The sequence below is a fragment of the Marivita sp. genome (genome assembly GCF_965656765.1).
Taxonomy (GTDB): domain Bacteria; phylum Pseudomonadota; class Alphaproteobacteria; order Rhodobacterales; family Rhodobacteraceae; genus Marivita.
In genome coordinates this window covers 112,435-167,098 of sequence record NZ_CBFHLV010000001.1, presented here as the reverse complement: position 1 = coordinate 167,098, position 54,664 = coordinate 112,435, and the positions used below count along the sequence as shown (strand labels likewise).

Here is a 54,664-nt window from a genome sequence, read left to right as displayed (position 1 = left end):
TTTCGAGAACGTTATGCGCAATTCCGACTGGCTCGGCGGCGCGCAAGGCATTCGGGGCTTTCAACGGCCCCTACGGGACGCACTGGGCAACGGCTTTACTTACAACTTGGCCTTTTTCGCGTTGGTCTTGGTCCTGCTGATCGCCACCTACCTGTTCCTCGAACGACTGATCCAGTCCCCCTTTGGCCGCTTGCTGCGCGCCATCCGCGAAGACGAGACCGCTGCCCAATCGCTGGGAAAATCCCCGTCGCGCATCCGATTGACAGCCTTTGTCGCCGGATCGGTGATCATGGGCCTTGCTGGTGGACTCTACGCCACTTTTTATGCCTTCATCAGCCCGCAAGACGTGCTGCCGATCCTGACCTTTCAAATCTGGGCGATGCTGATCGTTGGCGGTGCGGGCAACAACAAAGGCGCGGTGATGGGCACGTTCCTGATCTGGGCCGCTTGGACCGCCAGTGGCTGGGCGCTGTCGCGCTTTGCCCCCACAGAGGTCCAGCTTTATACTGGGTCGATCCAGTTCGTGCTGATCGGCTTTGTCATTGTTGGGATGCTCATGTGGAGACCACAGGGGCTGTTCCCGGAAAAACTGGTCGTGTCACAATCGGCCAAAGGAAAATAAAAAGTGACCCAAAAACAGAAGAACAGGGAGTAACGGATATGAACGGACTTAAGACATCAGCCCTCGCACTGGGCCTTGCGGCGGGATTTGCTAGCATAGGCACGGACGCTGCGGCACAAGACTGTACGACCAAGATCGGTGCGGTGCTGCCGACCTCGGTGGACTGGGGCAAACCCATCGCTGCCACTGCGCAGTATGCCGTGGACATCGCCAACGAGGCTGGTGGCGTTGCGGGTTGTGACATCGAAATGGTTTTGCGCGATACGCAGGTTGACCCGAAAGTTGGTGTCGATGCGGCCAAAGCGTTGGTCGATCTGGATGGTGTGCAGCTTTTGCTGGGCGCTGTTTCGTCGGGCGTATCCATGCCGATCCTGACATCCGTTACGGTGCCAGCGGGCGTGATGCAGATGTCGTGTTGTTCGTCCTCAACCGCGTTTACGGCGCTGTCCGAGGAAGGAAAGACCGAAGGCTTGTTCTACCGCACCTTTGCCACATCAGGCGTACAGGCTGCGGTTGGCGCGATGGTTGCGCAGGAAAAGGACTACAAGTCAGTTGCTGTCTTCTACAAAAACGACGATTGGGGTCAGGATATTGGCGGTCTGGTCGCCGAAGATCTGGCTGCACTTGGCATCGAAGTGACCGCCTCAATCGCAATCAACGATGCGCAGGCCTCCTACCGCGCCGAAGTGACGGAGGCTCTCAAGGGCAACCCGGATGCAATCTACATGGCGCTTTATCCCAAAGAGGGCACGCAAGTGGTGCGCGAATGGATTTCGCTAGGTGGGTCGCAAAACATGATCGCAGCGAACGCGCTCAAGTCTGACGAGTTCAAAGACAATGTCGGCATGCAGTATCTTGCGAACTTTACCGGCACTGACACCGCGTCTCCACGCACGGACTCGGCAGATGCGTTTGTCGAAGCCTACACCGCACAGTTTGACGGCCCACCTAATGGTCCGGGTCTGGCCAACAGCTATGACGCAACGATGATTGCGCTGATGGCGATGCATGCGGCGGGTAAAGATGCCACCGGTGCGGATATTGCCTCTAAGGTCGGGTCAATCACAGACCCTAACGGCACGCCAGTGACTGCCGATGTGGCGGGTTTTGCCAAGGCGAAAGAAGTGCTCGATGGCGGTGGCACCGTGTCTTATCAGGGTGCGACCGGCAATGTGCAGTTCGACAAGAATGGCGATGTATCGGCCCCTGCCGTGACATGGGTCTTCTCGGACAGTGGCATTGAAGAGCAGACCTATATCTCTTTGACAGAGGTAAATGATTTCATGACCTCGTTGAATTGAGGCTATTGATTTCGAATTGGCTGCGCCAATCCGATTGGGGGGCGATGCGTCAACGCATCGTCCCTTTTTCATCGACGAAAAAGTGGCGGCGCCGCCCCCGTCGCCAAAAGGCGACTCCCCCGAGATATTTTTGAACCAGAGAAGCAAGGACGCCGCGCGTATCGGTTTGATTGCTCAAAAAATAGACGTCTTTGGGCGATGAACATTCGGCGTTCTGTGCCGCGGGTGATGCCCTTGCAGCGCAGTTTTTTTGCCGCTCTGAGTGAAATTCGTTTTTAAGGTGAATTTATCCATACATTGTGGCACTATTTGCGCTCACCACATCCTGTGGACTTCTCCACAACTTATTGGACTTATCCCCGAATTAGCACTTGCCGCAGAGGCCCGCCGCATGCAGCATATGTTGTATGGGGGATGGCGTAACGACGCAGCCCCTAGAGCAGGCATCGAAGGGTAGGGGGTTTCCCGCCTTTCCGCACAGGCAACAGGAGGCGGCATTATGGCCCTGTCCGAGCAGTATCTTGAAGACGACATTCACCCGATTGATATTGTCGAGCATATCGCCAATCACCACGATTGGGATTTCGACCGTATTGCGGACGACCAGATCGCCATGGCGGTAGAAGGACAGTGGCGTACCTATTCAATCACGCTCGCCTGGTCACCCTACGACGAGACGTTGCGCCTGATTTGTACCTTCGACATGGAGCCGCCCAAAGATCGGATGCCTGCGCTCATGGAGAGCCTGAACGCGGTCAACGATCAATGCTGGGCCGGGGCATTTACGTATTGGGAAGAAGCCAAGCTGATGGTCTATCGCTATGGTCTGGTCCTGGCGGGCGGCAATGTCGCCAGTGCAGAACAGATCGACACGATGATCAGCTGCGCAGTGATGAGCGCGGAACGCTATTATCCGGCGTTTCAGCTTGTGGTCTGGGGCAATCGCGATCCCAAAGACGCGCTTCAGGTCGCCATTGCAGAGGCTTACGGGCGCGCGTAACACTTGCCCTCAATCGCATCGCGAAAGGGGGCAATATGCAAAATTCTGATATCACCAAGTGCGGCCTGGTTCTTTTGGGCTGTGGGAAGATGGGTTCGGCCATGCTCGAAGGGTGGCTGGCCGGGGGATTGCCTGCCACATCTGTCTGGGTCACTGATCCGAACCCTTCCGACTGGGTGCAGGCGCAAGGTGTGCATCTAAACGAAGATTTGCCCGACAGCCCGGCCATTGTTTTGGTTGCCGTCAAGCCCCAGATCATGCGCGATGCTTTGCCGACATTGAAGCCCTTGGGGAACGGGGACACGACGTTTCTTTCGGTTGCCGCAGGTATCACCATCGCCACCTTTGCAGAGATGTTGGGCGACACCACACCTATCATCCGCTCAATTCCAAACACGCCAGCCGCTGTGAAACAGGGCATCACCGCGATGATTGGCAATGGCCATGTGACGGAACATCAAATGCAGATGGCTGAGACGCTTTTGTCGGCAATTGGCCAAACTGTTCGGCTGGAGACCGAAGATCAGATGGATGCGGTGACCGGGCTTAGCGGCTCTGGACCGGCTTATGTGTTTCACATGATTGAATGCCTTGCGCGTGCCGGTGAAGCGCAAGGGCTTGATCCACACCTTGCAATGTCGCTCGCGAAGGCCACCGTGGCCGGCTCCGGCGCTTTGGCGATGCAGGCTGATGAAACGCCAAGCCAGTTGCGGGTGAACGTGACCAGCCCGAATGGCACCACGCAAGCCGGACTTGAGGTGTTGATGGATGAGAGCACCGGCTTACCGCCATTGATCGCCAAAACCATTGACGCGGCGACCAAGCGGTCAAAGGAGCTTGCCAATGGCTGAGGTCACGTTTGACGACTTTATGAAGGTCGATATCCGCGTCGGCACCGTGACCCGCGCCGAACCCTTTCCCGAAGCCCGCAAGCCTGCGATCAAGCTATGGGTCGATTACGGCGAAGAGATCGGGGTCAAGAAATCCTCGGCTCAGATCACCATTCATTATGCTCCTGAAACACTTGTAGGTAAGAAAGTGATGGGCGTGGTGAACTTCCCTCCACGTCAGATCGGGCCTTTCATGTCCGAGGCTTTGGTGCTTGGATTTCACGATTCCGAAAACGCTATTGTGCTGGCTGTGCCGGACATAGACACCCCGAACGGAGCCCGCCTGTGTTGAAGCTGCTGATCACCCGCCCCCTTCCCGCGCCAGTTCTGGCGAAGGCCCATGACGTCTTCGATGTCACAATTCGTGACAACACCGCGCCGCTAAGCCGGGATGAAATGATCCAGAGCTTGGCAGAGTACGATATCGTTCTTCCGACGCTTGGCGATCTCTATAATACTGAGGTTTTTGCCGCTGCGCCCAACCCGCGCACCAAGTTGCTCGCGAATTTTGGCGTCGGCTACAACCATATCGATGTGACCGCAGCCCATGCTGCGGGAATCGAAGTCACCAACACGCCTGGCGCTGTGACCGACGCCACGGCTGATATCGCGATGATGTTGATGCTCATGACTTGCCGACGCGCGGGTGAAGGCGAACGCATGGTTCGGGCTGGAAACTGGGAAGGATGGCATCCGACACAGCTTTTGGGACTGCACATGTCGGGCAAGACGCTTGGCGTTGTTGGCATGGGCCGTATCGGTCAGGCCATCGGGCAACGCGCCCATTTTGGGTTTGGCATGGAGGTGAAATTCTACAATCGCTCAGCAAAAGAGGTGCCGTTTCCAGCGACGCAGATTGACGTTTTGACCGACCTTGCGTCATCCGTTGATCTGTTGGTTATCGCCGTGCCCGGTGGGGCCGAGACGCGGCACATGATTGACGCCACTGTGATGAATGCAATGCAACCCCACGCGCATCTGGTGAACATTGCGCGCGGGGATGTGGTGAAAGAGGATGATCTGATTGCCGCCTTGTCGGATGGCAAAATCGCGGGCGCTGGGCTCGATGTTTATGAATTCGAACCGAAGGTGCCGCAAGCTTTGGTCGGCATGGAGAATGTTACGCTCTTGCCGCATCTTGGAACCGCCGCGCTTGAGGTGCGTACGGCAATGGGATTGATGGCCGTCGACAATGCCATCGCTTTTGCCAACCAGACACCTCTGCCAAATGCAGTCTAGATTTCTTTGGCATTCTGGCGGGGAATCATGCCGTAGTCCTTTGGCGTTTTTTCGGGTGACCAAGCGTCATCGCGGTTCTTGATTAGGCGCGATACGTAATACGCGCTGGGCCATGCCAGCAAAAAGCCGACAATCGCGGCACCACCGATGATCCACCAATTGTAGTACCCCATTGAAAGGGCGGTTGTGACAAGTGTGCCCGTGATCAGGGCACCGCTGAGAAGTGATAGAATGATTGATAGCCGGTCCATTGTGTACCTCCTTTGCGAAACAACGCGGTCAAGATAAATCGGGTTCCAAAGTCGCGTAGCGTCGCACTTGACCCTGTGGCTTTGGTAAAGTCTGGTCTTTGGCACATCCAAGGAAGCCTGCCATGATCCAGCCAGCCATTACCGGGAGCGGCGTGTTCACTCCGGTCCAAGTCATCACCAACGACGAATTGGTGGTGGCCTTCAACGCATATGCTGACCGCTTCAATGCCGAGAACGCCGACGCGATTGCGGCCGGAGAGGCAGAGCCAGTTCCACATTCAAGCGCGGAGTTCATCGTCTCGGCCTCTGGGATTGAACAACGATACGTGATGGACAAGGGCGGCGTGCTTGATCCCAACCGCATGTTCCCCCGCCTTGATGATCGTGCGGATGACAGCCCGTCTGTCATGGCCGAGATGGCGGTTGATGCGATTGCCAAGGCATTGGCGCAGGCTGGTCGGGATGCATCTGACGTTGATCTGGTGATCTGTGCCGCGTCAAACCACGAACGTGCCTATCCAGCGATCGCGGTAGAAATCCAGAAACTGATAGGAGCGGGTGGTTTTGCCTTTGATATGAATGTCGCCTGTTCCTCGGCCACCTTCGGCATTCAGGCGGCGGCGGACATGGTACGCTCTGGTTCGGTAAAATGCGCGATCGTTGTGAACCCCGAGATCTGTTCCGCACATCTTGAATGGCGAGACCGGGATTGTCATTTCATCTTTGGCGATGTGGCCACAGCGGTGGTGATCGAACCCGCCGCAAATGCCACCGGCGCGCATTTCACGATCCACGGCACCCGCTGCGCGACCGAGTTTTCAAATAATATCCGGAATAATAACGGATTCCTGCGGCGGACGCGGGACCAGATGGAAGACCGACGCGACATGCAATTTATGCAGAACGGTCGCAAAGTGTTCAAAGAGGTTCTACCGATGGTGTCTGCGCACATCGCGGGACATCTCGCAGATGCTAAGTGGGGTGCTGACAGCCTCAAACGGCTTTGGCTGCATCAGGCAAACAAGACGATGAACGACTTTATCGGCAAAAAGGTCTTGGGCCGCGTCCCGGAAAAGGGCGAACAGCCAAACATCCTGCAGGACTATGCCAACACATCCTCTGCTGGGTCGATCATTGCTTTCTCGAAATATTCGGATGATTTGCAGCCGGGAGATCGCGGTGTGATCTGTTCTTTTGGCGCCGGCTATTCTGTCGGATCGGTGCTGATCGAGCGCGCTTGAGTCGACGATGGTAGTCAGGCAAAAAAAGGGGCCATTAAGGCCCCTCTTCGACAGGTTTTTCTAGTGACCTGAGATTAGTTCCAGAAACCTTCGTCGACAGATTGCATCTGCTCCAGGTCTTCTTCGTTGAACTTGGTCAGGATCGCATAAGTGCGATCATCGACGGCCACGAGATTGACGTCGTCGACCGAAATCATCACGTGTTTGTCTGCGATATCAAGAAAACCACCGATTTCGGCTACGATGCCGGTCATTTGGCCGCTTTCGTTCATCACGATATCTTCGATCTCACCAATGTCATTCCAGTCTGCGCTGGCTTCGGTGTGGATCGTGTCCATCGACCAACCTTCATCGTTGGCAGCATTCATGGTGTAGACGTTGCCACCTGTGATGTCGCGAGTGCGGATCAGCTTGGCTGGATCATCCATCGATGTCGCATCAGCCATCTGAGTATCCGTCGTATCGGTCATGTTTGCGCCTTCTGCCGTTTGGCTGTCAGACGACATGTTCATGGTCGCACCGTCACTGGAATTGCTGCCGGAATGGCTTTCTGCCCATGCGCCGGTGGTTCCGATGGTCAGTGCGAGTGCGCTTACGAATAGCTTTGTCATTGCATCCTCCTAGGTTGCGTTGCTTCTGGAGACACAACACAGCCCATGGCCTCACGTTCCACGGAAAATTTTTGATATTTTAGGGAACTCTTGCCGCTCAGGCCGAACCCGTTTCCTGTCGCCAATGTTTGCGGCAAAGACTGACATAGGTTTCGTTTCCGCCGATTTGAACCTGCGCGCCTTGGGTCAGGACATTGCCCTGATCGTCTTTGCGCACCACCATCGTAGCTTTGCGCCCGCAATAGCAGATGGTGCGGACCTCGCGTAGTGAATCCGCCAGTGCCAGCAACGTGGCGGAGCCGGGAAACAGCTGTCCCTGAAAATCCACGCGCAGCCCGTAGGCCATGACCGGCACACCCAGATCATCGGCTACGCGGGCCAACTGCCATACCTGATCCGGCGTCAGAAACTGCGCCTCGTCGATAAAGATGCAGGCCAGCGCGGTTTCGGACGTGACAGTTTCAATACGTGCGAACAGATCGTCAGACGGTGAAAACGTATCCGCCTCCCGAGCAAAGCCAATGCGCGACCCGATCTTGCCTTGGCCAGATCGATCATCGAACGCTGCCGTCATCCGGTATACCGACATGCCGCGTTCTTCGTAGTTGTGCCCAGCCTGAAGCAGCAGGGTCGATTTGCCTGCGTTCATGGTGGAATAGTTGAAATATAGCTTCGCCATGAAATGCCATGTGCCCCAACCAAACCCGCCGCGCAAGAGAGGCTGGCCAGGATGCGCAGCGCCGGTCCCGTGAGTGATGACATCGGACCAGAGCTGCGTCGCGCAACCGGTCCGTGGCAATCCTGCGCATCCTGAACCCGGAACAGCGATCGAAATATGCCCGGGGTGCCTTTGCGCCCGATTAATTCGGGTCTGGTACTGCTGTGCCATTGCATTAGGTTGCAAGTCAGGGGAAAGAGGCGGTTGTGTTCCCACCTGGTTCGGGAACGTGCAGAGGGTTCAGTCATGCCGACATTTGGTCCGTATCTCAAAAAACATACCGAATTGCTGGTAAAGGATGTGGGCATCGAAAACGCCTGCACCATCACAGGCAAATCCAAAGCTACATTGGGCCGCTACTACGCCGATCATGAAGAGCATGCAGATAGGTTTATGCCCATCGATGCGGTTGCAGCACTGGAACAGGTCTCAAGCTATCCGCATGTCACTTCGGCTTTGGCTGAAATCAATGGCATCACGCTTTCCTTCGATGAACGCCGTGGCAACGACGTGCAAAAAGGCGGCGTCAACTCTGACGTCATTGCCCTAAGTCAGCGGTTCGCCATGTTGATGGGCGAATATCACCAATCCATCGAAGACGGCGTTATCACCGCGAATGAGGCGCGCCGCCTTCTGCGCGAAACCCTTGCGCTACAACAGGTGCTGGTCGACATGAAGCTGCATCTGGAAGATGAAACAGTTTGAAGGCGTCATCTCGGATCGCGGATCAAAATACGCGGTCAGTGGCGGGCCTGTCGTCAGCCGCTTGGATGTGGACGCTTTTCTGAAAACTCTAAAGCGGGGCAAGAAATACGCCAAAGCAACGCATAATACGTGGGCGGTGGTGTTCTCGGATGGCACGCCTCTCAAGAACGACGATGGCGAAGGCGGAGCCGGGCAGATCATCTTGCAAATGCTGGAGCGCGAAGGCCTGACAGATCATGTGATTGTCGTCACGCGCTGGTATGGCGGCAAACATCTGGGCGGCGACCGGTTTCGACACGTGCAGGATTGTGTCCGCCATTACCTGAACAACATGTAGGATTTGCTGGTGGAGTTTTTCAAACGCCTGAAACTACGCTGCATCTGGTCGTGGGAAGGCGTCGTGGCAACGTGGCGCAATGAATACAGCTTTCGCAGTTGGGTATGGGCCAACATGGTCTCGGCGTTGCTGGCTTTTGCCTTTCCATTAACCCCGGCAGAGCGTGCCGTGATCCTTGGGCTGGGCATTCTTGTGTTGGCTGCCGAGCTGATCAACACCGCTATAGAAGACGCTGTCGATTACATTTCGACCGATGAACATCCCTTGGCCAAACGCGCCAAAGATGCCGGAAGCGCAGGCGTTGCCGTTGCAGCAATTGCTGTAGGGGTGGCGTGGCTGATTATCCTGATTGGCTAGCCGCGCGGGCCTTGCGCCGCAGATGCCAACGATAGATCAAAGGTGCCAGAGCGCGGTCATAGCTAAATGCTGCAAGCTGTTTGATTCCGGGCAGACCAACGACCTTGGCCAATAGACGATAGCGCGGCATCTCACGCCACAGCTCTAGAAACGCTGGGATCCCGTCATAGAGTTGTCCATCGCGCTGCACATAAAGCCGCCGCGCTGCGGTGTCTTCGTCAATCCCCCAAGCCGCACGCTCAGGCCCGTTCAGGTCGTCGAACTGGATCGGCAGCCCATGCTTTTTCGCATAGGTGGCGTAGTGGTTGATTTCAAACGAACAGACAGGGCAGTCGTCGTTGAACAAAACCTTGGTGTGTGATCGCTCAGTCATGCTGCATAGATATGGCAAAGAAAACAATCGGCAAGGCGCCACCAATCGACGGCCGAGCCAAATCAACAGGTTCTCCAAAAGTGTTCAGAGCATGAGCTTCGCGCACTGCAGCGTGTGTCTCTTGATGCGTCAAAGCATCATCCGTTCAGCTCCAAGCTCAGCTCAGCCGCAGCGACAGCCGGTCTTTCAAATAGGGCAGATTTGCTTGCGCGATCCTGACCTGACCTGCATCCAGGTCCGCATAAATTACTTCCGGCTCCGCCCCCGCGCGCGCAACCTCTTGTCCGCCCGGGGCGGCAATCACACTAGCTCCCAGAAAATCCATCCCGTTCTGCGACCCGGCGCTGTTGGCATATGCCAGATACACCCCGTTCTCATATGCGCGACAGGGGATCATCGTGTGGGCGACCCACCCCCATTGCGCGCCCAAAGCCGTGGGCACCAAAATCACTTGGGCCCCAAGGCCCGCGACTTGCCGCGCGGTTTCCGGGAATTCAGCGTCATAACAAATCAGCGTCGCGAAGCGCATTCCGTTAAAGGTGAATAGGTTGCATCCCTCTCCAGGTGTGAAATGCGCCTGCTCGAATCCCGGCGGGATCGCCAACTTGCGTTGATGCGAGAGGACGGTTCCATCAGGTCCAACACAAAGTGACGCGTTGTAAAAACGTCCCCCAAACACCTCGGCAAAACCATAATGCAGCGCAATACCGCTTTGGCGTGCCTGCGCCGACATCGCCCGAAAACTAGGCCCGTCGGTCGGCTCCGCCCGATCTGTCACTGCATCGCCGATATGATAGCCGCAGGCAAAGAGTTCTGGCAGCAAGGCAATATCAACATCGTCTGCTGCCCACCTTGGCAAGCTTTCGCGAACCCATGCCATCCGGTCTTGCCATGTTGCCAGACCTGCGGGAGGTTGCGCAACCGCGAGCCGGACCGTCTCAGGCATCGGTGACCAGCAATTCACGGGGGTATTGCGTCAGATACTCTGCGCCAGTTTCAGTGACTACAATACTGTCGCCGATCCGCCCCGCCGTCACCCCATCAACCGAGATACCTCCGTCAACGGCAAAGGTCATGCCGGGTTGCAGAACCGTTGTATCCCCGGCCTTGAGCTCTGGCGCTTCAAGATACGCCACACCAATAGACCGCCCCGTGCGATACCCGGTCTGGTACCCGCGGTCCGCATAGACGGCATTGGCCGCTTCTGCGACGTTCTCAGCCATGATGCCGGGGCGGATGACTGAAATCGCTGCCTGCTGCGCATCAATCGCTGCCTGTTGCACACGGGCGGCCTCATCGGTCACCCCGCCGACATGGAACATCCGGTCAAAACCCAGTTTGTACTGCTTGAACTGTGCCATGTTGCAGAAACAGAAATAAACCGGATCGAACTTTTCATAGGCTTTCACCGACGCGCGGCGGTGTACCATCGACGCATCCTTGCCGCTTTGCAGGATCTGCAGGTTGTGGATCATCGGCGACACGAACCGTTCCCAGCCGTGATCAGTCAGAAAGCCGGCGGCTTTGCGCGTGCCCGCCTCGATAACAGCGATTGCGCTTTCATATTCCTGTGCACCTGCCTGCAATGACCCGTGGGCCGCAGCCATCATGGCGCCCGCAATCTCGCCTGCCTGCTTCATCACGTCAATTTCCAGCGGGGATTTGATCATCCGCTGTGCGCCAAGAATTGGCCCGATATCCTTGATTGGGACACCGGGATACCTCTCATCCAGAAAATTGCGCACGATGGCGGGAATGTCGGTTTTCTCGACCCACAGGTCTGATGGTGCGTCCGGTAGCGCTCCTGCAAGGGCGCGTCCCCAACTGCGTTGCCCGACATCTTCCCATGTGCGCACGTCTTCGACCCAAGTCATCTCGGCGACCATTTCGCTTTCCATCAGGGGCGTGATGACGATGGGCGCGTCATCGGCGGACACGACCAGCATAGTGGGCCTGCCAAATTCGATGCCCAGATAGCCCCAAAATCCAGCAAGATACGCGATTGAGCTTTCCGAGGTGAAAACAGCGTGGCTGATGCCATTCGCTTTGAGCCGAGACTGCAAAACCTGCGTGCGCTTGATCGCTTCGTCCAGCATAGTCGCGGCCTCTCCTGTGGTCTAAACCGTTCGGTCAGGGATCACACTAGGGCCCATTGAAACAGAACGAACGCGCATTTCCGACATGCCGTGTCGGCAGATGTCAAAACGTCAAAGCCGTCCCCAAAGGTCGTATTCACCCGCCTCATCGACCTCGACTTCGACGATGCCGCCGACGGTCAAACCGTCTGTGCCTTCGTCGATGAACAGGTTCCCGTCGATTTCGGGGGCGTCAGCCTTGGTGCGGCAGGTGGCGATGCCGTCTTCGTCGATATCGTCGACGATTACCTTCATCCGCTGACCCACTTTCGCCGCCAGCTTTGCCTCGGAAATCGCTTGCGCTTTTTCCATGAACCGATCCCAACGGTCTTGCTTTATTTCGTCCGGCACATGATCCGGCAACGCGTTGGATCGCGCGCCATCAACGTTTTCGTACTGAAAACACCCAACGCGGTCCAATTGCGCCTCGTCCATCCAGTCGAGCAGCGTCTGGAATTCATCCTCGGTCTCGCCGGGATAACCAACAATGAAGGTTGAGCGCAGCGTAATATCAGGACACACGTCACGCCATGCCGCGATCTCGTCCAGCGTCCGGGCTGCAGCGGCCGGGCGTGCCATACGCTTCAACGTCTCGGGATGGGCGTGCTGGAACGGAATGTCGAGGTAGGGCAGAACCAAGCCTTCGGCCATCAATGGCACCAATTCCCGCACGTGTGGGTAGGGATAAACGTAATGCATCCGTACCCATGCCCCCAAAGATCCAAGATCTCGAGCCAGTGACAGGATCGGGAATTTCTCGTTCCTGTCCTTCCAATCGGTGCCATACGCCGAGGTGTCCTGACTGATCACCAGCAATTCGCGCACGCCGCTTTCGACCAGCTTTTCCGCTTCGCGCAGAACAGCTTTGGCCGGGCGCGAAGTCAGTAGCCCGCGCATGTCGGGGATGATGCAGAACTTGCACTTGTGATTGCAGCCCTCGGAAATCTTGAGATAGCTATAATGGCGAGGTGTTAGGCTGACCCCGGTTGCTGGCAACAGGTCGATAAACGGATCAGGATCAGGCGGTACAGCTGCATGCACTGCGTCCAGAACCTGTTCGTACTGATGTGGGCCGGTGACCGCGAGAACCTTGGGATGTGCGCCAGTGATGTACTCTGGCTCGGCCCCAAGACAGCCCGTCACGATTACCCGACCGTTTTCGGCCAGTGCTTCACCGATGGCATCAAGGCTTTCGGCCTTGGCGCTGTCCAGAAAACCGCAGGTATTCACGATCACGGCGTCGGCCCCGGAATAGTTCGGGCTGATCCCATACCCTTCGGCGCGCAACCGCGTGAGGATGCGTTCGCTATCGACCAGCGCCTTGGGGCAGCCAAGTGATACCATGCCGATTGTCGGCTGGCCTGCACGGGACGCATCTGTGATCTTGGCTGATGGGGCCAGATCAGGACGCAAGGAAGGGGGGTTCTGTGACATGTGCCGCGTATAATCTCTTGTATCCCACGACGAAAGCCCAGATCGTCATGCCTCCCGCAAGGGCTGGTTTGCCACAAGTGGGTGTCATGATCCTTCACCGCGTATTCTACGAGTTTCGCGCGGATATGCCCGATGATGCAGGTCAAGCGATCCTATCGGACCTTCAACAGTTCAACCTGACACTCGAGGGCGTTGCGGGGTTCAACCAAGGACAAGATCGCAATTTCGACGCCAAATCGCAGGGTGTGACTGATGGATTCAATATTCGGTTCCGTGATGGCAAAGCCTTGGACCATTATGCTGTTCATCCAACCCACAAAATTTTCGGCGCGCGGCTTTGTGACTTGTGCACAGGCGGCGCCGTTGGAAACATGATCTCGATTACGACAGTTGATCGGTCCAGCGACAGGAAGAATACGTGCAGATTTCGAACTCTTCAAAGAACCAAGACGACACGATTGCCCAGCTTTTCAAAGATACGTTCACAGACTCGGAAGGTGCGGAAGAGGGCGCTGTGATCCACCATCTCGTGCGTGATTTGTTGAACATAACACCCAAAGATGATCTTCATATTTATACGGCGCATCAGGACGATGCGCTCTGCGCCTGCGCTGTTTTTACGCAAATGCGCTTTGCGGATGATCCTCGGCAGGTGTTTCTTTTGTCGCCCATGGCAGTAGCGACGGCGCACCAAGGCCAAGGTGTCGGGCAAAAGCTCTTGACCCATGCGCTAAAGGATTTGAAAGCCCAAGGTGTGGCTGTCGCAGTCACCTACGGAGATCCGAATTTTTATGGGCGTGTCGGCTTTACGCCTGTCACAACGCAGATGGTGCCCGCGCCTCAGCCCCTCAGCATGCCAGAGGGCTGGATCGCGCAATCCCTGTCAGATACCGCACTGACCCCTCTGCCAAAGCCTGCGCTATGTGCGCCAGCACTGGATCATCCAGATTATTGGTAGAAGACATTCCATTGGCCAATAAAAAGGGGCGGTGGATCCGCCCCTGATTTTAGAGTCGTAAATGTGCCTCAGCGACGACGGTCGCGGCGCGAACTCATCGGTTGGAACGCCACCCCGACATGTGCTTCGCAATATGGTTTGCCCTGTTGCACGGGCAGACCGCAGAACCAGAAGTTCGGCGTTGCCGGGTCACCCACCGGCCATTTGCAGGTCTTTTCGGTCAATTCCATCAGCGTTAGCTTCTTGGCCTTCTTTTCGACCGCGTTCACCTTGGCCAATGCCTCGGGACTGATCTCGTTCGCGGACGGCTGCGGCGGCAAAGGCTGACCGGCCGGAATAATCTGCCGACGTGGGCTTGCGGGCGGCGTGGCGGATTTGGTTTCCATCAGCACCTCTGGCTCCGCAGGCTTTGGCGCAGGTGCAGGTTTCGGCGCGGCCTTGGGCTTGGGCGCGGCTTCGGCCTTGGGTGCAGGTTTCGCCTCTGCCTTGGCTGGACCCGCAGCACCGGCACGGTTGGACAGCCCGAGGCGATGCACCTTGCCAATGACGGCATTGCGGGTGACCCCGCCCAGTTCCTTGGCGATCTGGCTGGCAGACTGGCCTTCGCCCCACATTTTCTTCAGCGTCTCAACGCGCTCATCGGTCCAGGACATCGTGCCCTCCATCAAAAAGAGCGGCCGTTTGCGTTGGCCGCCCGAAATCTCTAAGTCGTTCCTTATTCTAATCATGCGCGGGCGAGTTACAACCCGCACTGACATGCAAGAGGGCGGCAATGAAGCAGACTGGAGGGATGATCGCGAACGAACGCCGTTTCGGACGGGTGAACTGGCTGGGGCTCTTTACTTTGGGCAAGCGCGAGATCCTGCGCTTTCTCAACGTGTGGACGCAAACTCTGCTGGCCCCATTGGTCACGGCAGGGCTGTTCATGCTGATCTTTACTATCGCAATCGGTCCCCGCCGAGGGGACGTGATGGGGGTCAGCTTCACCACATTCATTGCGCCTGGCATTCTGATGATGACAGTGATCCAGAACGCCTTTGCGAACACATCGTCTTCGATCGTTGTGTCCAAAGTACAGGGCAATATCGTCGATACCCTGATGCCGCCGCTCTCTGCCGGTGAGTTGGTCCTTGGCTATCTCGCTGGTGGGGTCGCACGCGGACTAATGGTGGCGGTTGCTATTGCTGTAGCGCTCTGGGTGTTTCTCGGCATAGTGCCGCAGCACCCGATGACTGCGCTTTATTTCGTCATTATCGGGGCCGCGCTTTTGTCAGGGACAGGCATGGTCGCTGGCATCTACGCCGAGAAATTCGATCAGATGGCTGCGATCACGAACTTCGTTGTTACACCGCTCGCGTTTTTGTCCGGCACGTTTTACTCGGTCGATGCGTTGCCGCCGCTGCTGAATGATATCACCCATGCCAACCCAGTCTTCTATCTGATTGACGGGGTGCGCTGGGGCATGATCGGTGTGTCCGACAGCAGCCCAATGCTGGGCGCAGCCATCGCACTGGCCAGCACCTTGGCGATCAATCTTTTGGCGTGGTCATTTTTCCGACGGGGCTACCGGCTGAAGGCCTGATCCGGCCTTCGCGCCACATCAAAAGGCCTGCACCACATAAGATAATTAACGTTCCGATCACCGACACCACATCAGGCCGCACGCCGAAAACGACAAAGTCGTAAAGCGCTGCAAATACCAGTGTGGCGTAAAAGAACGGCCCGACAAAGCTCGCATCAGCGCGAGCAATCGCGTTGATAAAGCACGTCTGCGCTGAGGCCATCAAAAGACCGATCCCTGCAAGCGCCATCCATTGTTCTGGCGTCGGTGCAATCCACACCCAGATGGCGGCGGCTGATGCGATTCCGACACCGATCACGTTGTTGAGCAACAAGATCTGCAATGGCCCCTCGCGCCCGGACAAGCGCTTGATCACGATCACTTCGAACCCAAGTGACACTGCTGCCCCAAGCGCCAACAGCGCTGCTGGCTGGAACGCATCCGGCGTGGGGCGCAGCAGGATCATCGCTCCGAGCAATGCAATCGCCGCTGCCGACAACCGTACCGGCCCAACCCGTTCACCCAACAGCGGAATGGCCAGCAACATACCAATGACCGGGTTCAGAAAGCTGATCGCCGTGGCATCCGACAGCGGGATAAATGTAGCGGCGGCAAACATGAGCGTCACTCCGCCCCATCCGAATCCCACTCGCAACGTGTGTGTTTTCCAAGCAATTTCGGTGAATTGCATCCGCATCACCAACGCGGCCACAGCGAAGGCCAGAAACGCAAAGACAAACCGTCCTTGGCTGATCTGCAGCGGGTTCAAGGCAGGCCCCAGAACATCTGTCCCAAGCATCTTGGCGAGCAACGTGGTTCCCGCGACAAAGCCCGAGGCCAGCAGCGTCAGAAGCGCCGCAAGTAACGGGTTTTGATCTTTTGGAACGAACATGGCTCAGCCATGGTCTGGTTTGCCGTCGAAGGCAATCACTGGCTGCGTGTTGGTACAATCTGTTGAATGATACCTACAAGGATCAGGTAGATCGACGTGGCCACCAGTCCCCAATGCGCCCAGCTTTCCGGGTGGAAATCAACCCATGCGGCCCATCCTGCGAAAAACGTCCAGGCCAGCGCGATTGGCAACGACACGCTGCGCCAGCGCTCTGTGCGGACCGGGTGAATGAATTTCAGTGGCAAGAACATCGCAACAGCAAGGATGGCGACCAAAGCCAGCGACACCCAAAAATTTGGTTCAATCGCGAAAAGAACGAGGATCAACATGTTCCAGCAGCCGGGAAAGCCCTGAAACGAATTGTCGGTCGTCTTCATCCGGCTGTCCGCGAAATACATGGCCGACGCAAAGGTGATCACGATAATTGCGAACCAGCCGGTCCAACCCGGCAATAGACCGGATTGAAACAGCGCAAAGGCCGGGATGAAAACGTAAGTCAGGTAGTCGATGATCAGGTCAAGCAGCACCCCGTCAAACCTTGGCGAATTGGTTTTCACATCGTATTTCCGCGCCAGCGGGCCATCCACGCCGTCCACGGCAAAGGCAACCACCAGCCACAGAAACATGATTGACCACTTTTCCTGCGCGGCCGCCAACAGCGCCAGCATGGCAAAGACGGCCCCGGTGGCAGTCAGAAGATGGACGCAGAGCGCGCGGGATTGATCAGTCATTTTGCGGTTTTGGCGGAATTGTCGAACCGGTGCAATTGGCAGCCGTTCATTTTTCCGGCAGGAGAGACGTGGCGTTGCGCTAGAATCGCGCGTCCGATGCGCGGACGAATCGTTTGTTTCCCCTTACGGGAATGCAAATGGCCGGATCACGCAACCAGTTGATGCCCGTCGCTGCCTGTGATCGTCGCTTGCACAATTTGGCCAACCGGTTGGACGGCATTAAACCGTACTTCAGTGAACTGCTCGGTCCGCCCCATATCTGGCGCTTCCATCAACACCCGATGGGTGCGGCCCTGCTGTTCGGCCAAATGCCGCGCAACAGCTGCCACTCCAGCGGCTCGCAGGCGTGCGGAACGATCCTTGATCGCGCGCCCATCAACCGCTGGCATCCGCGCAGCCGGGGTGCCTTCACGGGGGGAATACGGGAACACGTGCAGCCAGGTCAGGGCGCACTCTTCGACCAGCTTCAGCGAGTTTTCGAAATGCGCCTCGGTCTCGGTCGGGAAGCCCGCGATGATATCTGCGCCAAAGGTCATGTCCGGTCGCAGCGCGCGTGCTTCTTCGGCAAAGCGGATCGCATCGTCGCGCAAATGACGACGCTTCATGCGCTTCAGGATCAAATCGTCCCCGTGTTGGAGGCTCAGGTGCAGATGTGGCATAAGGCGCGGTTCGGTCGCAATCGCCTGCATCAGGTTTTCGTCCACCTCGATGCTGTCGATGGAACTGATCCGCAGGCGCGGCAGATCCGGCACCAGCTTCAGGATGCGCATCACCAGATCACCCAGCTTGGGGTGCGCGGGCAGGTCAACCCCCCAAGAGGTCAGGTCCACCCCGGTCAGCACCACCTCGTTAAATCCTTTGTCCACCAACCGCTTTATCTGATCCACGATCACACCCGCAGGCACGGACCGCGAATTGCCGCGACCATAGGGGATGATGCAAAACGTGCAGCGATGATCGCAGCCATTCTGAACCTGCACATAAGCGCGAGACCGCGTGCCAAACCCGTCGATCAGATGCTGTGCGGTTTCTGTCACCGACATGATGTCGTTGACCTGCACCGCCTCGGTCTCTCCAATGAAGTCCGCCGTCAGCCCCTGCCACGTATCAGGCGTCATCTTTTCGGTATTGCCGATCACCGCATCGACTTCGGCCATCTTGGCAAAAGTCTCAGGCTCTGTCTGCGCGGCACAGCCTGTCACAATGAGTTTGGCATCCGGGTTGTCCCGGCGCAGCTTGCGAATCTCTTGCCGGGCTTTGCGCACAGCTTCGGCTGTCACGGCGCAGGTGTTCACGACAACGGCGTTTGACAGCCCGGCCTGTGCAGCGAGGTCTTTCATCGCCTCGGTCTCGTAAGCGTTCAGGCGACAGCCCTGAGTGGTGAACTTCGGCGCACTCATCCGATCTGCTCCAGCCAATTGGCGGTGAATGCTCCGCTGAATACATGTGTGGTTGGACCGGTCATCCAAACTCCGTCATCACGCCAGTCAATCTCGATCCGACCACCATCAAGGTCGATGCTGACCTTGCGCCCGGTCAGACCGCGACGCGCGGCAGCGACTGCAGTCGCACAAGACGACGACCCAGAGGCCAGCGTCACACCCACACCGCGCTCCCAAACGCGCATCCGCAGATGGTTTTCGCCGATCAGGCTGGCGAACTGCACATTGGTGCGCTGGGGGTATAGTGAGTGGTGCTCAACCTCGGCTCCACGGGCCTCAAGGTCTACCGATTCGGCGTCCGCCACGAAAAAAGTACAATGCGGATTGCCCATGCCGGTCGCTGTCGGCGCGCCGTCGATGGGCAACTCCAACGTGTCCATCTCATGCGCAAGCGGCACCTCGTCCCAACGAAGCTGCGGAAGCCCCATATTGACCGACGTCAGCCCATCCCCAGCGTCGCGTGCCAGCAATCGCCCGCGTTCTGTAGTCAGCACCACTTCCGACCCACCCACTTCGTCCATCAGATACCGTGCGATACAGCGTGTCGCGTTGCCGCAGGCCCCGGCGGTCGATCCATCGGAATTATAAAACGTCAACTGCGCATCAGCACCCGCATGGCCCGACCCGATCAACGCAAGCTGGTCAAATCCCACACCCCGGTGCCGATCCCCAATCGCCTGTGCGAGCGTCGCCGTCATCGCTACAGGCTGCACACGCGCATCCAGCACGACAAAATCATTGCCGAGCCCGTGCATCTTCATAAAGGCGATATCGCGTGAAGCGTTGGTCATCATGCGCGGGCATATACGCTTGTGTGATGTATCTTTCCAGTCCGCCGCACATCTGCCTCTGCGGCATTATTCGAGATTGGTTTGAATTCTGCCGTTTTGGGGGTTGACCACTCCGGTGCGTCTTTCTAGACAGCGCGCCAGTGGGCCGTTAGCTCAGTTGGTAGAGCAACTGACTTTTAATCAGTGGGTCGCAGGTTCGAACCCTGCACGGCTCACCACTGATCTCCAGAAATATCGCCGGAAAACATAATGTATTTCCAGATTTCGGCTTCGGCCGTTCTGGGATTTTTTCCGTGTCCCTCTTGCGGCTCGGAATACCGTTTCTACCTGATTGCGAGTGATTTGCATTTTCATGTGGATGCAGTCATACTCAACATGGAGGTTCAAAAATGAGAACAAAACTGATGGCGGTGTTTTCTGCGGGGCTCATGACGGTCCTGGCAGGGCAGGCGGCCGCAGATGACAAAATGAAGGTTGTAACGACCTTCACCGTTTTGGCAGACATGGCGCAGAATGTTGCCGGGGATGCGGCTGAAGTGGTATCAATTACCAAGCCGGGTGCCGAGATCCACGGCTATGAACCGACGCCACAGGATATCGTGCGAGCCTATGATGCAGACCTGATCCTGTGGAACGGTCTCAACCTCGAGCTTTGGTTCGAGCAGTTTGTCTCAAATCTGGGCGATATCCCATCCGCGACACTAAGTGATGGCATCGATCCGATCTCCATCTCGTCCGGCAGTTATGAGGGTAAACCCAATCCGCATGCATGGATGGGTCTGAATAACGCATTGATATATATAGATAATATTGCCACCGCATTTGCCGAACACGACCCGGAAAATGCTGCGGTCTATGCCGAGAACGCCGCACGCTACAAAGACGATCTGCGCGCCACGCTTGAGCCGCTGCGTGACGCAATCGCCACGATCCCCGAAGACCAACGCTGGCTTGTCACTTGCGAAGGTGCGTTCAGCTATCTGGCACGTGATATGGGTCTGCAGGAACTGTATCTCTGGCCGATGAACGCGGATCAGGTGGGTACACCGCAACAGGTGCGCGGGGTCATTGATGGTGTCCGGGACAACAACATCCCTGTCGTCTTTTGCGAAAGCACTGTCAGCACCGCACCGGCCGAACAAGTCGCCCGCGAGACAGGTGTCAACTACGGCGGCGTGCTCTATGTGGATTCGTTAAGCGAGGCGGACGGACCCGTTCCAACCTATCTCGACCTGCTGACTGTCACGACGCGAACCGTCACCAACGGACTGACCTCGGCCATGAACTAGGCAGGACCAACAAACTCGTGTTTGCCTGTGGCGCCGTGCTGCGGGCGCACGCATTTTCGGGCCAAGGCCCAAGCTTGAGGACGCACTATGCTCGATGAGCGCACCCAGATCCCCCCGGATACCCGCATGACTGCAGGGCACGACGGGCTGTCCGCACAGGATGTGACAGTCACCTATCGCAACGGGCACACAGCACTTTGGAACGCTAGTTTCGAAATCCCACGCGGCACGGTGACGGCGCTGGTTGGGATCAATGGCGCTGGAAAATCTACGCTTTTTAAAGCGATCATGGGCTTTGTCCCTGCCGCAAAAGGCGAGATTCGCATCCTTGGCATGACCGTGAAAGATGCGCTGGCCCGCAATCTCGTGGCCTATGTGCCGCAATCCGAGGAAGTGGACTGGGCGTTTCCGGTGCTGGTAGAAGATGTGGTCATGATGGGCCGCTACGGCAAAATGGGCTTCCTGCGTCGCCCCAAAGCCGCCGACCACGCGGCAGTCGATCAGGCGCTGGCCCGCGTGAATATGAGCGACTTTCGTCACCGTCAGATTGGCGAACTGTCCGGTGGCCAACGCAAGCGCGTATTCTTGGCACGGGCGCTGGCGCAGGACGGTCAGGTTATCCTGCTGGATGAACCCTTCACCGGTGTTGATGTGCAGACAGAGGATCAGATCGTCGCCCTGCTGCGCGAACTGCGCGACGAAGGACGGGTGATGTTGGTTTCGACCCACAACCTTGGATCGGTGCCGGAATTCTGCGACCGGACCGTGCTGGTGAAAGGCACGGTGCTTAGTCATGGACCAACAGAAACCACCTTCACCCGCGAAAACCTTGAACGCGCCTTTGGCGGTGTTCTGCGGCACTTCACGTTGGGCGGTGACACTTTGCACGACGATGAAGACGCGCGCGAAGTGACAATCTTTACCGATGATGAACGCCCGTTCGTGACCTATGGCGACAAGGCCCAGCGCACGGACTCCAACCCATGATCGCTTACCTAATCGAACCTTTCGGCTATAATTACATGGTCAACGCCATGTGGGTGTCCGCGCTGGTCGGGGCGGTTTGTGCGTTTCTGTCGGCGTATCTCATGCTCAAGGGCTGGTCTCTGATCGGCGATGCGCTGTCTCATTCGGTCGTACCGGGTGTCGCTGGCGCGTATATCCTCGGGTTGCCTTTCGCCCTGGGTGCATTCATCGCCGGCGGGCTGGCGGCCGCGTCGATGCTGTTCCTGTCAGAACGATCGGGGCTGAAACCTGACGTGATCATCGGCCTGATCTTTACGTCGTTTTTCGGACTTGGCCTGTTCATGGTGTCGATCAACCCAATGTCCGTGTCTGTTCAGACAATCACAATGGGCAACATTCTAGCCATCACGCCCGAAGACACGCTGCAACTTGCGATCATCGGCTTTGTGTCGCTGGCGGTGCTGCTGGCCAAATGGAAAGACCTGATGGTCACGTTCTTTGATGAAAACCATGCCCGGACCATCGGTTTGCGCCCACAATTGCTCAAGGCAGTTTTCTTTGTGCTGCTGTCGGCGTCGGTCGTCGCAGCGATGCAAACGGTGGGTGCGTTTTTGGTGATTGCCATGGTCGTGACACCGGGGGCCACAGCCTATCTGCTGTGTGATCGCTTCCCGCGGCTGATTATTCTGTCTGTTGTTATCGGGGCTGTAACCAGCTTTGTCGGCGCATATGCCAGCTATTATCTCGACGGTGCGACGGGCGGCATCATTGTGTGTCTGCAAACGCTGATCTTCTTGCTGGCCTTTGTCTTTGCTCCGCGCCACGGCATCCTGGCGGCACGGCGCAAAGCGGATGCGGCACTCAGGGACGGACCAAGTGACAGCCTTGTCTCGGCTGATCCTGCAAAAGGCGGTGCATGATGGACATTGAGACCCTGCTTTTGCCGTTCCGCTTTGCATTTATGCAAAACGCATTTCTCATTTCCATGATGGTCGCGGTGCCAACTGCGCTGCTCTCCTGTTTCCTGGTCCTCAAAGGCTGGGCGCTGATGGGCGATGCGGTGAGCCATGCGGTGTTGCCCGGGATCGTGCTGGCCTACATCTTTGGCATTCCCCTGATCATCGGCGCGTTTGCCGCCGGAATGACCTGCTCCCTCGCCACCGGATATTTGTCCTCCAACAGCCGGGTCAAAGAAGACACGGTGATGGGTGTGGTGTTCTCGGGCATGTTTGGCCTTGGTATCGTGCTTTACGTGTCGATCGAAACCAATGCGCATCTGGATCACATCCTCTTTGGCAACATGCTGGGTGTGGAGCCGCACGAGCTTTGGACAGCAGGCATCATTTCAGCGCTGGTCGCTGGGGTGCTTGTGCTCAAGTGGAAGGACTGGTTGCTGCACAGCTTTGATCCGGCGCAGACGCAGGCCTCGGGGTTATGGGTCAATGCACTGCATTACGGGATGCTCACGGCCCTGTCCCTGACCATCGTCGCAACGCTGTCAGCTGCGGGTTTGATCCTTGCTATTGGTCTGCTGATCGCACCGGGTGCAATTGCGTTTCTTCTGGTGCGGCAGTTCAAGGCGATGCTTTGGGTTTCAGTTGTGGTCAATATGGCGGCGATGCTGCTGGGTACATATCTCAGCTTTTTCCTCGACAGCGCGCCAGCACCGACGATCATCCTGATCCTCACAGTCCTGTTTATCGCCGCATTCGTTCGCCGTCAGGTTCTGACGCGCCGGGCATCGCGATTGCGTGTGACCGAGGCGTCAACTGCCGTCTGATGGAATTGTCGGGCTGATATTGACCACGGGTCGCATCTGCACATTCGTGCCGACCTTGTGGCGCACCCATTCGAGGAACAGACCAAAGGGGCGGCTGAGCAGAATCATGAACAATATCGCGGCCCCAACTGCGGTCTTGATCTCTGCCAAACTCGCCCCGGCAACCAAAAGCGTGGCAACATAGACCGGTACCTGAAATGTCAGGAATGCGAATACGTCTGCCAGGATCGTTGTCACCTTTCGCTTCGCGCGTGTTTTGAGTAACACCCAATCGCGCCATAACCCGTATGGGCGTCCTGTCAGTATCATCACGGGGACCATCACAAGCCGTGCAATGACCACCTGACGCATTTCCATACCAGCGATGAAAAACTCGGTCAGCCCGGCAACAAACGTAAAGAATGTCACGGTGACAAGTGTATCGACGACAAAAGCCTTCATCTGTTTCCGGTACCCCAGCGCACGGGGCCTGTCGAGGATGACCCGCGTTTAGGTCATGACATCCGGTGCTGTGCGACCTGTACGTTCAGTCAAGCCGCTGATCTGGTCAGTCGCCTCTGCGATCTCGCGCAAAGCGGTCTGTGTCTCGATATTGAGATCGCCGCCGGGGGCTTCGTACCGTTCCAGGTAAACCCGCAGCGTTGCGCCTTCAGTGCCTGTTCCGGACAAGCGCAAAACGGCACGCCCGCCGCCTTCAAAGTGAATCTGCAGTCCCTGATTGTGGCTCACTGACCCATCAACCGGATCGTGGTAGGAAAACGAATCCGCCGAAGCGACGGTACACGTAACAAAGGTCTGTCCCGCCAGATCGTCCAGCTTGGACGTCAAATCCGCCATCAGATCATTCGCTGCCGCGCTGTCCACTGCCTCGTAATCGTGGCGTGAATAGTAGTTGCGCCCATATGTGTCCCAGTGATCTTGCAGGATCTCCTTCACCGACATCTTGCGCACAGCCAGAATGTTGAGCCAGAGCAGCACCGCCCAAAGCCCGTCCTTTTCGCGAACATGGTCGCTGCCGGTGCCAGCGCTTTCTTCACCACACAGCGTCACGCGCCCGGCATCCAGAAGGTTGCCAAAGAACTTCCAGCCCGTTGGTGTCTCGAAACACTCCACGGCCAAGGCTTCGGCAACGCGGTCACAGGCGGCGCTGGTCGGCATGGATCGCGCCACTCCCGCGATGCCCCGTTCATAACCGGGGGCAAGATGCGCGTTCGCGGCGAGCACTGCAAGACTGTCAGACGGCGTCACATAAATGCCCTTGCCCAAGATCATGTTACGGTCGCCATCCCCATCTGACGCGGCGGCGAAATCTGGTCCATCGTCGGACATGACCAAATCGACCAAAGGCTTAGCCCAGATCGGGTTCGGGTCGGGGTGGCCTGAGCCGAAATCCACCGACGGCACACCGTTCAGAACTGTGCCAGCAGGGGCGCCAAGCGTGTCTTCGAGGATCGTCTTGGCATAAGGGCCAGTGACCGCATGCATCGCGTCGAATTTCATCGTGAATCCGCTGGCGAACAACGCGCGCAGGGCGTCGAAATTGAACAGCTCTTCCAACAGAGCCCCATAATCCGCCACCGGGCCCACCACCTCAACCTTCATGTCGCCCAGTGTGACCTCACCGATCTGCCCAAGGTCGATATCGGTCGTGTCCATCGTTTTGTAACTTGTGATGGTCTTGGTCTGTTCAAAGATCGCGTCAGTGATCGCTTCGGGGGCTGGGCCACCGTTCGATATGTTGTATTTGATCCCAAAATCCTCGTCGATGCCGCCGGGGTTGTGGCTGGCCGAAAGGATCAGTCCGCCATCCGCGCCGCGCTGACGGATCAGGTTCGACGCTGCTGGCGTCGACAGCAGGCCACCTTGACCGACAATCGCACTGCTCGCCCCGTTCGCCGCTGCCATGCGCAGGATCGTCTGGATTGCTTCGGCGTTGAAGTACCGACCATCACCGCCGATCACGAGCGACTTGCCCTCCAGCCCACCAATCGCGTTGAAGGTGGATTGCACGAAACATTCGACGTAACCCGGCTGCATATACACGCGGGTTTTCTTGCGCAGGCCGGACGTGCCGGGTTTCTGCCCCTCGAACGGTGTGCAGGTTTGGGTCAGGATGGTCATGCATGTACCTCTTTGAACTGGCACCTTAACACTAGCGCGCTCAGAAACAGATGCCCATCGCATGCGTCCAGTTCTTGTAAGCTGCAGGACAGAAAAGACATGCCAATCAAACGTGCGCTTGCGCGTCAGATGTCGGTCAAGCTGCGCTTTTGGACATCACCTGCGTCAAAATTATCCGTGTCCAACCAGCGCGTGAACCGGTCCTTCAGTGCAGGCCATTCACTATCGAGGATCGAAAACCACGCCGTATCGCGGTTGCGCTGCTTGTAATGCGTGGCCTGTCGGAACGTACCTTCATAGGTAAAGCCCAGCCGTTCCGCCGCGCGCCGTGACGCTGCGTTCAGCGCATCGCATTTCCATTCATAGCGTCGATAGCTCAGACCATCGAACGCGCGCTGCATCATCAGAAACTGGAATTCAGTCGCCGCACGGGTGCGTTGCAGAGCAGGGGACAGGTTGATGTATCCTACCTCGATACTTGCGCTGGCTGGGGCGATCCGCAGGTAGCTGGCGTGACCCACGGCATGACCCTCAACCAAAATCGCATGCATCAGCGGGTCCTCCCAAGTCACGGCATCTTCGACCCATGCGCGAAATTCATCAAGGTCGTGGTAGGGGCCGTTGGGAAGGTAGGTCCAAATCCGGTCGTCTGGATCTTGCCGAAAGGCTGCATACAGATCATCGGCATGATCCATCGACAGCGGAACCACCGTGCAATACTGCCCGCACATCTCTGCGCGCGGAGGCGTGCTACGCAGAGATGTGTCGGTGAGAGGTACGCCAATAGGCTGGCCCAGCGCGTTCAGGCGCTGGCCCGTGATCAAGGGATCAGTCACGCAAATTCGCGACCCAAAGCTTCGTCAACCGATGTGATGATCTGGTCGATATCGTCTTTGGTGGCGATCAGCGCAGGGCTGAAACACAGTGTGTTGTTCAAGCCCGGAAGTGACCGGTTGGTCGCGCCAATGATGATGCCCTGCTGCATGCAGTCACCGACGACCTTTTGCACCCGCTTTTCCGCCATCGGCGCACGGGTTTCGCGATCTTCGACAAGTTCTGCGCCAAGGAACAGGCCTTTGCCGCGCACGTCGCCGATGACGGCGTGCTTGTCAGCCAGCGCATGAAGCTGGTCGAGCATGTAGTCACCCATCGCCGTGGTGTTCCCCAGCAGGTCTTCGTCTTCGATGATGCGCATGTTTTCAAGTGCCGCTGCCGGACCGGCCGTGCAGCCCCCAAAGGTCGAGATGTCGCGGAAGTAGTTCATTGGATCGTCGGCATCGTCCTTGAACATCGAGAATACGTCTTCGGTGGTCACAAGACACGCAATGGCAGCATAGCCCGAGGCCACGCCCTTGGCCATCGTCACCATGTCAGGCTGCACGCCGTATTGCTGATACCCAAACCATGTGCCGGTGCGCCCGACGCCGCAGACCACTTCGTCGATATGCAGCAGAATATCGTACTTGCGGCAGATTTCCTGCACGCGTTCCCAATAGCCTTGTGGAGGGGTGATGACACCACCACCGGCCGTGACTGGCTCAAGGCACAGTGCGCCCACGGTGTCAGGGCCTTCGCGCAGGATCACCTGTTCGATCTGGTCCGCAGCCCATTCGCCGTAATTCTCGGTCGGGGCACCCTGATCGCCGGCACGATATTCAAGGCAATGCGGTACGCGTACAAAACCGGGTGTGAACGGTCCGTACTGCGCGTTGCGTTCGTCTTGGCCGCCAGCCGACAGACAGCCGATGGTGGTGCCGTGGTAATCGCGGTCGCGGTAAAGGATCTTGTGCTTGGTGCCGCCGTAACGCTTGTGCGCGATCTGGCGGACCATCTTGAACGCCTTCTCGTTCGCCTCGGAGCCTGAGTTCGTGTAGTACACCCGGCTCATACCCGGCATCTTCGAAATCAGCTTTTCCGAAAAAAGCGCCCCGGGGATCGACCCGGCAGATCCTGCGAAGTAGTTAAGCTTCAAGAGCTGGTCATACACTGCTTTGGCGATGCTTTCGCGCCCGTAACCCACGTTCACGGTCCAGACGCCACCGGATACGGCATCAAGGTGCTCTTTGCCCTTCTGGTCCCAAACCCGCATGCCTTTGCCTTCGACGATGATCCGGGGATCATTGGTCTCGAACGGCTTGTGCTGAATCAGGTGGTGCCACACATGGGCGCGGTCGGCTTCGACCACATGGCTAAGATCGTTTTGGGACAATGTACCGTCCATGGTCGTCACCTCCGTTTGAGAATCATAAAAGGCCTGACGCGCAATACGCTCTGGCACGTTCATCTTGATCAGAACTGACGCGCGACGTTAGGGCCAGACACATATCACAGATAGGTCCAAAATGCACGACTGCATGCTGCGCGCTTTGGCATCACATCTAGGACGATCTGCCAAAATTGGCAGCGATTCAGGAACCGTCGGTTGGTGGTGCCTCGGCCGGGGTGCCGTTAATCATTTGCATGACGGTTGTAACCTGTCCGTCAAGCCAAGACCGTAGCTGATCAACCATCGTCACATATATCTCAAGCGGGGCTTTGAGTTGCGGAACAGCTTCGGCCAGTTGCGGAGCATAAACATAGAGGGCGGCGGCAATTGCAAAGATAAGGATGGTATAGATAAAGCCACGTCCAAAACCGCCGCTTGGTTCTTCCTCTTCCTCAAGTTCGGCCTGAACAGACCGCACTTCGCGCCGTTCGGTCGATGCCCGCAGGGTTTGATTGATTTCTTCCACGTCAGGCAGCATGTCGCGCCGGGATTTCGGGCGATCCGTGATCGCGGCAGCAGCCGCAACCTCGGATGCCGCTTGCGGGTCTTCGCCGCGCAGCTTGCGCATCCGTTCCTGTGCCTGACGCGCGCGTTTTGCGGCTTCGTCTTCAGGTTCCTGCAGCCCCAAATCCGGTTGCTCTTCGAGCGATCCACCCTCGGATTCGCGGACACGGGCCTCTAGCTCGGCCTCTTCGCGCAGAATGTCGGCGACGCTTGGATCAAGTTCGCGGCGCTTGGGCGGCGCGGGTGGGGCAGAGCTTCCGGGCGCGGCTTCGGTGTTGATAGACGGTCGGTCCTCGATGTCGCTTTCCACCTCGGGATGCCAAACCGCATCTTTAGGCGCTGCGGCTTCGGCCGCCAGCGCTTCGGGGCTGGCGCTTGTGTCTTGTTCCTGAAACCACGTGTTCCCACAATTGGAGCATTGAACATCCCGACCGTCTTCGGGAATGACATCATCGGGTACTTCGTATTGTGCCCCGCAACTTGGACATGTCAGCCGCATTTTGCCCGTTGCCCCCATCCGGATGGCCTTGATTTTGCGGCCAACCTTGTAACTCTTCGTTTTAATGCATCATAGGCGCGCCTTTCCGCTTGTAAAAGCCCATTGTGACACCTCAGCCGCATTGAAACCGGCACGATGCTCAGGCACAACAACGCGGAACTAAAGGCAGGGACAAGACCGCCGTGATCGAGTTGGAAAATGTGGCCTACAGTTATGGCGGCGGAGAGTTGTTGACGGACATGACGCTGACTGTTGCGCCGGGGTCATTTCATTTTCTCACCGGGCCGTCCGGGTCTGGCAAAACGACATTCCTCAAACTGTGCTACGGCGCGCTTCAGGCAACAGCTGGCCATGTGCGCCTGTTCGACCGCGATGTGCGCGGGTTGGGGCGTGATGAGGTGGCCGACCTGCGCCGCAAGGTCGGTGTGGTGCACCAGGATTGCCAGTTCCTGGACCACCTGCCGGTCACTGAAAACGTGGCGCTGCCGCTTACGGTGTCGGGCCAAGACCCCGATGGCGCCGAGGCCAATCTCAAGGAATTGCTGGCATGGGTTGGACTGACCTCGCGCTCTTCCGCTTTGCCGCCTGAACTGTCGGGTGGGGAACGTCAGCGGGCTGCATTGGCGCGTGCGGTGATCATGTCACCTGATGTGATCTTGGCGGATGAACCGACTGGCAATATCGACTGGGAAATGTCGCAACGCTTGCTGACTTTGCTGGTCGAGCTGAACCGCATGGGCAAAACGATCCTGATCGCCACCCATGATTTGGGCCTGATCCGCGCGGCCAAGGCACAGGTGCAAACCCGTGTGCTGCGGATCTCGAACCGGCGGTTGCAGATGGCGGGGGCGGACCTGTGAACTTCGATTTGCGCGCCACGGCCAAGATGCTGCAATTCGATGAACGTGCGGATCGTGTTGTTCCTCCGACGGGCTTTACCGCACGGCTGACGCTTTTCAGTTCGTTTGCAATGGCATTCCTGGCCGTTTTTGCCTTAGCGCTGTCACTGGCGGCCGGTCGTGTTGCGGATCGCTGGGGGAACGAATTGGCTCAATCCTCGACGCTGCGCATCTCGGCCCCTGCGGGCGAGGTCGCGACCCAGACCGAAGCGGCGCTGCGCGTCTTGCGTACCACACCGGGCGTTGTGGACGCACGCGCGTTGACGCTTGAGGAACAGCGCGAACTTCTCACCCCGTGGTTCGGGGCTGACTTGCCAATCGAAGATCTGCCCCTGCCGCAACTGATCGACATCACCGAAACCGACGAGGGCTACGATTCCGCTGGTCTGAGGCTGCGACTTGCCGCCGAAGCACCCGCTGCGGTTCTGGATGATCACGCCCGTTGGCGCCGTCCGTTGATCGACGCGGCAGGGCGGTTGCGGCTGTTGGGTTGGGCGTCGATCCTATTGATCGCGGCGGCCTCTGCGGCGATGGTCACGCTTGCGGCCAATGCCGCCCTTGCTGCGAATGCACAGGTGATCGCGGTGCTGCGACTGGTCGGTGCCAAAGACACCTATATCGCCAGCGCCTTTGTCCGCCGCTTTGCGCTACGCGCCCTGACCGGTGCAGCAATGGGCACGTTGATTGGCATTGTCGCCTTGGTTCTGGTGCCCTCGGGGCGCGAAAACGGCGGTTTCCTGACAGACCTGAGCATTCAGGGTATCGGTTGGCTGTGGGTGGTGATGATCCCACCGTTGTCGGGTCTGGTCGCGTTTCTGGCCACGCGTTACGCAGCGGGCCGCGTGTTAGAGGATTTGGCCTGATGGCATACGCAATCCAATGGGTGCGATCCCTGATCTTTGTCATTTCCGTTTATGTCGCCATCGCGGTGGTCGGACTTGGCCTGTTTCCATGGGCGCTCGTGTCGCGCAAAGGTGCGCGCGCCGGGTGTATGAACGTGTGCCGTTATGTGCGCTGGGCCGCGCCTTGGATGATCGGTCTCAAGACTGAAATTCGGGGCACACCACCTGACTATGAATGCATCGTCGCGTCCAAGCATCAAAGCTTTTTGGATGTGTTCATGGTCTTTTCTGCCTTGCCTGCTGGCAAGTTCATTATGAAGCGCATCTTGATGTACGCGCCCATCGTGGGCCAATACGGTTTGCGCATCGGGTGTATCCCCGTGGATCGGGGCAAGCGCGGTGCCGCGATCAAGCAGATGGTCGATGCTGTACACAATGGCACCGCCACACCCGGTCAGTTGATCATTTACCCGCAAGGCACGCGCATCGCGCCGGGGGTCAAGGCACCCTACAAGATCGGCACGGCAGTGCTTTATGAACAATTGGGCCAACCCGTTGTCCCTGTGGCTGCGAATGTTGGCCTCTTCTGGCCCAAGCGCGGCATTTACCGCAAACAGGGCACGGCGGTGGTCGAATTTCTTGAACCGATCGCGCCGGGTCTTTCGCGAAATGAGTTTCTCAAACTGTTGGAAACCCGGATCGAAACCGCGTCCAACAAACTGAACGAGGAGGCGGGATTTCATGCGCCGCATTGACACGATCGACGCCTTGGAAGCGCTCTATGCCGCGCCTGTGCCAGCATCGCTGAGCAAAGTGGCCGATCACCTGACACCCAGCTATCGTCGTTGGGTCGAGGCTGCCCGGTTCTGCGTGATCTCGACCGCTGGTCCGAATGGCACTCACGGCACACCGCGCGGCGATATTGACCCGGTGGTCCGTGTGGCCGATCCTAAAACGATCCTGCTGCCTGATTGGCAAGGCAACAACCGGCTGGACGCACTGCGCGACCTGATCGACGATCCGCGCATCGCGTTCCTTTTCATGATTCCGGGCACCAAAACAACTGTGCGGGTGAATGGAAAAGCGTGGATCACCGATGACGCTGACCTCCGCGCGACATTCCAAAAAAAGACCAAACAGCCAGCGACGGTGATCGTTACCGAAGTGACTGAGGTCTTTACTCAATGCGCTAAGGCGCTGATGCGGTCGGGCCTTTGGGAAGGCGCACCGGTGCCCGAAGGTCTGCCAACGGTGGGTGAAATTCTGGCCGACATGACTGATGGTGCAATCGGTGGAGAGGAGTATGACGCAAATTACGAGGTGAATGCCATTCCGCGGATGTGGTGAACGCTTCGAACGCTTCGTTTCCCAATCCTTAACGCGTGATCGGCAGGGTTTGCCCACGTTGCGCAACGAGCGGAGAGGGTCACTCCCACACCGCGATTGATATGATGGTTTTCCGAACTGGCGGTGACGCGCCGACCTTGAGAAACCGGTTTCACGAAAGCCCGGAGACGGGCACAGGTCCGGGGAGCGATCCCCGATATTTCGGAAGACCGTCAGCCCAATGGGGCGGCGCCGCTTCTTTCAGAGATTGGAAAGGCTCAGTGATAAGCCTTTGAAACGCGGTTTTGAAACCGCGTCGCAATGTGCGTTTAAACGCGCTTGCAGGAAGCCTTTTGAAAAGGCTTCCTGCGCTGTTGTGTCTGATCACATGTGGATCGGGCCGTCACCACAGGCCAATGCCGCTTCGCGCACAGCTTCGGAATACGTTGGGTGTGCGTGGCAGGTCAGCGCCAGATCTTCGGCCGACGCGCCGAATTCCATCGCCACACAGATCTCGTGGATCAGGTCGCCTGCCATCGGGCCGATGATATGCGCGCCCAGAATGCGGTCGGTGTCCTTGTCCGCGAGGATCTTCACAAACCCGTCGGCGGCAAAGTTAGCTTTCGCGCGGCCATTGCCCATGAAGCTGAACTTGCCAACCTTGTAGTTGCGGCCCGCTTCTTTGAGCTGTTCCTCGGTCTGGCCAACATTTGCCACCTCGGGGTGGGTGTAGATCACGCCCGGAATGACGCCGTAATTCACATGCCCTGCCTTGCCCGCGATCACCTCGGCGCAGGCCATGCCTTCGTCTTCGGCTTTGTGGGCCAACATCGGTCCGTCGATGCAATCGCCAATGGCATAGACGCCTTTGACATTGGTCTGCCAGTGCGCATCGGTTTTGATCTGGCCGCGCTGGGACATCTCGATCCCCAGCGCATCAAGGCCTAGCCCATCAGTATAGGGACGGCGACCGGTCGAAACGAGCACCACATCCGCGTCCATCGTGTGTTCGCTGTCATCCTTGCGCAGCTTGTACGTGACTTTCGCCTTGGATTTGCTCGCGTCGACCGATTGAACCGCCGCTCCAAGCGTGAATTTCAGTCCCTGTTTCTGCAACAGCTTCTGGAATGCTTTTTGAACCTCGCCATCCATGCCTGGTGTGATGGCGTCGAGGAATTCAATGACCTCGACCTCAGTGCCCAGACGTCTATAGACCGAGCCCAGTTCCAACCCAATCACACCGGCACCGATCACGATCATTTTCTTGGGGATCTTCGGCAATTCCAGTGCGCCGGTCGAGGTCACGACGACTTTCTCGTCGATCTCGATCCCTGGCAGGCTGCTCGCCTCAGACCCAGAGGCCACGATGATGTTTTTGGCCTCGTGGACGTCGTCCCCGACCTTGACTTTGCCCGCTTCGGGAATGGAGCCCCAGCCTTTGAGCCAGTCGATCTTGTTCTTCTTGAACAGGAACTCGATGCCCTTGGTGTTCTGGCTGATCACGTCGTCTTTGTAGGCAAGCATCTGTTTCCAGTCGACGGAGGGGCTTTTGCCTTTAAGGCCCATCTTGGCGAAGTTGTGTTCCGCTTCGTGTAGCTGATGGCTTGCATGCAGCAGCGCCTTGGAGGGGATACAGCCGACGTTCAGACAGGTGCCGCCCAAAGTCTCGCGGCCTTCGACGCAGGCGGTTTTCAGGCCCAGCTGTGCGCAGCGGATCGCGGCCACATAGCCGCCGGGGCCGGAGCCGATGACGATGACGTCGTATTGTGCCATTTTGCGGTGTCCTTTGTATTGGGTGGGGCAGGGGGCGCTGCCCCCGTCGCCGTTCCGGCGACTCCCCCGGAGTTTATGGGCAAGATGAAGCTACATAAGTGCGCTGAGTAGCAGGTAGAGCGTGGCAACGAAACCAACTGCCCAGATCAGCGACCGCCAAGGCACCCAACCAAACACGTATGCGGGCACGTAGAGCACCCGTGCGGCGAGGTAGAGTACGCAGGCCAGTGCTGTGCTTTCGGTGTTCTGGCCGGAATAGGTGATGACCATGACGGCGATGCCGAACAGGATCAGCCCTTCGAAATGGTTGTTCATCGCGCGTTGCAGGCGGCCAGCTTTGCCGGTGAGTTGCACCGGCGTGTCACGCGGGCTGAGCGCCTTCTTGGTACCAACCTGCATTTGGGCGGTGACGGAGTAAGCCGCGAATTGCAGCACTTGCAGCAGCGCGGCGAGGGTGAGGGCGGTGAGTTCGGGGGTCATTCGGTCGATCCCGTTGGTAGACGAAACAGGAGTTCTCTGCTTCTTGTCCCCGCTTCCGCACGAATTGATAAAATGTGATCAGCCGAGTGACACCGATTTTCCGAAGTCATCACGTCATACGTCATAAAGTCAATCATCGCGTATTCCAGAGTTTCGTCTTCAAAGGTCAATACCATCGCGAATGTTCCATCTGGGATATAGAGAGGTAGGTCCTCAACGATCCCGAGATCAGAAAGACCGTCGCCCAGGGTTTGGTAGGCCGGAATGACGCAGACCCAGTCTATGCGGCTGTCAATGATCCGAGGTGATAGGTCCTCTGTTTCAGCCTTTAGCCAAGTTAGCATGGAAGATGGAAAACCTGTGGATACCGAAGGCGGTTTGTCAGTGAATGACCACGCGCTGAGTGCCACAAGAGCAAGTGCTCCACTTTTGACTACTATGCGCGCGCGGCCAATCATCTTTCTTCACCGTCAAGAGCGTCACAGATCCATCAGCAACCGGCGCGGATCCTCGAGCGCTTCTTTCACGCGGACGAGGAAGGTCACGGCACCTTTGCCGTCGACGATGCGGTGGTCGTAGCTGAGGGCCAGATACATCATCGGGCGGATCTTGATCTCTCCGTTGATGACCATCGGGCGATCCTGGATCTTGTGCATGCCAAGGATACCCGACTGTGGCGGGTTGAGGATCGGCGAGGACATCAGCGATCCGTAGACACCGCCGTTCGAGACAGTGAACGTGCCGCCCTGCATTTCTGCCATCGACAGCTTGCCATCCCGGGCGCGGCGGCCTTTTTCGGCGATCGCCTTTTCGATCTCGGCAAAGCTCATCTGATCTGCGTCGCGGATGACCGGAACCACGAGACCCTGCGGCGTGCCTGCGGCGACGCCCATGTGGACGAAGTTCTTGTAGACGATGTCGGTGCCATCGATCTCGGCATTGACTTCGGGCACTTCGCGCAGCGCGTGGCAGCAGGCCTTGGTGAAGAAGGACATGAAGCCAAGGCGGACACCGTGCTTCTTCTCAAAGAGGTCTTTGTACTCTTTGCGCAGAGCCATCGTTTCGGTCATGTCCACCTCGTTATAGGTGGTCAGGATCGCGGCGGTGTTTTGCGCGTCCTTAAGCCGGCGGGCGATGGTTTGGCGCAGGCGGGTCATCTTGACCCGTTCCTCGCGCGCAGCGTCATCGGCGCTGACCGGTGCACGTGGGGCCGAGGTCGGAGCGGATGTCTGGGCAGCAGGTGTGCTGGACGCCGCGGCAACCGCTTTGGCAACGTCTTCTTTCATCACCCGGCCATCGCGGCCCGAGCCCTGAACCTGATCGCGGCTTACACCGGCTTCGGCCATGGCTTTCTTGGCCGAAGGGGCGTCTTCGACGTCGGACCCGGGGCGACCGTCGCCTGCATCTGGCGTGGTATATTGTTCGCCACCTGCGGCATCGCTGCCGGGTACGCTTGCGGCGGCGCCTGCACTGCCACCGATCACACCCAGCTTGCCACCAGCTTCGACGGTGCTGCCTTCGGCGGCGAGGATTTCAGACAGGACACCGGCGCTCGGCGCGGGAACTTCGACGGAGACCTTGTCGGTTTCCAGCTCACAGAGCATTTCGTCTTGCGCGACGGTATCGCCGACCTTTTTGAACCAGGTCGAGACAGTCGCCTCGGAGACAGATTCGCCAAGCGTTGGGACCATCACATCGACGGTCTTGTTATCGCTGCTGCCCGAAGGCGCGGCTGCGGCCTCGGCAGGGGCTTGGGATTTGGCTGGGCTGGCGGCCGCTTCGCCACCTTCCGAGATGTTGGCCAGCAGAGCATCGACACCGACGGTGTCACCTTCGCCAGCAACGATATCGGCTAACGTGCCAGCAGCGGGCGATGGCACTTCGACCGTCACCTTGTCTGTTTCCAGCTCGCACAGCATTTCATCCACGGCGACGCTGTCGCCCGGCTTTTTGAACCATGTGGCGACCGTGGCTTCTGTCACGGATTCACCCAAGGTGGGCACTCGCACTTCGGTTGTCATGTCTTAGTTCCCTTCGATCGTCAGCGCATCGTTTACGAGCGCGGCTTGCTGTGCTTTGTGTTGGCTGGCCAGACCTGTCGCAGGCGAGGCCGATGTGGCACGGCCCACGTAGCGGGGGCGCGGGTGCGTGGCGTTGATACGGCCCAGAACCCATTCGAGGTTTGGTTCCATAAACGTCCATGCGCCTTGGTTTTTGGGTTCTTCCTGACACCAGACCATCGCGGCCTGTGGAAAACGTTCGAGTTCCTTGACCGCCGAAATGGCCGGGAACGGGTAAAACTGTTCGAACCGCAGGATGTAGACGTCGTCGATACCGCGCGCATCGCGTTCTTCGAGCAGGTCAAAGTAGACCTTGCCAGAACACATCACGACACGTTTGATCTTGTCGTCGCTGACCAGTTTGGTGTCCGAGTTTCCGTATTGCGCATCGTCCCACAACACGCGGTGGAAGCTGGACCCGGTGGTGAATTCCTCGGTTTTGGAGACCGCCAGCTTGTGGCGCAGAAGCGATTTTGGCGTCATCAGGATCAGCGGCTTGCGGAACGACCGGTGCAGCTGGCGGCGCAGGATGTGAAAGTAGTTCGCCGGGGTCGAGCAGTTGGCCACGATCCAGTTGTCCTGACCGCACATCTGCAAGAACCGTTCAAGGCGCGCGGACGAATGTTCCGGCCCCTGACCTTCAAATCCGTGGGGCAGCAGGCAGACAAGGCCCGACATGCGCAGCCACTTTGATTCACCCGAGCTGACGAACTGGTCGAACATGATCTGCGCGCCGTTTGCGAAGTCACCAAACTGGGCTTCCCAAAGGGTAAGCGCGTTGGGTTCGGCCAATGAGTAGCCGTATTCGAAACCCAACACTGCGTATTCCGACAGGGCCGAATCGATCACTTCGTAGCGCGACTGGCCTTCGCGGATATGGTTGAGCGGGAAGTAGCGCTCTTCGGTTTCCTGGTTCACGATACCCGAATGGCGCTGGCTGAACGTGCCGCGGGTGCTGTCCTGACCGGCAAGGCGCACCGGATACCCCTCGGTGAGCAACGACCCGAATGCCAGTGCCTCTGCGGTGGCCCAGTCAAAACCTTGGCCTTTGTCGAACATTTCTTTGCGAGACTCGAGCAAGCGATCCACGGTCTTGTGCACCGGGAACCCGTCGGGCAGGCGAGTCAGCGCATCACCTACCTGATCAAAGGTTTCGGGTTTCACCGCAGTCTGGCCGCGCTGGTAGTCGTCTTTGTCCTGCCGATCCAGATGCGACCAACGGCCATCCAGCCAGTCAGCCTTGTTTGGCTTGTAGTTTTTCCCGGCTTCGAATTCTTCGTTCAGGTGCGATTGGAATGCTGCCTTCATATCCTCGATTTCGCCTTCGGGGATCAGGCCGTCCTTGACCAGACGTTCAGTGTAAAGCGACAGCGTGGTCTTTTGCTGTTTGATCTTTTTGTACATCAACGGGTTGGTGAACATTGGTTCATCTCCCTCGTTGTGGCCAAATCTGCGGTAGCAGAAGATGTCGACAACCACGTCTTTGCCGAACTTCTGACGGAATTCGGTGGCTACCTTGGCGGCGTGAACCACCGCTTCGGGGTCGTCGCCGTTGACGTGGAAGATTGGTGCTTCGACCACCAGCGCGTTATCCGTAGGATAGGGTGAGGAGCGGGAGAAGTGCGGCGCTGTGGTAAAGCCGATTTGGTTGTTCACAACGATATGCATCGTGCCGCCCGCCTTGTGGCCGCGCAGGCCGGACAGGGCAAAGCACTCTGCAACCACGCCCTGACCGGCGAAGGCCGCGTCGCCGTGCAGCAAGATCGGCATGACCTGCGAACGGGACGTATCACCCATCTGATCTTGCTTGGCGCGGACCTTGCCAAGAACGACGGGGTTCACGGCCTCAAGGTGCGATGGGTTGGCGGTCAGCGACAGGTGCACAGAATTGCCATCGAATTCACGGTCGGATGATGCGCCGAGGTGGTATTTCACATCGCCGGAACCGTCGACATCTTCGGGCTTAAAGCTGCCGCCCTGAAATTCGTTGAAGATCGCGCGGTAAGGTTTCTGCATCACGTTGGCCAAAACCGACAAGCGCCCCCGGTGCGGCATGCCAATGACGATTTCCTTAACGCCCAGGTTGCCGCCGCGCTTGATGATCTGCTCCATCGCTGGGATCAGGCTTTCGCCGCCATCAAGGCCAAAACGCTTGGTGCCCATGTATTTGACATGGAGGAATTTCTCAAAACCTTCGGCCTCGACCATCTTGTTGAGGATCGCCTTGCGGCCTTCGCGGGTGAATGCGACTTCCTTGCCGTAGCCTTCGATCCGTTCCTTGAGCCATGCGGACTGTTCGGGATCCGAGATGTGCATGTACTGCAACGCGAAGGTGCCACAATAGGTGCGGCGCACGATATCAAGGATCTCGCGCATCGACGCGATCTGGAGGCCCAGAACATTGTCGATGAAGATCGGGCGATCCATATCGGCCTCTGTGAAGCCGTAGGATTTCGGATCAAGCTCGGGGTGGGCTGTCTGTTCGCGCATGCCCAATGGGTCGAGATCTGCGGCAAGGTGACCCCGGATGCGGTATGCGCGGATGATCATCAGGGCGCGGATGGAGTCGAGCACAGCGCGCTGGATCGCGTCGTCAGTGACTTCGACGCCTTTCTCTTGCGCCTTGGCCTTGATCTTGTCGCCAGCGCTTTTCGCTTCTGCGGGTGCCACGGGCCATTGGCCGTCAAGGGCGGCGGTCAGGTCATCGCTTGGCTGCGGCGGCCAGTCGGTGCGCGCCCAGCTTGGGCCGGTGGCCTCTTTTTTGACGCTGACTTCGTCGTCGCCCAGTTGCCTGAAAAACGCCTGCCACGCTTCGTCGACCGCGTTGGGGTCGTTCGCATAGCGCGCGTACATCTGTTCGAGATACGCCGCGTTATGCCCCTGCATGAAGCTGGAGGCGTGGAAGAGATCGTTGGGGCTTTGATCCGTCATGTGTTGTGGTCCTCCCGACCGGTCTGATCAAGCAGCAGGAAAGCGGATCAGGTGATCCGCTATCGCGCGGCTTTCTGGTTGTGCGCAAGCCGGGCATATGCCCGGCTCACCGTTCTTTTGCAGGATGGCCACAGAGCCAAATCCTGCTTTAGCCTTTGATCGCTTCTAGCACCGCTTCGCCAAGGCTGGCGGGGCTTTCGGCAACGACGATACCAGCGGATTTCATCGCTTCGATCTTGTCTTCGGCGCCACCTTTGCCGCCTGCAACAATCGCGCCAGCGTGGCCCATGCGGCGGCCCGGAGGGGCGGTACGACCGGCGATAAAGCCAGCGGTCGGCTTCCAGCGGCCCTTTTTCTTTTCGGATGCGAGGAATTCAGCTGCTTCTTCTTCTGCAGAGCCACCGATTTCGCCGATCATGATGATGCTCTCGGTCTCGTCATCCGCAAGGAACCATTCCAGCACGTCGATATGCTCGGTGCCTTTGATCGGGTCGCCGCCGATGCCCACGCAGGTAGACTGGCCTAGGCCCACATCGGTGGTCTGCTTGACCGCCTCGTAGGTGAGCGTGCCGGACCGGGACACGACGCCAACGGTGCCGCGCTTGTGGATGTGGCCGGGCATGATGCCAATCTTACAGGCGTCGGGTGTGATGACACCAGGGCAGTTCGGTCCGATCAGACGTGACTTGCTGTCTTCCAGCGCGCGCTTGACCTTCATCATGTCCATGACCGGGATGCCTTCGGTGATGCAGCAGATGACTTCCATCTCGGCGTCGATGGCTTCGAGGATCGAGTCCGCCGCGAAGGGCGGCGGCACGTAGATCACGGAGGCATTGGCGCCCGTCACATGCTTGGCCTCGTGGACCGAGTTGAAGACCGGCAGGTCAAGATGCGTCATCCCGCCTTTGCCCGGCGTCACGCCGCCGACCATCTTGGTGCCATAGGCGACGGCCTGTTCGGTGTGGAATGTGCCTTGGCTGCCGGTGAGGCCCTGGCAGATCACTTTGGTGTTTTCGTCGATGAGTACGGCCACGTTGGCTCTCCTACTTCTGTCGTTCGGTCCGCGCGAGGCGGAATTATTCGTAAATCTGGCTGTAGCCGATCGAGAGGGAGACCCCTCTGTCGCGGATCCAGCTGTGCGAGACGGCGAAATGGCGTTCCGTTGGGACGCGGAAGACCCATTGATGTGCGGCCTCGTGCGGCGATGGTTTGTCCATCTCGTCCGAAAGCGCACCGGGGTATGTCGCGTCGATCCGTGACTGCATCGTATCTCTTAATGCAGTGAAGAACGCCTCGGTTCCGGGATCGGGCGGGATGGTGAGCTGGCAAGCCATCGAGTCGATCCGGCGCGAGAACACTATGTGCGCGCCACCGGGATTGCCAAACATGGCGGCCTCGTCCGAGGCCATCACCTGCGGCAACTCAGCGGCGGTTGCGCGTTCCTGCGCGGATGCGAAGAGCGTGTCGAAATCGAGAGATGTTGTGACACATGCCTCGCCCATCAACGCGCCTGCGTCTGCCGGATCGTCAAACGGTCCGGCAGCGACCCAGCCGGGAATGGCCACACAGGCAAGTGCGGTTATCCAGCCAGCCCGGATCATCAGCCCGTAACCGCTTTCACGATCTTCTGGGCACCGTCCTTGAGGTCGTCGGCGGCGATAACATCGAGGCCGGAGGTCTGGATGATCTCCTTGCCCTGTTCGACGTTTGTGCCTTCGAGACGCACAACCAATGGCACTTTGAGACCGACCTCTTTCACGGCAGCGATCACGCCTTCCGCGATCACGTCACAGCGCATGATACCGCCGAAGATGTTGACGAGGATGCCTTTGACTTGTGGATCGGAGGTGATGATCTTGAACGCCTCGGTCACTTTTTCCTTGGTAGCACCCCCGCCTACGTCGAGGAAGTTGGCAGGTTCGGCCCCGTAGAGTTTGATGATGTCCATCGTCGCCATGGCAAGGCCCGCGCCGTTCACCATGCAGCCGATTTCACCGTCCAGAGCGATGTAGTTGAGGTCGTACTTGGACGCTTCAAGCTCTTTCGGGTCTTCTTCGGTCTCGTCGCGCAGTTCGGCGATTTCCGGGTGGCGATAGATGGCGTTGCCGTCAAAGCCCATCTTGGCATCGAGGCATTTCAGATCGCCTGCGTCAGACACGATCAGCGGATTGATTTCCAGCATCTCCATGTCTTTTTCGGTGAACATTTTGTAGAGCGTGCCCATCAGTGCCACGCATTGCTTCACCTGCTTGCCCTCGAGGCCAAGGTTGAACGCGATGCGGCGACCGTGGAAGGCTTGGTATCCCGTGGCCGGATCGACCGAGAAGCTGAGGATTTTCTCGGGCGTGCTTTCAGCGACTTCTTCGATGTCCATGCCGCCTTCGGTGGAGGCGACGAAAGACACGCGGCTGGTCTGGCGATCAACCAGCAGCGCGAGGTACATTTCGGTCTCGATGCCCGAGCCATCTTCGATATAGATGCGATTGACCTGCTTGCCAGCATCTCCGGTCTGCTTGGTGACCAAAGTACGACCCAGCATTTTCCGAGCTTCATCGGCGGCTTCTTCCACCGACTTGGCAAGACGGACGCCACCGGCTTCGCCAGCACTTTCTTCCTTGAATGTGCCCTTGCCGCGACCACCCGCGTGGATCTGCGCTTTGACCACCCACAAAGGGCCGTCCATTTCGCCTGCCTTGGTCTTGGCCTCTTCGGCCTTAAGAACCACGCGGCCATCCGACACCGGAGCGCCATAGCTGCGTAGCAGAGCTTTCGCCTGATACTCGTGGATGTTCATCGGTCAACTGTCCCGTTTATTGCTGCGATTTTCGCCGATATAAGAGGGAGGTTGCGGAAGACTTAACGGTTTTTTTGCCGCACCAGCCTTCTGAAGCAAAAAAAGCGACATTTGTGATCACAGCTAAAAATCGTGTGATCACAAATGAGATCGGCATGCAGTTGCACCATGCCTTGCAGGGCGGACACACCCGATTCTTTTGATGTGGCGCTGAGTTGACGGAGAATCTTTATGCGACATACCGTGGCACTGATGTTGCATGCGCCAGACGCGAAATAAGCAGCACACCTAGGATGATGCAGTAAGATGAACATGAGTACGCACGCTTTCGAGACGTGCCCGGATACCGGATCGCCTCTTGGACTATCCGAATTGCCCTTTGATTTGATCGAGCGGCACTCGGCTGCGTTTGTCGTGCCGTTCCGTCGTGGTGTGCGTACTGGGTCGCGTTTTCATGCAGGTGCGTTCGATGCGGCAGGAAAGCCGTTGCCCAATACCGAAATGCGCACAATCCATCGTGCGTCGCTTGTCACCAAAGAGGTGCGGGACGCCGCGCTTGAGGATGCAGAACATCTGCCGGGGGCATGGTTGTTCTGTGGGATTCTCTCGGCGCAGTTTGGCCACGTCATCACGCGTAGTCTTGGGATGCTTTGGGCCACCGAAAAATTGCCGAAAGATGTTAAGCTTTTGTTCGTGTCGATGATGTACGACGAAGCAGAACATGGATTTTTGCGCACGCTGCTTGATACGCTTGGGATCGAGAATGACTATACGATCTTGCGACATCCGTCGCATATCGAAACGTTGTACACAGCGCCGGACCTGTTCAGCGAAGTGATCTGGTGCAATGCACCGCGAGTTTATGCCGACTGGATCAAAGGGCGTGTGCCCAAGTTGAAGAAGTCCAGGTTTGGCCGGAAAATTTATATCACGCGTGACCGACTTTCAGGAACATTCGGTCGCCATCTGTGTGAAGATATTCTTGAAGACAACCTGTCCAAAGCCGGGTTCGATATCGTGTCACCAGAGCGGCTGACCTTGATGGAACAGCTTTCGTTATATCGGGATGCTGATGTCGTGATTGCGGCTGATGGGTCGGCGTTTCATGTTTTGCCTTTCTCAATCAAAGACAGCGCGCAGGTCTATGCCTTGCAGCGCCGCACCGTCTTTCCGCCGTTGATTGCCAATCAGTTGCGCAGTTTTACGAGTGCTTCCGTTGTTCCCATCGACGTGATCGATGATGTGATCTGGCCTCAAGAGCGTGCCGATAATGCCGCGCTGGTTGCCCTTGATTTCAATAAATTGCACGAGGTTTTCCTGAAACATGGTATCCTCACTAAAAATGACGCTTGGCGTTGCCCCAGTGACCAAGATTTCAAGGCCTCTCAGGCGTTGGGTCGACCAAAGAACATGGGGTTCATGACAGACGCTGAGCGGCCGCAGTTTCTGAGACAATTGCGGTTAAAAAAACAGGAGAAAAAGGGCATGAAAGACGTTGCAGAGGATCTGCCGATCCCAGCGATCAGTGGGCTGAGATATTTCAGGATGCTTAGTCGGTTGCACGAAAAGCTTCAGCCGAACTGGTATCTTGAAGTGGGTACGTTCACCGGCAAGAGTCTGGCTTTGGCAAAGTGCAACACGATCGCAGTGGACCCGAAGTTCCAGATCAAGTTCCCGGTGGTGAACCCTGCCGGAAAGCAGATGTTCTTTTTCCAGCAAACCAGCGACGCGTTCTTTGCGGATGGGTTCATCAAGCAAAACAAGATCAAGATTGATTTCGCATTCTTGGACGGGATGCACCTGTTTGAATATCTGCTTCGCGATTTCATCCAGACCGAAAAGCACATGTCAAAGGATGGCGTCATTGCTCTGCATGATTGTTGCCCGACAACAGAATATATGGCGACACGAGAATTTCACGACGGTCAGTGGACTGGCGACGTCTGGAAGACGCTCTTGATCCTGCAGCGTTACCGTCCCGATTTGCAGATTGACGTGACCTCGGCGCCGCCGACTGGTTTGGTGTTGATCCGCAACTTGAACCCGCGCAGTACGATGCTTTCGAAAAAATACGATGCCTTGGTCGATGAGTTTATGGACGAAAAGCTGTCGGATTTTGACAGTGGGATCGGCGGCTATTTCGAAAACTTTGAACTGCAGGATCCAATTGAATTTCTCGATACGCTTTGATTAGCGGGCCGTATGGGGGCCGCATTGGCCTTCATCTACCCAATCAGAGTTGCGCAAACAAAAACGCCCCGAGGAAACTCGGGGCGTGTTGTGATTCTGGAGCGGGGTCGCTCATGCGAGGCTCTCGTCGATGCCTTTGCAGGCCTCAACCAAGCCTTTCACGGCGTTGACCGAGTTGTCGAACATGACCTGCTCATCTTTTGCCAGCTGAATATCGACGACCTTTTCGATGCCGCCTGCACCGATGATGGTAGGTACGCCGACGTAGAAGCCATCAAGGCCGAACTCACCGTCGCAATAGGCCGCGCAGGGCAGTAGGCGCTTTTGGTCTTTCAGATATGCTTCGGCCATTTCGATGGCGGATGTGGCGGGCGCGTAAAAGGCAGAGCCGGTTTTCAGCAGACCAACGATTTCGGCGCCGCCGTCACGGGTGCGCTGTACGATGGCGTCCAGCTTGTCTTGTGTGGTCCAGCCCATTTTGACCAGATCGGGCAGAGGGATCCCGGCCACTGTGGAATAGCGAGTGAGCGGCACCATCGTGTCGCCATGACCGCCGAGAACAAACGCGGTGACGTCCTTCATCGACACATCGAATTCGAGCGACAGAAAGTGACGGAAGCGGGCGCTGTCGAGAACGCCAGCCATGCCGCAGACCTTTTTCGCGGGCAGGCCGGAGAATTGCTGCAACGCCCAGACCATTGCATCGAGCGGATTGGTGATGCAGATCACGAATGCGTCGGGGGCGTTGGCTGCGATGCCTTCGCCAACGGATTTCATGACCTTGAGGTTGATGCCCAAAAGGTCATCGCGGCTCATGCCGGGCTTGCGCGGCACACCAGCGGTGACGATGCAGACGTCTGCGCCCGCGATATCGGCATAATCCTGAGTGCCCTTGAGCTTCGCATCGAAGCCTTCGGAAGGGCCGGATTCGGCGATGTCGAGAGCTTTGCCCTCGGGGGTGCCTTCGGCAATGTCGAAAAGAACGACGTCGCCCAGTTCTTTAAGTGCCACGAGGTGGGCAAGGGTGCCACCGATCTGTCCCGCGCCGATAAGGGCAATCTTGGGTCTGGCCATGGATTTTGTCTCCGGTCCGTTTTGAATTTGCGCTGTGCTAGTCCGACTTGTGCTATTTCGCAAGTGCGGCGAGGACGCATGTGGCGGCTGGTAGAACGGGCCGGGGCAGGGTATGCCAATGATATCCCCTAGGAAAGTGGGTTTGGAATGGACGTTCTGAGCTGGACAGTTTTTGCAATTGGTGTGCCTGCAGTGGTGTTTGCAGGGGTCTCCAAGGGCGGGTTCGGGTCAGGCGCGGCCTTTGCGAGCGCGTCGATTCTGGCGCTGGTGGTTGAACCTGCGATTGCGCTGGGGATCATGCTGCCGTTGCTTATGCTGATCGATATGGTCAGCCTTCCGGCCTATTGGAAAAAGTGGAGTTGGCCCGAAACGCGGCTTTTGCTTTGGGGTGGTGTGCCCGGCACATTTCTGGGTGCGCTGTTTTTTGGCTGGGCCGATGATGACGCGATCCGGTTTCTGATCGGCGGGATCTCGGTCGCGTTTGTGATCTGGCAATTGGTGCAGGCCGCAGGATGGGTGCGGATCGGGGAACGACCGATGTCGCCCACTGCTGGAGTCTCTGCTGGTGTGGCGTTGGGGTTCACCAGCTTTGTCAGCCATGCGGGTGGCCCGGTCGCGGCGGTCTACTTGCTGGGGCGAAAGTTGAGCAAGACCGCTTTTCAAGCGACGACCGTCATCGTATTTTGGTTGATGAATGTGCTGAAGGCGGGAATCTACGCCGCGATGGGCTTTTTCACGCTTGAAACGCTCACGCTTAATCTTGCGCTGGCGCCGTTCGCAATTTTGGGAACGTATTTGGGCGTTCGGGCGCATCATATTGTGCCCGAACGGGTGTTTTTTGGCCTGACCTATGTGCTCTTGAGCATCACCGGAGCCAAATTGATCTGGGACGCGCTGACTTAAGCGTCCTCGGTTGGTGTGGGGAGGGTTTCGGCTAACACCTCGAAGGCCTGACCGCTGGCGACGAGGCATGTGACACCGGCGGCATTGGTCACTGTGATGGTCCACGTGCCTGTATCAGTGGACGCAAACACTTCGACCATCGTGTCGTTTTGCCCAAGACCTATGGTCTGGCGCGTTTCGCCAAAGGCGCTGGCCAGACGTTCGATCACCAGATCGCGGGTCGCGCAGTTCTGCTGTGCTTGTGTGAATGTCGAGGACGCCATCAATGCGCCAATGGCCAGTGCCGTCATCTTCCAGAAATTCTGTTTCATTGCCTTCCCCATTTTCGGCTTTGTGATGAGCAAAGCGTCCGGCGCGGGGCCATAGATTTGGTTAATGCAGCGTGCGGAGTGCGGGTGCAGCACTTTTTTCTGCGGTGCGGCAGATCGGCTCTTGCAGTTTTTGCAAAAGAATGTAGCTCTCTGGCGCAACATTATTACTCAAGACTCGCTCAGGAGACCGTCATGGAGATGCGCAACCGCCCTTATCGCTCGGTTCTATATATTCCGGGATCAAAAGACCGGGCATTGGAAAAAGCGCGTGGATTGCCAGTTGATGCAATCATCTTTGATCTGGAAGACGCGGTTTCGGTTGACGAAAAGCCCGCAGCGCGTGCGACGTTAAATGAGGCGCTGGGCACTGGGGGCTATGGTGCCCGGGTGCGGATTGTGCGGATCAATGGTCTGGATACCGAATGGGGCCGCGCGGATGCCGAGGCGGTCGCGCAGATGGATTGCGACGCGGTTTTGCTGCCCAAGGTCGACTCTGCGGCTCAGCTTGATGGCTTGGCCGAAATTACGGGCGATTTGCCGATCTGGGCAATGATGGAGACGCCGCGCGGGATGCTGAACGCCGCCGAGATTGCGGCGCATCCGAAGATGGCGGGGATGGTCATGGGGACCAACGACCTTGCCAAGGAATTGCAAACCCGTTTCCGCGCGGATCGTTTGCCGTTGCTGTCGTCGCTGTCGATCTGCCTGCTGGCGGCCAAGGCCGAGGGGCTGGTGATCGTCGATGGCGTTTATAACGCGTTCAAAGATGATGACGGGCTGAAAGCCGAATGTACTCAAGGGCGGGATATGGGCTTTGACGGCAAGACTTTGATCCATCCGGCGCAAGTGGATATTGCCAATACGGCATTTGCGCCCGCGCCGGAAGAGATCGACCTTGCGCGCCGCCAGATTGCTGCATTTGAAGAGGCAGAGGCTGGGGGTCAGGGCGTTGCTGTGGTCGATGGCAAGATTGTCGAGAACCTTCACGTTGCCACGGCGCGTGAAATACTGGCAAAAGCAGAGGCAATCGAAACCATTCAAGCGGGGTAAGCCATGATGGGTCTTCTAGTTCTCGGACTTCTGATTTGGGTTGGAGCCCACATCTTTAAGCGCGTCGCGCCAGAACAGCGTGAGGCAATGGGTGACAAGGGCAAAGGCGTCGTGGCCGTTTTGCTGCTGGTTAGCCTTGGCCTTATGATCTGGGGCTATCGCGGGGCCGAGTTTATCAATGTCTGGTATCCGCCCAGTTTCATGGTGCATATCAATAACCTGCTGATGGTGCTTGCGCTTTTCGTCTTTGGCATGAGCGCCACCACGGGCCGTCTACGTGGCAAGATGCGGCATCCTCAGCTGACAGCGGTCAAGATCTGGGCGGTCGCGCATCTGCTGGTAAATGGCGATCTGGCGTCGATCATCCTGTTTGGTGGGATGCTGGCCTGGGCCGTGCTCGAGGTTATTCTAATCAACAAGGCGGTTCCGGTTTGGGATCGTCCACAACCGGGTGAGGCGAAGAAGGATGTCGTTCTCGTGGTGATCACGGTGGTGATGTACCTCGCGATTACCGCAATTCACGCTGGCCTCGGTGTTTGGCCGTTCCCGGGGTAAGTCATGAAAATCTATCGACTTTTGACAGAAGACGACACATCGGCCTTTTGCCACAAGGTCTCGTTGGCGCTGAGCAAAGGGTGGGAGCTTTACGGCGACCCCACATATGCGTTTGACCATGCAAACGGCGTGATGCGCTGTGGGCAGGCCGTGACCAAAGAGATCGACACACCTTACAGTCCGGAGATGAAACTTGGCGACCAGTGACACACTCGACCGACCCGTGACCGGAACAAAGGGCGGATCCATGACAAAGACGAATGCAGGACGTTTCTTCGAAGATTATTCGGTTGGGCAGGTGATCCGCCACGAGGTGCCGCGCACCGTCTCGGGCGGAGAGCGAGCGCTGTATCACGCGCTGTATCCGGCACGGCATGCGCTTTATTCGTCGGACCTTTTTGCGCAGAACTGTGGTTTGCCGTCGTCCCCGATTGACGATCTTGCCGCGTTCCACGTGGTGTTCGGCAAGACGGTACCCGATGTGTCGCTGAATGCGGTGGCGAACCTTGGATATGCAGAGGGCCGCTGGCTGACCCCGGTCTATGCGGGTGACACGCTGCGGTCGGAATCCGAAGTGATCGGGCTCAAGCAGAACTCTAACGGCAAAACAGGTGTCGTCTGGGTTCGAACCCGTGGTTTGAACCAGCATGACGAGCTGGTCATGGAGTATGTGCGCTGGGTGATGGTGCGTAAGCGCGATGCGGATGCGGCGGCGCCAGACACCGTGGTACCAGACCTGAAGTCGGTTTTGGCGGTTGAGGATCTGACCATCCCGCGTGGTTTGAACTTTACGAATTACGATTTCGAACTGGCGGGCGAGCCGCATCGCTGGGGCGACTATGCCGTCGGTGAAAAGATTGACCATGTGGACGGTGTGACCATCGAAGAAGCCGAACACATGATGGCAACGCGGCTGTGGCAGAATACTGCGAAAGTACATTTCGATGCCACGTTTCGGCCTGATGGACAGCGCCTGATCTATGGTGGGCACGTGATCAGCATGGCGCGCGCGTTGTCGTTCAACGGTTTGGCGAATGCACAGATGATCGTTGGTCTGAATGGCGGGGCGCATGCGAACCCGTGTTTCAGCGGCACAACAGTACGCGCATGGTCAGAGGTATTGGGTAAGGCCGAGACCGATGCACCCGGTGTAGGCGCGGTGCGGTTGCGGCTGGTGGCGACGTCGGCTGGAGGGTCGACGGAGCTTAAAGGCGAAGACGGGAAATACCTGAGCCATGTCTTGCTGGACCTGGATTATTGGGCATTGATGCCTTTGTGAGCCGGAATTCCCCTGAGTTTTGATTTGGATTGCATGTGTTTGGCTGTAGTCTGATCCTTAACTTGGGGGACAGACGCGGTGATCATCAGCCTTGGCCTTTATTCGATTGCAGTGGCGGGATTGTTCCTTGTCGCGTCCAAATATGGCCTGTCTGCCGCACCTTTGGCCTATCATACAGCCATTATTGAACGCGATGGGACCGTGTCGAACGGAACGCGGCGCGTGATCGAAGCGCTATACCGGGTTTGGGCGGGCAGCCTCGCCGGGTTTGCGATCTGTCTTCTTGGTTTGATCTGGGGTGCAGCGGCGAGTGGGGCCGCATGGCCGCACGGCGTCATATTGGTGGCGACATGTGTGGTGGCGATACCAAGCATCATTGTGCCGCGTCGGGTTGAGCAGGAAACCAAGATCAAAACGCCTTGGCGCCTTGTACTGGTGCTCTTGAGTGCCGTCATTCTTGGGTTTTTGGCATGGATTATCGGGTTCTGAGCGCTGCCGTCGCGATTGCGGCGGGTCCAGTATTGGCAGACGACGCCGAGGACGCGTTTGTCGAGGCGAATATCCTTGGTATTTTTTACCATGAACTGGGTCATGCTCTGATCGACGTGATGCAGATGCCAGTGTTCGGGCAGGAAGAGGACGCGGCGGATGTCGCATCTATCTTGTTGATAGATCATCTGTTCGAGCCGGAATCGGCGCTGGATATGGCGTATGATGTGGCCAACGGGTTCTGGGCTGAGGCGGTGGCAAATGCGGATGACCCGGTGCCCTATTGGGACGTGCACGGGCCGGATGAGCAGCGGTTTTATAATACGGTTTGCATATTCTACGGTGGCGATCCCGACACGCGGGATGACTTTGCCGAGGATATGGAATTGCCCGAGGAGCGTGCTGATTATTGCGTCGAGGAATACGCGCTTGCAGCGGACAGCTGGGGCGCAGTGTTCGATGAATTGGTCGAAGGCATGGAGCCCATGCAATTCTCGGCGCAAGTCGAAGGTTCGTTTACGGCTCAGATCATCGGGGCTGAAGTTGAAGCGTTGAATGCAGATTTTGGGTTTCCCAGTGTGGTCGCGGTGATCACCGGGGAGTGTGGCGAAGCGAACGCGTTTTATGATCCGTCTGATCAATCGGTCACGATGTGTGAAGAGTTCGAAAACCATCTTCGCCAGCTTTATCGCGCGTTGGATGGGTAGTCTTGGTGGCGGCCGTGGCGTGACCCTTGCGCAAAAGAGTTGAGAAATCACTTTGGAATCACGGATCTTAGGGTGGGTTCCAATATGTGATCACAGTTTTTATACGTGTGATCACATATAGTGATAATTCTTGCTGGTTGCGCCAAAAAACCGCGCCTTTAAGCCTTTGGTCGGCGTGACACAGCTTTGAAAAGCAATAAAACGGTGGTCAGGAACCGGAAAGGACTCAGACCATGGCTGACGTCAATCGGGGCAATCGCCCGCTGTCACCACACCTGCAAGTTTATCGCCCCCAGCTTACATCGATCACGTCGATCTTGACGCGCATTACAGGCAATGCCCTGATTGTTGCGTCGCTGATGATTGTTTGGTGGCTGCTCGCCGCATCGTCCGGGCCGGACTATTTCGCCTTTGCCAACGGGTTTGTCACAAGCTGGTTCGGTGATCTGGTTATGTTCATGTCGCTTTGGGCACTGTGGTATCACACGCTGGCGGGTATCCGGCACCTGATCTGGGACAATGCCAAGATGCTTGAGATCGACAGGGCCGAGATGTTGGGCTGGGCGGTTGTGATCGGTTCTGGTGTCCTGACTGTCTTCTCTGTCATTGTACTTTGGTGAGGCGCGCAACATGGCTTTTTTGACTGACCGTAAACGCGCCATGGGCATGGGCGCAGCAAAATCCGGGACCGAGCATTTCTGGTCGATGAAAAAATCGTCGGTCGCGCTTTTGATCCTGATCCCGTTCTTCGTGTTCACCTTCGGAGGCATCCTTGGATCGTCGTTCGAAGAGGTGCAGGCGTACTACGCCCGCCCCTTCCCGGCGATCATCGCTGCGTTGACCCTGATCGTGGGGTTCAAACACTTCAATGACGGTTTCCAGACGCTGATCGAAGACTACGTGCACGGCGTATGGGAGAAGATCCTGATCCTTGGAATGACCTGCATCAGCTACGGCGCGGCCGCCGTTGGCGTTTTTGCAATCGCCAAAATGGCCCTTTGAGATATCGGAGCTAAACAGACTATGGCTGCTTACGAATACGAGACGCATGAATATGACGTCGTGGTCGTCGGTGCGGGCGGCGCAGGCTTGCGCGCCACACTCGGCATGGCCGAACAGGGCTTGCGCACCGCGTGCGTGACCAAGGTGTTCCCGACACGGTCGCATACGGTTGCGGCGCAGGGCGGTATCGCTGCATCGCTGTCCAACATGGGCCCGGACCACTGGCAGTGGCACATGTATGACACGGTAAAGGGTTCGGACTGGTTGGGTGATACCGACGCGATGGAATACCTTGCCCGTGAGGCGCCCAAAGCGGTGTACGAACTTGAGCACTACGGCGTGCCGTTCTCGCGCACCGAGGAAGGCAAGATTTACCAGCGTCCGTTCGGTGGCCATACAACCGAATTTGGCGAGGGCCCGCCTGTGCAGCGCACCTGTGCCGCAGCCGACCGGACCGGTCACGCGATCCTACACACGCTTTATGGTCAGTCGCTCAAAAACAACGCGGAATTCTACATCGAATACTTCGCGGTCGATCTGATCATGTCTGACGACGGCGCCTGTACTGGCGTTGTTTGCTGGAAGCTAGACGATGGCACGATGCACGTGTTCAACGCGAAGATGGTTGTGCTGGCGACCGGAGGCTATGGCCGTGCGTATTTCAGCGCGACATCTGCGCATACCTGCACCGGCGACGGTGGTGGCATGGTTGCCCGTGCTGGCCTGCCGCTTCAGGATATGGAATTCGTGCAATTCCACCCGACCGGCATTTACGGATCGGGGTGTCTGATCACCGAAGGCGCGCGTGGGGAAGGTGGATATCTGACCAACTCCGAAGGCGAGCGGTTCATGGAGCGCTATGCGCCGAATTACAAAGACCTTGCACCGCGCGATTACGTATCGCGGTCGATGACCATGGAAATTCGCGAAGGTCGTGGTGTCGGTGAAGAGGGTGATCACATCCACCTAAACTTGTCGCACTTGCCGAAAGAGGCTTTGGCCGAACGCCTGCCGGGTATATCGGAAAGTGCCAAGATCTTTGCCGGTGTTGACGTGACCAAGGAACCGATCCCGGTTCTGCCGACCGTACACTATAACATGGGTGGTATCCCGACCAACTATTGGGGTGAGGTGCTGAACCCGACCGCAAAAGATCCGAATGCGGTTGTACCCGGCCTGATGGCTGTGGGCGAGGCGGGCTGCGCGTCGGTGCATGGTGCGAACCGTCTTGGATCGAATTCGCTGATTGACCTTGTCGTGTTTGGTCGTGCCGCTGCGATCCGTGCCGGCAAGGTTGTTGATCCGGACAGTGCAGTGCCGGCCACGAATGCGGTGTCTGTGGACAAGGCGTTTGACCGTTTTGACGGACTGCGCAATGCGACGGGAACTGTCCCGACCGCTGAATTGCGGCTTGAGATGCAGAAGACGATGCAGGCTGATGCTGCCGTATTCCGCACGTCGAAGACCATGAAGGAAGGTTTCGACAAGATGGTCGCGATTGCGGGTAAGATGGATGATATTCAAGTCACCGACCGCAGCCTTGTCTGGAACTCGGACCTGATGGAAACGCTTGAGCTGACCAACCTGATGCCCAACGCGCTGGCGACGATTGCCGGGGCCGAAGCACGCAAGGAAAGCCGTGGTGCTCATGCGCACGAGGATTTCACCACCCGCGATGACGAAAACTGGCGTGTGCACACCATCGCACGGATCGACGGGAACAAGACCGATCTGACCTACCGTCCGGTGGTAAAAGACCCGCTGTCGACCGAAGCGGATGGTGGGATTTCGCTTGAGAAGATCAAGCCGAAAGAGAGAACGTTCTGATGCGGTTTGTCGTCGTCGCGTGTCTGGTGCTTGCTGGTTGTTCCGTACAGCAGCAAGACCAGATTGCGCGCGACGCTGCGCGGTCAGCGATCACACCGGTTTTGGTTGACCGGTTCCCCGGCGTGCCGCTGGAACCTGCTTTGAACTGCGTGATCGACAATGCCAGCGCGGTCCAAATCCGGGCGCTGGCACTGGATAGCGTGACTGGCCCAACAGAAAGCACGGTGCAGATCGTGACAGATATCGTCTCGCAACCCGAGACACTGACTTGCCTGGCGGCCGAGGGCCTGCCAGCTTTGCTTCGCTAAGGAGAGAGACATGGTTCAACTGACGCTCCCCAAGAATTCGACAATCCGCACGGGCAAAGCATGGCCCAAGCCGGAGGGTGCCAAGAATGTGCGTAAGTTCAGCATCTATCGTTGGAATCCGGACGATGGGAAGAATCCGCAAGTGGACACGTATTACGTGGACATGGACAAATGCGGGCCGATGGTTTTGGACGCGCTGATCAAGATCAAAAACGAGATTGACCCAACGCTGACCTTCCGCCGGTCCTGTCGCGAGGGAATCTGTGGATCGTGTGCGATGAATATCGACGGGATCAACACGTTGGCCTGTATCTATGGTCTGGACGAAATCAATGGCGAGGTGAAGATTTACCCGCTGCCTCACATGCCGGTCGTTAAGGATCTGATCCCTGATCTCACCCATTTCTATGCGCAGCACGCGTCGATCATGCCGTGGCTTGAGACCAAGACGAACCGTCCTGCGAAAGAGTGGAAGCAGTCCATTGAAGACCGCAAGAAGCTGGATGGCCTTTATGAATGCGTGATGTGTGCGTCCTGCTCGACGGCATGCCCGTCGTATTGGTGGAACGGTGATCGGTATCTTGGACCTGCTGCGCTTTTGCATGCGTATCGTTGGATCATCGACAGCCGGGATGAGGCAACAGGCGAGCGTTTGGACGAGTTGGAAGATCCGTTCAAGCTTTATCGCTGCCACACGATCATGAACTGTGCCAAGACATGCCCCAAGGGCTTGAACCCGGCCAAGGCGATTGCCGAAATCAAGAAGATGATGGTTGAGCGTCACGTTTGATCCTCGCGGCGCGTCCTGCCTTCAGGGCTTGGGTGCGCCGTGATGCGTTATGCAAAATGA

At 57.6% G+C, this 54,664-nt stretch carries 61 protein-coding genes and 1 tRNA gene (1 of these 62 cut by a window edge); 35 read left to right on the top strand and 27 right to left on the bottom strand.

Translation table 11 applies throughout. The features are described 5' to 3' along the window. From ACTG4M_RS00875 to ACTG4M_RS00850, 6 genes are all read left to right on the top strand, one after another. A protein-coding gene (locus tag ACTG4M_RS00875; RefSeq protein ID WP_439121737.1) for a branched-chain amino acid ABC transporter permease crosses the window boundary here: on the top strand, positions 1 to 622 show its 3' portion. 326 nt of this gene lie to the left of the window's left edge; 622 of the gene's 948 nt are visible here — the last part of the coding sequence; its start codon lies off the left edge, out of view; it ends in the stop codon at positions 620 to 622. 38 nt (positions 623 to 660) lie between these two features. After that, a complete protein-coding gene (locus ACTG4M_RS00870; protein ID WP_439121736.1) occupies positions 661 to 1,923 on the top strand; it encodes an ABC transporter substrate-binding protein in 1,263 nt (420 codons plus the stop codon). A gap of 499 nt (positions 1,924 to 2,422) precedes the next feature. Then, positions 2,423 to 2,923 (top strand): YbjN domain-containing protein, encoded by a 501-nt coding sequence (locus ACTG4M_RS00865; RefSeq protein ID WP_439121735.1) that lies wholly within the window; start codon positions 2,423 to 2,425, stop codon positions 2,921 to 2,923. Positions 2,924 to 2,958: 35 nt separating this feature from the next. Further along, the gene (proC, locus tag ACTG4M_RS00860) at positions 2,959 to 3,774 is read left to right on the top strand and encodes a pyrroline-5-carboxylate reductase (RefSeq protein WP_439121734.1); all 816 of its coding nucleotides are present in this window, start codon (positions 2,959 to 2,961) and stop codon (positions 3,772 to 3,774) included. Next, positions 3,767 to 4,105 carry a tRNA-binding protein gene (locus ACTG4M_RS00855; protein WP_439121733.1) on the top strand — a complete coding sequence of 113 codons (339 nt, stop codon included), beginning with the start codon at positions 3,767 to 3,769 and terminating at the stop codon, positions 4,103 to 4,105. The genes proC and ACTG4M_RS00855 overlap by 8 nt, the downstream gene beginning before the upstream one ends. Next, entirely contained in the window at positions 4,102 to 5,052 is a 951-nt protein-coding gene (locus ACTG4M_RS00850; RefSeq protein ID WP_439121755.1) for a 2-hydroxyacid dehydrogenase, read from the top strand. The genes ACTG4M_RS00855 and ACTG4M_RS00850 overlap by 4 nt, the downstream gene beginning before the upstream one ends. Here ACTG4M_RS00850 and ACTG4M_RS00845 read toward each other — a convergent pair. Next, entirely contained in the window at positions 5,049 to 5,303 is a 255-nt protein-coding gene (locus tag ACTG4M_RS00845; protein ID WP_439121732.1) for a hypothetical protein, read from the bottom strand. The two genes, ACTG4M_RS00850 and ACTG4M_RS00845, sit on opposite strands and share 4 nt — an antisense overlap. A gap of 122 nt (positions 5,304 to 5,425) precedes the next feature. Here ACTG4M_RS00845 and ACTG4M_RS00840 point away from each other — a divergent pair, with 122 nt between their 5' ends. Beyond that, a complete protein-coding gene (locus ACTG4M_RS00840; RefSeq protein ID WP_439121731.1) occupies positions 5,426 to 6,544 on the top strand; it encodes a beta-ketoacyl-ACP synthase III in 1,119 nt (372 codons plus the stop codon). Between the two features lie 74 nt (positions 6,545 to 6,618). Here ACTG4M_RS00840 and ACTG4M_RS00835 read toward each other — a convergent pair whose 3' ends face one another. Further along, complete coding sequence (locus ACTG4M_RS00835) at positions 6,619 to 7,155, bottom strand: PRC-barrel domain-containing protein (protein WP_439121730.1); 537 nt, start codon at positions 7,153 to 7,155, stop codon at positions 6,619 to 6,621. A 97-nt stretch (positions 7,156 to 7,252) separates the two neighbouring features. After that, entirely contained in the window at positions 7,253 to 7,834 is a 582-nt protein-coding gene (locus ACTG4M_RS00830) for a thymidine kinase (protein WP_439121729.1), read from the bottom strand. Between the two features lie 285 nt (positions 7,835 to 8,119). On the opposite strand from ACTG4M_RS00830, the gene ACTG4M_RS00825 reads away from it, so the two are divergent. From ACTG4M_RS00825 to ACTG4M_RS00815, 3 genes are read left to right on the top strand one after another with little or no spacing between them, the layout of a single operon-like run. Beyond that, complete coding sequence (locus tag ACTG4M_RS00825) at positions 8,120 to 8,578, top strand: hypothetical protein (RefSeq protein WP_439121728.1); 459 nt, start codon at positions 8,120 to 8,122, stop codon at positions 8,576 to 8,578. Continuing rightward, the gene (locus tag ACTG4M_RS00820; protein ID WP_439121727.1) at positions 8,565 to 8,915 is read left to right on the top strand and encodes a YigZ family protein; all 351 of its coding nucleotides are present in this window, start codon (positions 8,565 to 8,567) and stop codon (positions 8,913 to 8,915) included. The genes ACTG4M_RS00825 and ACTG4M_RS00820 overlap by 14 nt, the downstream gene beginning before the upstream one ends. Positions 8,916 to 8,924: 9 nt before the next feature. Then, complete coding sequence (locus ACTG4M_RS00815; protein ID WP_439121726.1) at positions 8,925 to 9,272, top strand: diacylglycerol kinase; 348 nt, start codon at positions 8,925 to 8,927, stop codon at positions 9,270 to 9,272. On the opposite strand, the gene ACTG4M_RS00810 is transcribed toward ACTG4M_RS00815, so the two are convergent. The 4 genes from ACTG4M_RS00810 to rimO all read right to left on the bottom strand — a co-directional run bounded on the left by ACTG4M_RS00810 (position 9,256) and on the right by rimO (position 13,214). After that, a complete protein-coding gene (locus ACTG4M_RS00810) occupies positions 9,256 to 9,645 on the bottom strand; it encodes a thiol-disulfide oxidoreductase DCC family protein (protein WP_439121725.1) in 390 nt (129 codons plus the stop codon). The two genes, ACTG4M_RS00815 and ACTG4M_RS00810, sit on opposite strands and share 17 nt — an antisense overlap. 157 nt (positions 9,646 to 9,802) lie before the next feature. Then, on the bottom strand, positions 9,803 to 10,591 hold the full coding sequence (locus ACTG4M_RS00805) for a carbon-nitrogen hydrolase family protein (protein WP_439121724.1): 789 nt from the start codon (positions 10,589 to 10,591) through the stop codon (positions 9,803 to 9,805). Next, positions 10,584 to 11,741, bottom strand: a complete 1,158-nt coding sequence (locus ACTG4M_RS00800; RefSeq protein WP_439121723.1) for a M24 family metallopeptidase — start codon at positions 11,739 to 11,741, stop codon at positions 10,584 to 10,586. The genes ACTG4M_RS00805 and ACTG4M_RS00800 overlap by 8 nt, the downstream gene beginning before the upstream one ends. 111 nt (positions 11,742 to 11,852) lie before the next feature. Further along, positions 11,853 to 13,214, bottom strand: coding sequence for a 30S ribosomal protein S12 methylthiotransferase RimO (rimO, locus tag ACTG4M_RS00795; RefSeq protein WP_439121722.1), 1,362 nt, complete (start codon positions 13,212 to 13,214; stop codon positions 11,853 to 11,855). On the opposite strand from rimO, the gene ACTG4M_RS00790 reads away from it, so the two are divergent. Then, the gene (locus ACTG4M_RS00790) at positions 13,172 to 13,732 is read left to right on the top strand and encodes a Dabb family protein (RefSeq protein ID WP_439121721.1); all 561 of its coding nucleotides are present in this window, start codon (positions 13,172 to 13,174) and stop codon (positions 13,730 to 13,732) included. The two genes, rimO and ACTG4M_RS00790, sit on opposite strands and share 43 nt — an antisense overlap. After that, the gene (locus ACTG4M_RS00785) at positions 13,633 to 14,172 is read left to right on the top strand and encodes a GNAT family N-acetyltransferase (RefSeq protein ID WP_439121720.1); all 540 of its coding nucleotides are present in this window, start codon (positions 13,633 to 13,635) and stop codon (positions 14,170 to 14,172) included. Before ACTG4M_RS00790 ends, ACTG4M_RS00785 begins: the two co-directional genes overlap by 100 nt. A 68-nt stretch (positions 14,173 to 14,240) precedes the next feature. On the opposite strand, the gene ACTG4M_RS00780 is transcribed toward ACTG4M_RS00785, so the two are convergent. Then, positions 14,241 to 14,825 carry a GcrA family cell cycle regulator gene (locus tag ACTG4M_RS00780; RefSeq protein ID WP_439121719.1) on the bottom strand — a complete coding sequence of 195 codons (585 nt, stop codon included), beginning with the start codon at positions 14,823 to 14,825 and terminating at the stop codon, positions 14,241 to 14,243. A 119-nt stretch (positions 14,826 to 14,944) separates the two neighbouring features. Between ACTG4M_RS00780 and ACTG4M_RS00775 the strand changes: the two genes are divergently transcribed. Beyond that, positions 14,945 to 15,754 carry an ABC transporter permease gene (locus ACTG4M_RS00775; protein WP_439121718.1) on the top strand — a complete coding sequence of 270 codons (810 nt, stop codon included), beginning with the start codon at positions 14,945 to 14,947 and terminating at the stop codon, positions 15,752 to 15,754. Here ACTG4M_RS00775 and ACTG4M_RS00770 read toward each other — a convergent pair. The 4 genes from ACTG4M_RS00770 to dapF all read right to left on the bottom strand — a co-directional run bounded on the left by ACTG4M_RS00770 (position 15,702) and on the right by dapF (position 19,592). Beyond that, positions 15,702 to 16,625 (bottom strand): DMT family transporter, encoded by a 924-nt coding sequence (locus ACTG4M_RS00770; RefSeq protein WP_439121717.1) that lies wholly within the window; start codon positions 16,623 to 16,625, stop codon positions 15,702 to 15,704. The genes ACTG4M_RS00775 and ACTG4M_RS00770 overlap by 53 nt on opposite strands. 35 nt (positions 16,626 to 16,660) lie before the next feature. Further along, positions 16,661 to 17,356: a CDP-alcohol phosphatidyltransferase family protein gene (locus ACTG4M_RS00765; protein ID WP_439121716.1), complete on the bottom strand. Its 696-nt coding sequence runs from the start codon at positions 17,354 to 17,356 to the stop codon at positions 16,661 to 16,663. A gap of 146 nt (positions 17,357 to 17,502) precedes the next feature. Beyond that, the gene (mtaB, locus tag ACTG4M_RS00760; RefSeq protein WP_439121715.1) at positions 17,503 to 18,756 is read right to left on the bottom strand and encodes a tRNA (N(6)-L-threonylcarbamoyladenosine(37)-C(2))-methylthiotransferase MtaB; all 1,254 of its coding nucleotides are present in this window, start codon (positions 18,754 to 18,756) and stop codon (positions 17,503 to 17,505) included. Beyond that, on the bottom strand, positions 18,753 to 19,592 hold the full coding sequence (gene dapF, locus ACTG4M_RS00755; protein ID WP_439121714.1) for a diaminopimelate epimerase: 840 nt from the start codon (positions 19,590 to 19,592) through the stop codon (positions 18,753 to 18,755). Before dapF ends, mtaB begins: the two co-directional genes overlap by 4 nt. 139 nt (positions 19,593 to 19,731) lie before the next feature. On the opposite strand from dapF, the gene ACTG4M_RS00750 reads away from it, so the two are divergent. The 5 genes from ACTG4M_RS00750 to ACTG4M_RS00730 all read left to right on the top strand — a co-directional run bounded on the left by ACTG4M_RS00750 (position 19,732) and on the right by ACTG4M_RS00730 (position 23,624). Next, a tRNA-Lys gene (locus ACTG4M_RS00750) sits at positions 19,732 to 19,807 on the top strand. Positions 19,808 to 19,978: 171 nt separating this feature from the next. Next, complete coding sequence (locus ACTG4M_RS00745) at positions 19,979 to 20,878, top strand: metal ABC transporter substrate-binding protein (RefSeq protein WP_439121713.1); 900 nt, start codon at positions 19,979 to 19,981, stop codon at positions 20,876 to 20,878. 126 nt (positions 20,879 to 21,004) lie between these two features. Next, complete coding sequence (locus ACTG4M_RS00740) at positions 21,005 to 21,865, top strand: manganese/iron ABC transporter ATP-binding protein (RefSeq protein ID WP_439121754.1); 861 nt, start codon at positions 21,005 to 21,007, stop codon at positions 21,863 to 21,865. Beyond that, positions 21,862 to 22,764, top strand: a complete 903-nt coding sequence (locus ACTG4M_RS00735; RefSeq protein WP_439121712.1) for a metal ABC transporter permease — start codon at positions 21,862 to 21,864, stop codon at positions 22,762 to 22,764. The genes ACTG4M_RS00740 and ACTG4M_RS00735 overlap by 4 nt, the downstream gene beginning before the upstream one ends. Beyond that, on the top strand, positions 22,764 to 23,624 hold the full coding sequence (locus tag ACTG4M_RS00730; RefSeq protein WP_439121711.1) for a metal ABC transporter permease: 861 nt from the start codon (positions 22,764 to 22,766) through the stop codon (positions 23,622 to 23,624). The genes ACTG4M_RS00735 and ACTG4M_RS00730 overlap by 1 nt, the downstream gene beginning before the upstream one ends. Here ACTG4M_RS00730 and alaE read toward each other — a convergent pair. From alaE to ACTG4M_RS00705, 5 genes are all read right to left on the bottom strand, one after another. Then, the gene (gene alaE, locus ACTG4M_RS00725; protein ID WP_439121710.1) at positions 23,610 to 24,065 is read right to left on the bottom strand and encodes an L-alanine exporter AlaE; all 456 of its coding nucleotides are present in this window, start codon (positions 24,063 to 24,065) and stop codon (positions 23,610 to 23,612) included. The two genes, ACTG4M_RS00730 and alaE, sit on opposite strands and share 15 nt — an antisense overlap. 48 nt (positions 24,066 to 24,113) lie before the next feature. Further along, on the bottom strand, positions 24,114 to 25,745 hold the full coding sequence (locus ACTG4M_RS00720) for an alpha-D-glucose phosphate-specific phosphoglucomutase (RefSeq protein WP_439121709.1): 1,632 nt from the start codon (positions 25,743 to 25,745) through the stop codon (positions 24,114 to 24,116). Positions 25,746 to 25,870: 125 nt separating this feature from the next. Beyond that, positions 25,871 to 26,581: a GNAT family N-acetyltransferase gene (locus ACTG4M_RS00715; protein ID WP_439121708.1), complete on the bottom strand. Its 711-nt coding sequence runs from the start codon at positions 26,579 to 26,581 to the stop codon at positions 25,871 to 25,873. After that, on the bottom strand, positions 26,578 to 27,966 hold the full coding sequence (locus ACTG4M_RS00710; protein WP_439121707.1) for an aminotransferase family protein: 1,389 nt from the start codon (positions 27,964 to 27,966) through the stop codon (positions 26,578 to 26,580). Before ACTG4M_RS00710 ends, ACTG4M_RS00715 begins: the two co-directional genes overlap by 4 nt. A 187-nt stretch (positions 27,967 to 28,153) precedes the next feature. Continuing rightward, positions 28,154 to 29,014, bottom strand: a complete 861-nt coding sequence (locus ACTG4M_RS00705) for a zinc-ribbon domain-containing protein (protein WP_439121706.1) — start codon at positions 29,012 to 29,014, stop codon at positions 28,154 to 28,156. 182 nt (positions 29,015 to 29,196) lie between these two features. On the opposite strand from ACTG4M_RS00705, the gene ACTG4M_RS00700 reads away from it, so the two are divergent. From ACTG4M_RS00700 to ACTG4M_RS00685, 4 genes are read left to right on the top strand one after another with little or no spacing between them, the layout of a single operon-like run. Continuing rightward, positions 29,197 to 29,874, top strand: coding sequence for a cell division ATP-binding protein FtsE (locus ACTG4M_RS00700; RefSeq protein WP_439121705.1), 678 nt, complete (start codon positions 29,197 to 29,199; stop codon positions 29,872 to 29,874). A 26-nt stretch (positions 29,875 to 29,900) separates the two neighbouring features. Beyond that, positions 29,901 to 30,776, top strand: a complete 876-nt coding sequence (locus ACTG4M_RS00695) for a cell division protein FtsX (protein WP_439121753.1) — start codon at positions 29,901 to 29,903, stop codon at positions 30,774 to 30,776. Further along, positions 30,776 to 31,510, top strand: coding sequence for a lysophospholipid acyltransferase family protein (locus ACTG4M_RS00690; RefSeq protein WP_439121704.1), 735 nt, complete (start codon positions 30,776 to 30,778; stop codon positions 31,508 to 31,510). The genes ACTG4M_RS00695 and ACTG4M_RS00690 overlap by 1 nt, the downstream gene beginning before the upstream one ends. Next, entirely contained in the window at positions 31,497 to 32,102 is a 606-nt protein-coding gene (locus ACTG4M_RS00685) for an MSMEG_1061 family FMN-dependent PPOX-type flavoprotein (RefSeq protein WP_439121703.1), read from the top strand. Before ACTG4M_RS00690 ends, ACTG4M_RS00685 begins: the two co-directional genes overlap by 14 nt. A 363-nt stretch (positions 32,103 to 32,465) precedes the next feature. Here ACTG4M_RS00685 and lpdA read toward each other — a convergent pair whose 3' ends face one another. From lpdA to sucC, 8 genes are all read right to left on the bottom strand, one after another. Beyond that, on the bottom strand, positions 32,466 to 33,854 hold the full coding sequence (gene lpdA, locus ACTG4M_RS00680; protein ID WP_439121702.1) for a dihydrolipoyl dehydrogenase: 1,389 nt from the start codon (positions 33,852 to 33,854) through the stop codon (positions 32,466 to 32,468). A 90-nt stretch (positions 33,855 to 33,944) separates the two neighbouring features. Further along, positions 33,945 to 34,334, bottom strand: coding sequence for an MAPEG family protein (locus tag ACTG4M_RS00675; protein ID WP_439121701.1), 390 nt, complete (start codon positions 34,332 to 34,334; stop codon positions 33,945 to 33,947). Continuing rightward, positions 34,331 to 34,678: a hypothetical protein gene (locus ACTG4M_RS00670; protein WP_439121700.1), complete on the bottom strand. Its 348-nt coding sequence runs from the start codon at positions 34,676 to 34,678 to the stop codon at positions 34,331 to 34,333. Before ACTG4M_RS00670 ends, ACTG4M_RS00675 begins: the two co-directional genes overlap by 4 nt. A gap of 135 nt (positions 34,679 to 34,813) precedes the next feature. Further along, entirely contained in the window at positions 34,814 to 36,355 is a 1,542-nt protein-coding gene (odhB, locus tag ACTG4M_RS00665) for a 2-oxoglutarate dehydrogenase complex dihydrolipoyllysine-residue succinyltransferase (protein WP_439121699.1), read from the bottom strand. Positions 36,356 to 36,358: 3 nt separating this feature from the next. Further along, positions 36,359 to 39,325, bottom strand: coding sequence for a 2-oxoglutarate dehydrogenase E1 component (locus tag ACTG4M_RS00660; RefSeq protein WP_439121698.1), 2,967 nt, complete (start codon positions 39,323 to 39,325; stop codon positions 36,359 to 36,361). Between the two features lie 148 nt (positions 39,326 to 39,473). Then, positions 39,474 to 40,358: a succinate--CoA ligase subunit alpha gene (gene sucD, locus ACTG4M_RS00655; RefSeq protein ID WP_439121697.1), complete on the bottom strand. Its 885-nt coding sequence runs from the start codon at positions 40,356 to 40,358 to the stop codon at positions 39,474 to 39,476. Between the two features lie 43 nt (positions 40,359 to 40,401). After that, positions 40,402 to 40,926, bottom strand: a complete 525-nt coding sequence (locus ACTG4M_RS00650; protein ID WP_439121696.1) for a hypothetical protein — start codon at positions 40,924 to 40,926, stop codon at positions 40,402 to 40,404. Further along, positions 40,926 to 42,119, bottom strand: a complete 1,194-nt coding sequence (sucC, locus tag ACTG4M_RS00645) for an ADP-forming succinate--CoA ligase subunit beta (protein ID WP_439121695.1) — start codon at positions 42,117 to 42,119, stop codon at positions 40,926 to 40,928. The genes ACTG4M_RS00650 and sucC overlap by 1 nt, the downstream gene beginning before the upstream one ends. Before the next feature lie 312 nt (positions 42,120 to 42,431). Between sucC and ACTG4M_RS00640 the strand changes: the two genes are divergently transcribed. Beyond that, entirely contained in the window at positions 42,432 to 44,309 is a 1,878-nt protein-coding gene (locus ACTG4M_RS00640; protein ID WP_439121694.1) for a glycosyltransferase 61 family protein, read from the top strand. Between the two features lie 111 nt (positions 44,310 to 44,420). Here the strand turns inward: ACTG4M_RS00640 and mdh are convergent, their stop codons facing one another. Continuing rightward, positions 44,421 to 45,383, bottom strand: coding sequence for a malate dehydrogenase (mdh, locus tag ACTG4M_RS00635; protein WP_439121693.1), 963 nt, complete (start codon positions 45,381 to 45,383; stop codon positions 44,421 to 44,423). Between the two features lie 147 nt (positions 45,384 to 45,530). Between mdh and ACTG4M_RS00630 the strand changes: the two genes are divergently transcribed. Beyond that, positions 45,531 to 46,286 (top strand): sulfite exporter TauE/SafE family protein, encoded by a 756-nt coding sequence (locus ACTG4M_RS00630; RefSeq protein WP_439121692.1) that lies wholly within the window; start codon positions 45,531 to 45,533, stop codon positions 46,284 to 46,286. Here the strand turns inward: ACTG4M_RS00630 and ACTG4M_RS00625 are convergent. Next, the gene (locus ACTG4M_RS00625; protein WP_439121691.1) at positions 46,283 to 46,597 is read right to left on the bottom strand and encodes a hypothetical protein; all 315 of its coding nucleotides are present in this window, start codon (positions 46,595 to 46,597) and stop codon (positions 46,283 to 46,285) included. The genes ACTG4M_RS00630 and ACTG4M_RS00625 overlap by 4 nt on opposite strands. 192 nt (positions 46,598 to 46,789) lie before the next feature. Here ACTG4M_RS00625 and ACTG4M_RS00620 point away from each other — a divergent pair, with 192 nt between their 5' ends. The 11 genes from ACTG4M_RS00620 to ACTG4M_RS00570 all read left to right on the top strand — a co-directional run bounded on the left by ACTG4M_RS00620 (position 46,790) and on the right by ACTG4M_RS00570 (position 54,604). Next, positions 46,790 to 47,647, top strand: a complete 858-nt coding sequence (locus ACTG4M_RS00620) for an HpcH/HpaI aldolase/citrate lyase family protein (protein ID WP_439121690.1) — start codon at positions 46,790 to 46,792, stop codon at positions 47,645 to 47,647. A gap of 6 nt (positions 47,648 to 47,653) precedes the next feature. After that, positions 47,654 to 48,202: an NnrU family protein gene (locus ACTG4M_RS00615; protein ID WP_439121752.1), complete on the top strand. Its 549-nt coding sequence runs from the start codon at positions 47,654 to 47,656 to the stop codon at positions 48,200 to 48,202. Positions 48,203 to 48,205: 3 nt separating this feature from the next. Beyond that, positions 48,206 to 48,409 (top strand): DUF1737 domain-containing protein, encoded by a 204-nt coding sequence (locus ACTG4M_RS00610; protein ID WP_439121689.1) that lies wholly within the window; start codon positions 48,206 to 48,208, stop codon positions 48,407 to 48,409. Positions 48,410 to 48,449: 40 nt separating this feature from the next. Then, the gene (locus ACTG4M_RS00605) at positions 48,450 to 49,481 is read left to right on the top strand and encodes a MaoC family dehydratase (RefSeq protein ID WP_439121688.1); all 1,032 of its coding nucleotides are present in this window, start codon (positions 48,450 to 48,452) and stop codon (positions 49,479 to 49,481) included. Positions 49,482 to 49,559: 78 nt separating this feature from the next. Beyond that, positions 49,560 to 49,970, top strand: coding sequence for a hypothetical protein (locus tag ACTG4M_RS00600; protein ID WP_439121687.1), 411 nt, complete (start codon positions 49,560 to 49,562; stop codon positions 49,968 to 49,970). Continuing rightward, positions 49,952 to 50,677, top strand: coding sequence for a DUF4344 domain-containing metallopeptidase (locus ACTG4M_RS00595; RefSeq protein ID WP_439121686.1), 726 nt, complete (start codon positions 49,952 to 49,954; stop codon positions 50,675 to 50,677). Before ACTG4M_RS00600 ends, ACTG4M_RS00595 begins: the two co-directional genes overlap by 19 nt. Before the next feature lie 233 nt (positions 50,678 to 50,910). After that, positions 50,911 to 51,297 (top strand): succinate dehydrogenase, cytochrome b556 subunit, encoded by a 387-nt coding sequence (sdhC, locus tag ACTG4M_RS00590; protein ID WP_439121685.1) that lies wholly within the window; start codon positions 50,911 to 50,913, stop codon positions 51,295 to 51,297. A gap of 10 nt (positions 51,298 to 51,307) precedes the next feature. Beyond that, on the top strand, positions 51,308 to 51,679 hold the full coding sequence (sdhD, locus tag ACTG4M_RS00585; protein ID WP_439121684.1) for a succinate dehydrogenase, hydrophobic membrane anchor protein: 372 nt from the start codon (positions 51,308 to 51,310) through the stop codon (positions 51,677 to 51,679). A 21-nt stretch (positions 51,680 to 51,700) separates the two neighbouring features. After that, a complete protein-coding gene (sdhA, locus tag ACTG4M_RS00580; protein WP_439121683.1) occupies positions 51,701 to 53,506 on the top strand; it encodes a succinate dehydrogenase flavoprotein subunit in 1,806 nt (601 codons plus the stop codon). After that, the gene (locus ACTG4M_RS00575) at positions 53,506 to 53,814 is read left to right on the top strand and encodes a hypothetical protein (RefSeq protein ID WP_439121682.1); all 309 of its coding nucleotides are present in this window, start codon (positions 53,506 to 53,508) and stop codon (positions 53,812 to 53,814) included. Before sdhA ends, ACTG4M_RS00575 begins: the two co-directional genes overlap by 1 nt. A 10-nt stretch (positions 53,815 to 53,824) precedes the next feature. Further along, on the top strand, positions 53,825 to 54,604 hold the full coding sequence (locus ACTG4M_RS00570) for a succinate dehydrogenase iron-sulfur subunit (protein WP_439121681.1): 780 nt from the start codon (positions 53,825 to 53,827) through the stop codon (positions 54,602 to 54,604). Positions 54,605 to 54,664: the final 60 nt, after the last annotated feature.

Bases quoted from the DNA above. Each gene is read 5' to 3' on its own strand.
- ACTG4M_RS00870 (WP_439121736.1), top strand. From the start codon at position 661: ATGAACGGACTTAAGACATCAGCCCTCGCACTGGGCCTTGCGGCGGGA.
- ACTG4M_RS00865 (WP_439121735.1), top strand. From the start codon at position 2,423: ATGGCCCTGTCCGAGCAGTATCTTGAAGACGACATTCACCCGATTGAT.
- proC (WP_439121734.1), top strand. From the start codon at position 2,959: ATGCAAAATTCTGATATCACCAAGTGCGGCCTGGTTCTTTTGGGCTGT.
- ACTG4M_RS00855 (WP_439121733.1), top strand. From the start codon at position 3,767: ATGGCTGAGGTCACGTTTGACGACTTTATGAAGGTCGATATCCGCGTC.
- ACTG4M_RS00845 (WP_439121732.1), bottom strand. From the start codon at position 5,303: ATGGACCGGCTATCAATCATTCTATCACTTCTCAGCGGTGCCCTGATC.
- ACTG4M_RS00840 (WP_439121731.1), top strand. From the start codon at position 5,426: ATGATCCAGCCAGCCATTACCGGGAGCGGCGTGTTCACTCCGGTCCAA.
- ACTG4M_RS00835 (WP_439121730.1), bottom strand. From the start codon at position 7,155: ATGACAAAGCTATTCGTAAGCGCACTCGCACTGACCATCGGAACCACC.
- ACTG4M_RS00830 (WP_439121729.1), bottom strand. From the start codon at position 7,834: ATGGCGAAGCTATATTTCAACTATTCCACCATGAACGCAGGCAAATCG.
- ACTG4M_RS00825 (WP_439121728.1), top strand. From the start codon at position 8,120: ATGCCGACATTTGGTCCGTATCTCAAAAAACATACCGAATTGCTGGTA.
- ACTG4M_RS00820 (WP_439121727.1), top strand. From the start codon at position 8,565: ATGAAACAGTTTGAAGGCGTCATCTCGGATCGCGGATCAAAATACGCG.
- ACTG4M_RS00810 (WP_439121725.1), bottom strand. From the start codon at position 9,645: ATGACTGAGCGATCACACACCAAGGTTTTGTTCAACGACGACTGCCCT.
- ACTG4M_RS00805 (WP_439121724.1), bottom strand. From the start codon at position 10,591: ATGCCTGAGACGGTCCGGCTCGCGGTTGCGCAACCTCCCGCAGGTCTG.
- ACTG4M_RS00800 (WP_439121723.1), bottom strand. From the start codon at position 11,741: ATGCTGGACGAAGCGATCAAGCGCACGCAGGTTTTGCAGTCTCGGCTC.
- ACTG4M_RS00790 (WP_439121721.1), top strand. From the start codon at position 13,172: ATGGGGCCAGATCAGGACGCAAGGAAGGGGGGTTCTGTGACATGTGCC.
- rimO (WP_439121722.1), bottom strand. From the start codon at position 13,214: ATGTCACAGAACCCCCCTTCCTTGCGTCCTGATCTGGCCCCATCAGCC.
- ACTG4M_RS00780 (WP_439121719.1), bottom strand. From the start codon at position 14,825: ATGTCCTGGACCGATGAGCGCGTTGAGACGCTGAAGAAAATGTGGGGC.
- ACTG4M_RS00775 (WP_439121718.1), top strand. From the start codon at position 14,945: ATGAAGCAGACTGGAGGGATGATCGCGAACGAACGCCGTTTCGGACGG.
- ACTG4M_RS00770 (WP_439121717.1), bottom strand. From the start codon at position 16,625: ATGTTCGTTCCAAAAGATCAAAACCCGTTACTTGCGGCGCTTCTGACG.
- ACTG4M_RS00765 (WP_439121716.1), bottom strand. From the start codon at position 17,356: ATGACTGATCAATCCCGCGCGCTCTGCGTCCATCTTCTGACTGCCACC.
- mtaB (WP_439121715.1), bottom strand. From the start codon at position 18,756: ATGAGTGCGCCGAAGTTCACCACTCAGGGCTGTCGCCTGAACGCTTAC.
- dapF (WP_439121714.1), bottom strand. From the start codon at position 19,592: ATGATGACCAACGCTTCACGCGATATCGCCTTTATGAAGATGCACGGG.
- ACTG4M_RS00745 (WP_439121713.1), top strand. From the start codon at position 19,979: ATGAGAACAAAACTGATGGCGGTGTTTTCTGCGGGGCTCATGACGGTC.
- ACTG4M_RS00740 (WP_439121754.1), top strand. From the start codon at position 21,005: ATGACTGCAGGGCACGACGGGCTGTCCGCACAGGATGTGACAGTCACC.
- ACTG4M_RS00735 (WP_439121712.1), top strand. From the start codon at position 21,862: ATGATCGCTTACCTAATCGAACCTTTCGGCTATAATTACATGGTCAAC.
- ACTG4M_RS00730 (WP_439121711.1), top strand. From the start codon at position 22,764: ATGGACATTGAGACCCTGCTTTTGCCGTTCCGCTTTGCATTTATGCAA.
- alaE (WP_439121710.1), bottom strand. From the start codon at position 24,065: ATGAAGGCTTTTGTCGTCGATACACTTGTCACCGTGACATTCTTTACG.
- ACTG4M_RS00720 (WP_439121709.1), bottom strand. From the start codon at position 25,745: ATGACCATCCTGACCCAAACCTGCACACCGTTCGAGGGGCAGAAACCC.
- ACTG4M_RS00710 (WP_439121707.1), bottom strand. From the start codon at position 27,966: ATGGACGGTACATTGTCCCAAAACGATCTTAGCCATGTGGTCGAAGCC.
- ACTG4M_RS00705 (WP_439121706.1), bottom strand. From the start codon at position 29,014: ATGCGGCTGACATGTCCAAGTTGCGGGGCACAATACGAAGTACCCGAT.
- ACTG4M_RS00695 (WP_439121753.1), top strand. From the start codon at position 29,901: ATGCTGCAATTCGATGAACGTGCGGATCGTGTTGTTCCTCCGACGGGC.
- ACTG4M_RS00690 (WP_439121704.1), top strand. From the start codon at position 30,776: ATGGCATACGCAATCCAATGGGTGCGATCCCTGATCTTTGTCATTTCC.
- ACTG4M_RS00685 (WP_439121703.1), top strand. From the start codon at position 31,497: ATGCGCCGCATTGACACGATCGACGCCTTGGAAGCGCTCTATGCCGCG.
- lpdA (WP_439121702.1), bottom strand. From the start codon at position 33,854: ATGGCACAATACGACGTCATCGTCATCGGCTCCGGCCCCGGCGGCTAT.
- ACTG4M_RS00675 (WP_439121701.1), bottom strand. From the start codon at position 34,334: ATGACCCCCGAACTCACCGCCCTCACCCTCGCCGCGCTGCTGCAAGTG.
- ACTG4M_RS00670 (WP_439121700.1), bottom strand. From the start codon at position 34,678: ATGCTAACTTGGCTAAAGGCTGAAACAGAGGACCTATCACCTCGGATC.
- odhB (WP_439121699.1), bottom strand. From the start codon at position 36,355: ATGACAACCGAAGTGCGAGTGCCCACCTTGGGTGAATCCGTGACAGAA.
- ACTG4M_RS00660 (WP_439121698.1), bottom strand. From the start codon at position 39,325: ATGACGGATCAAAGCCCCAACGATCTCTTCCACGCCTCCAGCTTCATG.
- ACTG4M_RS00650 (WP_439121696.1), bottom strand. From the start codon at position 40,926: ATGATCCGGGCTGGCTGGATAACCGCACTTGCCTGTGTGGCCATTCCC.
- sucC (WP_439121695.1), bottom strand. From the start codon at position 42,119: ATGAACATCCACGAGTATCAGGCGAAAGCTCTGCTACGCAGCTATGGC.
- ACTG4M_RS00640 (WP_439121694.1), top strand. From the start codon at position 42,432: ATGAGTACGCACGCTTTCGAGACGTGCCCGGATACCGGATCGCCTCTT.
- mdh (WP_439121693.1), bottom strand. From the start codon at position 45,383: ATGGCCAGACCCAAGATTGCCCTTATCGGCGCGGGACAGATCGGTGGC.
- ACTG4M_RS00630 (WP_439121692.1), top strand. From the start codon at position 45,531: ATGGACGTTCTGAGCTGGACAGTTTTTGCAATTGGTGTGCCTGCAGTG.
- ACTG4M_RS00625 (WP_439121691.1), bottom strand. From the start codon at position 46,597: ATGAAACAGAATTTCTGGAAGATGACGGCACTGGCCATTGGCGCATTG.
- ACTG4M_RS00620 (WP_439121690.1), top strand. From the start codon at position 46,790: ATGGAGATGCGCAACCGCCCTTATCGCTCGGTTCTATATATTCCGGGA.
- ACTG4M_RS00615 (WP_439121752.1), top strand. From the start codon at position 47,654: ATGGGTCTTCTAGTTCTCGGACTTCTGATTTGGGTTGGAGCCCACATC.
- ACTG4M_RS00610 (WP_439121689.1), top strand. From the start codon at position 48,206: ATGAAAATCTATCGACTTTTGACAGAAGACGACACATCGGCCTTTTGC.
- ACTG4M_RS00605 (WP_439121688.1), top strand. From the start codon at position 48,450: ATGACAAAGACGAATGCAGGACGTTTCTTCGAAGATTATTCGGTTGGG.
- ACTG4M_RS00595 (WP_439121686.1), top strand. From the start codon at position 49,952: ATGGATTATCGGGTTCTGAGCGCTGCCGTCGCGATTGCGGCGGGTCCA.
- sdhC (WP_439121685.1), top strand. From the start codon at position 50,911: ATGGCTGACGTCAATCGGGGCAATCGCCCGCTGTCACCACACCTGCAA.
- sdhD (WP_439121684.1), top strand. From the start codon at position 51,308: ATGGCTTTTTTGACTGACCGTAAACGCGCCATGGGCATGGGCGCAGCA.
- sdhA (WP_439121683.1), top strand. From the start codon at position 51,701: ATGGCTGCTTACGAATACGAGACGCATGAATATGACGTCGTGGTCGTC.
- ACTG4M_RS00575 (WP_439121682.1), top strand. From the start codon at position 53,506: ATGCGGTTTGTCGTCGTCGCGTGTCTGGTGCTTGCTGGTTGTTCCGTA.
- ACTG4M_RS00570 (WP_439121681.1), top strand. From the start codon at position 53,825: ATGGTTCAACTGACGCTCCCCAAGAATTCGACAATCCGCACGGGCAAA.